This window comes from Rubritalea squalenifaciens DSM 18772 (genome assembly GCF_900141815.1).
In the GTDB taxonomy this organism is placed as follows: Bacteria; Verrucomicrobiota; Verrucomicrobiia; order Verrucomicrobiales; family Akkermansiaceae; genus Rubritalea; species Rubritalea squalenifaciens.
Map to the genome: position 1 here is coordinate 519,043 of NZ_FQYR01000003.1, position 57,671 is coordinate 576,713.

The 57,671-nt window shown below is 49.5% G+C and carries 45 protein-coding genes, 1 other RNA gene and 1 pseudogene (2 of these 47 only partly in view); 16 read left to right on the forward strand and 31 right to left on the reverse strand.

All coding sequences use genetic code 11. The features are described from left to right. Window positions 1-1,426, reverse strand: the 5' portion of a protein-coding gene (locus BUB27_RS07560) for a transglycosylase domain-containing protein (RefSeq protein WP_143183209.1). It extends 890 nt beyond the left edge of the window; 1,426 of the gene's 2,316 nt are visible here — the first part of the coding sequence; it begins with the start codon at window positions 1,424-1,426; its stop codon lies beyond the left edge, outside the window. 148 nt (window positions 1,427-1,574) lie between these two features. Here BUB27_RS07560 and BUB27_RS07565 point away from each other — a divergent pair, with 148 nt between their 5' ends. Together BUB27_RS07565 and BUB27_RS07570 are read left to right on the forward strand one after the other, a co-directional pair. Continuing rightward, window positions 1,575-2,540, forward strand: a complete 966-nt coding sequence (locus tag BUB27_RS07565; protein ID WP_159434860.1) for a S1C family serine protease — start codon at window positions 1,575-1,577, stop codon at window positions 2,538-2,540. Window positions 2,541-2,558: 18 nt separating this feature from the next. Beyond that, the gene (locus BUB27_RS07570) at window positions 2,559-3,725 is read left to right on the forward strand and encodes a S1C family serine protease (RefSeq protein ID WP_159434861.1); all 1,167 of its coding nucleotides are present in this window, start codon (window positions 2,559-2,561) and stop codon (window positions 3,723-3,725) included. Here BUB27_RS07570 and BUB27_RS07575 read toward each other — a convergent pair. The 11 genes and pseudogenes from BUB27_RS07575 to BUB27_RS07620 form a co-directional block, all read right to left on the reverse strand. Further along, a complete protein-coding gene (locus tag BUB27_RS07575; RefSeq protein ID WP_143183212.1) occupies window positions 3,722-6,922 on the reverse strand; it encodes an efflux RND transporter permease subunit in 3,201 nt (1,066 codons plus the stop codon). The genes BUB27_RS07570 and BUB27_RS07575 overlap by 4 nt on opposite strands. Window positions 6,923-6,972: 50 nt before the next feature. Continuing rightward, the gene (locus BUB27_RS07580) at window positions 6,973-8,337 is read right to left on the reverse strand and encodes a replication-associated recombination protein A (RefSeq protein ID WP_143183213.1); all 1,365 of its coding nucleotides are present in this window, start codon (window positions 8,335-8,337) and stop codon (window positions 6,973-6,975) included. 53 nt (window positions 8,338-8,390) lie between these two features. Beyond that, window positions 8,391-11,135, reverse strand: coding sequence for a VWA domain-containing protein (locus BUB27_RS07585; RefSeq protein ID WP_143183214.1), 2,745 nt, complete (start codon window positions 11,133-11,135; stop codon window positions 8,391-8,393). Next, the gene (locus tag BUB27_RS07590; protein WP_234991706.1) at window positions 11,135-12,643 is read right to left on the reverse strand and encodes a hypothetical protein; all 1,509 of its coding nucleotides are present in this window, start codon (window positions 12,641-12,643) and stop codon (window positions 11,135-11,137) included. The genes BUB27_RS07585 and BUB27_RS07590 overlap by 1 nt, the downstream gene beginning before the upstream one ends. 72 nt (window positions 12,644-12,715) lie before the next feature. Beyond that, window positions 12,716-12,943 (reverse strand): annotated as a pseudogene (locus BUB27_RS19260) (BatA domain-containing protein); the annotation flags it as partial. 9 nt (window positions 12,944-12,952) lie between these two features. After that, complete coding sequence (locus BUB27_RS07595; RefSeq protein ID WP_143183216.1) at window positions 12,953-13,843, reverse strand: DUF58 domain-containing protein; 891 nt, start codon at window positions 13,841-13,843, stop codon at window positions 12,953-12,955. 21 nt (window positions 13,844-13,864) lie between these two features. Next, on the reverse strand, window positions 13,865-15,409 hold the full coding sequence (locus tag BUB27_RS07600; RefSeq protein WP_143183217.1) for a hypothetical protein: 1,545 nt from the start codon (window positions 15,407-15,409) through the stop codon (window positions 13,865-13,867). A gap of 31 nt (window positions 15,410-15,440) precedes the next feature. Then, window positions 15,441-16,424 carry an ABC transporter ATP-binding protein gene (locus tag BUB27_RS07605; protein ID WP_143183218.1) on the reverse strand — a complete coding sequence of 328 codons (984 nt, stop codon included), beginning with the start codon at window positions 16,422-16,424 and terminating at the stop codon, window positions 15,441-15,443. A 34-nt stretch (window positions 16,425-16,458) separates the two neighbouring features. Next, window positions 16,459-18,219 carry a hypothetical protein gene (locus BUB27_RS07610; RefSeq protein WP_143183219.1) on the reverse strand — a complete coding sequence of 587 codons (1,761 nt, stop codon included), beginning with the start codon at window positions 18,217-18,219 and terminating at the stop codon, window positions 16,459-16,461. A gap of 17 nt (window positions 18,220-18,236) precedes the next feature. Continuing rightward, on the reverse strand, window positions 18,237-19,247 hold the full coding sequence (locus BUB27_RS07615) for an AAA family ATPase (RefSeq protein WP_143183220.1): 1,011 nt from the start codon (window positions 19,245-19,247) through the stop codon (window positions 18,237-18,239). 19 nt (window positions 19,248-19,266) lie between these two features. After that, window positions 19,267-20,619 (reverse strand): hypothetical protein, encoded by a 1,353-nt coding sequence (locus tag BUB27_RS07620; RefSeq protein WP_143183221.1) that lies wholly within the window; start codon window positions 20,617-20,619, stop codon window positions 19,267-19,269. A 182-nt stretch (window positions 20,620-20,801) separates the two neighbouring features. Here BUB27_RS07620 and BUB27_RS07625 point away from each other — a divergent pair, with 182 nt between their 5' ends. Continuing rightward, window positions 20,802-21,404: a carbonic anhydrase gene (locus tag BUB27_RS07625; RefSeq protein WP_143183222.1), complete on the forward strand. Its 603-nt coding sequence runs from the start codon at window positions 20,802-20,804 to the stop codon at window positions 21,402-21,404. A gap of 148 nt (window positions 21,405-21,552) precedes the next feature. Here BUB27_RS07625 and ssrA read toward each other — a convergent pair. Further along, window positions 21,553-21,910, reverse strand: a transfer-messenger RNA (tmRNA) gene (ssrA, locus tag BUB27_RS07630). A 127-nt stretch (window positions 21,911-22,037) separates the two neighbouring features. On the opposite strand from ssrA, the gene BUB27_RS07635 reads away from it, so the two are divergent. Beyond that, window positions 22,038-23,615, forward strand: coding sequence for a PQQ-dependent sugar dehydrogenase (locus BUB27_RS07635; protein ID WP_143183223.1), 1,578 nt, complete (start codon window positions 22,038-22,040; stop codon window positions 23,613-23,615). 53 nt (window positions 23,616-23,668) lie between these two features. On the opposite strand, the gene dxs is transcribed toward BUB27_RS07635, so the two are convergent. The 5 genes from dxs to BUB27_RS07660 are packed head-to-tail and all read right to left on the reverse strand — an operon-like array spanning window position 23,669 to window position 30,266. Then, window positions 23,669-25,570 carry a 1-deoxy-D-xylulose-5-phosphate synthase gene (dxs, locus tag BUB27_RS07640; RefSeq protein WP_143183224.1) on the reverse strand — a complete coding sequence of 634 codons (1,902 nt, stop codon included), beginning with the start codon at window positions 25,568-25,570 and terminating at the stop codon, window positions 23,669-23,671. Further along, window positions 25,545-25,820 carry an exodeoxyribonuclease VII small subunit gene (gene xseB, locus BUB27_RS07645; protein ID WP_143183225.1) on the reverse strand — a complete coding sequence of 92 codons (276 nt, stop codon included), beginning with the start codon at window positions 25,818-25,820 and terminating at the stop codon, window positions 25,545-25,547. Before xseB ends, dxs begins: the two co-directional genes overlap by 26 nt. Before the next feature lie 17 nt (window positions 25,821-25,837). Continuing rightward, window positions 25,838-27,622 carry an ArnT family glycosyltransferase gene (locus BUB27_RS07650; protein ID WP_143183226.1) on the reverse strand — a complete coding sequence of 595 codons (1,785 nt, stop codon included), beginning with the start codon at window positions 27,620-27,622 and terminating at the stop codon, window positions 25,838-25,840. Window positions 27,623-27,629: 7 nt separating this feature from the next. Continuing rightward, on the reverse strand, window positions 27,630-29,054 hold the full coding sequence (locus BUB27_RS07655; protein ID WP_143183227.1) for a sigma-54-dependent transcriptional regulator: 1,425 nt from the start codon (window positions 29,052-29,054) through the stop codon (window positions 27,630-27,632). Between the two features lie 24 nt (window positions 29,055-29,078). Further along, window positions 29,079-30,266 carry a two-component system sensor histidine kinase NtrB gene (locus tag BUB27_RS07660; RefSeq protein WP_143183228.1) on the reverse strand — a complete coding sequence of 396 codons (1,188 nt, stop codon included), beginning with the start codon at window positions 30,264-30,266 and terminating at the stop codon, window positions 29,079-29,081. Window positions 30,267-30,278: 12 nt separating this feature from the next. Between BUB27_RS07660 and cutA the strand changes: the two genes are divergently transcribed. After that, on the forward strand, window positions 30,279-30,596 hold the full coding sequence (gene cutA, locus BUB27_RS07665; protein ID WP_143183229.1) for a divalent-cation tolerance protein CutA: 318 nt from the start codon (window positions 30,279-30,281) through the stop codon (window positions 30,594-30,596). A gap of 6 nt (window positions 30,597-30,602) precedes the next feature. Here cutA and BUB27_RS07670 read toward each other — a convergent pair whose 3' ends face one another. From BUB27_RS07670 to BUB27_RS07680, 3 genes are all read right to left on the reverse strand, one after another. Then, on the reverse strand, window positions 30,603-31,109 hold the full coding sequence (locus tag BUB27_RS07670) for a phage regulatory CII family protein (RefSeq protein ID WP_143183230.1): 507 nt from the start codon (window positions 31,107-31,109) through the stop codon (window positions 30,603-30,605). A 200-nt stretch (window positions 31,110-31,309) separates the two neighbouring features. Continuing rightward, window positions 31,310-32,146, reverse strand: coding sequence for a helix-turn-helix transcriptional regulator (locus BUB27_RS07675; RefSeq protein ID WP_159434862.1), 837 nt, complete (start codon window positions 32,144-32,146; stop codon window positions 31,310-31,312). 68 nt (window positions 32,147-32,214) lie between these two features. After that, the gene (locus BUB27_RS07680) at window positions 32,215-32,445 is read right to left on the reverse strand and encodes a ferredoxin (protein ID WP_143183232.1); all 231 of its coding nucleotides are present in this window, start codon (window positions 32,443-32,445) and stop codon (window positions 32,215-32,217) included. Between the two features lie 44 nt (window positions 32,446-32,489). On the opposite strand from BUB27_RS07680, the gene BUB27_RS07685 reads away from it, so the two are divergent. The 3 genes from BUB27_RS07685 (at window position 32,490) to BUB27_RS07695 (ending at window position 36,233) form a co-directional block, all read left to right on the forward strand. Then, the gene (locus BUB27_RS07685) at window positions 32,490-33,413 is read left to right on the forward strand and encodes a LysR family transcriptional regulator (RefSeq protein ID WP_143183233.1); all 924 of its coding nucleotides are present in this window, start codon (window positions 32,490-32,492) and stop codon (window positions 33,411-33,413) included. A 77-nt stretch (window positions 33,414-33,490) separates the two neighbouring features. Continuing rightward, window positions 33,491-35,440: an NAD(+) synthase gene (gene nadE, locus BUB27_RS07690; protein ID WP_143183234.1), complete on the forward strand. Its 1,950-nt coding sequence runs from the start codon at window positions 33,491-33,493 to the stop codon at window positions 35,438-35,440. Window positions 35,441-35,777: 337 nt separating this feature from the next. Beyond that, window positions 35,778-36,233, forward strand: coding sequence for a Dps family protein (locus BUB27_RS07695; protein WP_143183235.1), 456 nt, complete (start codon window positions 35,778-35,780; stop codon window positions 36,231-36,233). 82 nt (window positions 36,234-36,315) lie between these two features. Here BUB27_RS07695 and BUB27_RS07700 read toward each other — a convergent pair whose 3' ends face one another. The 4 genes from BUB27_RS07700 to mutM all read right to left on the reverse strand — a co-directional run bounded on the left by BUB27_RS07700 (window position 36,316) and on the right by mutM (window position 38,852). Further along, window positions 36,316-36,540 carry a hypothetical protein gene (locus tag BUB27_RS07700; protein WP_159434863.1) on the reverse strand — a complete coding sequence of 75 codons (225 nt, stop codon included), beginning with the start codon at window positions 36,538-36,540 and terminating at the stop codon, window positions 36,316-36,318. A gap of 160 nt (window positions 36,541-36,700) precedes the next feature. Beyond that, window positions 36,701-37,210 carry a DUF6515 family protein gene (locus BUB27_RS07705; RefSeq protein ID WP_143183237.1) on the reverse strand — a complete coding sequence of 170 codons (510 nt, stop codon included), beginning with the start codon at window positions 37,208-37,210 and terminating at the stop codon, window positions 36,701-36,703. Between the two features lie 203 nt (window positions 37,211-37,413). Then, window positions 37,414-37,875 (reverse strand): 50S ribosomal protein L9, encoded by a 462-nt coding sequence (rplI, locus tag BUB27_RS07710; protein WP_143183238.1) that lies wholly within the window; start codon window positions 37,873-37,875, stop codon window positions 37,414-37,416. A gap of 161 nt (window positions 37,876-38,036) precedes the next feature. Further along, the gene (gene mutM / locus BUB27_RS07715) at window positions 38,037-38,852 is read right to left on the reverse strand and encodes a bifunctional DNA-formamidopyrimidine glycosylase/DNA-(apurinic or apyrimidinic site) lyase (protein ID WP_143183239.1); all 816 of its coding nucleotides are present in this window, start codon (window positions 38,850-38,852) and stop codon (window positions 38,037-38,039) included. A 120-nt stretch (window positions 38,853-38,972) separates the two neighbouring features. Between mutM and BUB27_RS07720 the strand changes: the two genes are divergently transcribed. After that, a complete protein-coding gene (locus tag BUB27_RS07720; protein ID WP_143183240.1) occupies window positions 38,973-41,306 on the forward strand; it encodes a hypothetical protein in 2,334 nt (777 codons plus the stop codon). 79 nt (window positions 41,307-41,385) lie between these two features. On the opposite strand, the gene BUB27_RS07725 is transcribed toward BUB27_RS07720, so the two are convergent. After that, on the reverse strand, window positions 41,386-42,234 hold the full coding sequence (locus tag BUB27_RS07725) for a phosphatidylserine decarboxylase (RefSeq protein ID WP_234991708.1): 849 nt from the start codon (window positions 42,232-42,234) through the stop codon (window positions 41,386-41,388). A 157-nt stretch (window positions 42,235-42,391) separates the two neighbouring features. Between BUB27_RS07725 and BUB27_RS07730 the strand changes: the two genes are divergently transcribed. The 7 genes from BUB27_RS07730 to BUB27_RS07760 all read left to right on the forward strand — a co-directional run bounded on the left by BUB27_RS07730 (window position 42,392) and on the right by BUB27_RS07760 (window position 49,161). Further along, window positions 42,392-42,919, forward strand: a complete 528-nt coding sequence (locus tag BUB27_RS07730; RefSeq protein WP_143183242.1) for a hypothetical protein — start codon at window positions 42,392-42,394, stop codon at window positions 42,917-42,919. Window positions 42,920-42,923: 4 nt separating this feature from the next. Next, window positions 42,924-44,141: a cytochrome c biogenesis ResB family protein gene (locus tag BUB27_RS07735; protein WP_143183243.1), complete on the forward strand. Its 1,218-nt coding sequence runs from the start codon at window positions 42,924-42,926 to the stop codon at window positions 44,139-44,141. Next, window positions 44,131-46,164, forward strand: a complete 2,034-nt coding sequence (locus BUB27_RS07740) for a cytochrome c biogenesis protein (RefSeq protein WP_143183244.1) — start codon at window positions 44,131-44,133, stop codon at window positions 46,162-46,164. The genes BUB27_RS07735 and BUB27_RS07740 overlap by 11 nt, the downstream gene beginning before the upstream one ends. A 144-nt stretch (window positions 46,165-46,308) precedes the next feature. After that, window positions 46,309-46,545 carry an acyl carrier protein gene (locus BUB27_RS07745; RefSeq protein WP_143183245.1) on the forward strand — a complete coding sequence of 79 codons (237 nt, stop codon included), beginning with the start codon at window positions 46,309-46,311 and terminating at the stop codon, window positions 46,543-46,545. A gap of 164 nt (window positions 46,546-46,709) precedes the next feature. After that, window positions 46,710-47,237, forward strand: a complete 528-nt coding sequence (locus BUB27_RS07750) for a hypothetical protein (protein WP_143183246.1) — start codon at window positions 46,710-46,712, stop codon at window positions 47,235-47,237. A 21-nt stretch (window positions 47,238-47,258) separates the two neighbouring features. Then, window positions 47,259-48,158: a LysM peptidoglycan-binding domain-containing protein gene (locus tag BUB27_RS07755; protein WP_143183247.1), complete on the forward strand. Its 900-nt coding sequence runs from the start codon at window positions 47,259-47,261 to the stop codon at window positions 48,156-48,158. Window positions 48,159-48,201: 43 nt separating this feature from the next. Beyond that, a complete protein-coding gene (locus BUB27_RS07760; RefSeq protein WP_143183248.1) occupies window positions 48,202-49,161 on the forward strand; it encodes an acetyl-CoA carboxylase carboxyltransferase subunit alpha in 960 nt (319 codons plus the stop codon). Between the two features lie 82 nt (window positions 49,162-49,243). Here BUB27_RS07760 and BUB27_RS07765 read toward each other — a convergent pair whose 3' ends face one another. The 5 genes from BUB27_RS07765 to nagZ form a co-directional block, all read right to left on the reverse strand. Further along, entirely contained in the window at window positions 49,244-52,720 is a 3,477-nt protein-coding gene (locus BUB27_RS07765) for a S41 family peptidase (protein WP_143183249.1), read from the reverse strand. A gap of 97 nt (window positions 52,721-52,817) precedes the next feature. Continuing rightward, the gene (locus BUB27_RS07770) at window positions 52,818-53,579 is read right to left on the reverse strand and encodes a succinate dehydrogenase/fumarate reductase iron-sulfur subunit (RefSeq protein WP_143183250.1); all 762 of its coding nucleotides are present in this window, start codon (window positions 53,577-53,579) and stop codon (window positions 52,818-52,820) included. 75 nt (window positions 53,580-53,654) lie between these two features. Further along, window positions 53,655-56,843: a preprotein translocase subunit SecA gene (gene secA, locus BUB27_RS07775; protein WP_143183251.1), complete on the reverse strand. Its 3,189-nt coding sequence runs from the start codon at window positions 56,841-56,843 to the stop codon at window positions 53,655-53,657. 145 nt (window positions 56,844-56,988) lie between these two features. Further along, a complete protein-coding gene (gene mntR / locus BUB27_RS07780) occupies window positions 56,989-57,417 on the reverse strand; it encodes a transcriptional regulator MntR (protein ID WP_234991709.1) in 429 nt (142 codons plus the stop codon). 57 nt (window positions 57,418-57,474) lie between these two features. Then, a protein-coding gene (gene nagZ, locus BUB27_RS07785) for a beta-N-acetylhexosaminidase (RefSeq protein WP_234991710.1) crosses the window boundary here: on the reverse strand, window positions 57,475-57,671 show its 3' end. Its footprint extends 1,060 nt past the window's final position; the window shows 197 of its 1,257 coding nt (coding positions 1,061-1,257); its start codon lies beyond the right edge, outside the window; it ends in the stop codon at window positions 57,475-57,477.

Genomic DNA, 57,671 nt, shown 5'->3' on the forward strand with positions numbered 1-57,671 from the left:
AGCTACGGGGAGCACCCTGGATTTCACCTGGCTGAATTCTACTGTCTCGTACCCAGGCTCCAGGATGGAGGCCCTTATCAAAAGCTGTCATGTAGACGAATGGTTTGAAGACGGATCCAATCTGGCGTTTTCCGTGCAGGGCCCGGTTGTACTTTGATTCGTCAGCATTGCGGCCACCAACTAGCGCCAATACTGCACCGGTGCGATTATCCAGGCAGACCAAGGCGCCTTGGATGTACTTGGGAGCCTGTTGGGTCTTAGCGTAACGGGAAAGGTACTGTGCTCTGGTCTGGTGGTGGTAGCTAGGGTCTTTTTCAGCTTCCTTGAGACGGGCTTCAATAGCGAGCTCTGCAGCTTTTTGAAGTTCAGGGTTAATGGTGGTTTTGATATGTAGGCCACCCATCTCAATTTCCTGCTCTTCCAAAATGATATCTAGGTCACGACGAATGGCGTCCATGGCATAAGAGTCATGAGTGATCCGGCGGGATACAGGGCGTATTTTTACTTTCTCGTTTTTAGCTTCTTCGGCTTCAGCCTCAGTGATGAACTTGTAATGAACCATTCTCTTCAGAGTCGTGTCTCTCTGGTCGATGGCCTTCTGAAGGTCGACGAATGGAGAGAAGGTGTTAGGGCCTCTGATAATGCCTGCCAACAGAGTAGATTCAGATAGTGTGAGCTCTGAAGCTGGCTTTTCAAAGTAGGTCCTTGCAGCGGCTTCGATACCGCGAATGGAGTGCCCCCAAAAAATCCGGTTCATGTAATGCTCCAGGATCTGGTCTTTTTTGTAATTGGCTTCAATGCGAAAGGCGATGGCCATTTCCAAAAGTTTGCCGTCGATGCTCTTGCCGTTATAGGCATAGGAATTGTCGACCAGCTGCATGGTGAGTGTGGATGCACCTTCCATTTTTTTCTGAGTCACATTACGAAACACGGCTCTTCCTAGGCTACGAATGTCAATGGCGCCATGGTCGTAAAATCGGGCGTCTTCACGGGCGATCAGGGCCTTTTTAAACCAAGGAGAAACCTCGTCGATACTGACCATGAGGCGATTGTCTCCGTGCAGTTTACCAATTTCGGTGACTCCGTCTTGGGCATAGACGATGGAGCGAGCTGGCATCTGCGTGATCTTTTCTGGATCATACTTGCTGGAATGTGCACGAGCTCCATAAAAGATGACGACGGCACAAAAGATGAAAAAACCAATCCACAATGAGCCCAGTGCGATACGGGCTGGCCAGCGAACGATAGTCGGCCACTTGGCGGTGACCTTACCAATAGCTAGAAAGGGAGCAAAGGCGACACGGAAGGCGAGAGACCTTTGAGATGACTTTTTCACTCTCTTGGCGTTTGATTTCCTGGCGGCTTTTTTAGCTGTCTTTTTCTTGGCTGGCATAGTGAATGTTTCCGCAGTTCGCAATCTGGACATCTTTTGCCCTTTATTTTGAATACGTTGCCATTCCTGCACGTCATATCCATAAAATGAGACAAAAAGTAGGTTGCGGTTTCGCTGAACGGTTGCAAAGATAAGTCATATGCGTGCATTCACCAGATTTTTTACACCAGTATTAGGATGCATGATCTCACTGCAGTTAGTTACAGTGAGTTATGCACAGGATTCGGTTTCTGAAATTCACTCCTTGCAGGATCTTAAGTCCCTGGAGCAGGAGATTCAGTCAGTAGTGGCTAAGGTTCAGCCGGCTACGGTGTCACTCGCGGCGAACAGGACGGGAGCCTGGGGGAGTGGCGTGGTGGTGAGTGAAGACGGCCTGATCCTCACGGCTGCGCATGTGGTGCAAGGGACGCCGGAGATGATCGTCATCTTTCCCGATGGTACCGAGAAAGAGGGGAAGGTGCTGGGGGCGAACCGCACGAAGGATATAGCGATGGTGCAGATCACCCAGCCGGGCAGCTATCCATTTGCCAAGACAGGCAATTCAGATGAGCTAAAGGTGGGTAACTTTGTCGTGGCGATGGGTCATGCTGGTGGCTATGACGCTCTGCGTAAGCCTCCTGTACGGTTTGGGCGCATTGTCTCCAGAAACCCCAATGGTTTTATCTCCTCAGATTGTACGCTCATCGGTGGTGATTCTGGAGGTCCTTTATTTGACATGAAGGGGAATGTAGTCGGAATCAACTCTTCGATCGGTTATGATTTTAAAGCAAACAACCATGCAGGCATCAGTGGATTGCTCGCGGATTGGGATCGCTTGAAGAAAGGCGACACTTGGGGAGACCTGAGAGCCAACCCTCTAGCGAACCCGGACAGCCCGGTAATGGGTTTCTCAATCGGTGGTGAGCTGGATGGTGGTATCATGGCTGAGGCTATTCTGCCAGATGGGCCTGCCGATTTGGCTGGCATGAAGCCTAATGATGTCATTCGAGCCATCAATGGTCAGAGAGTGAAGTCTGGTAAGGCTTTGCTCATTGAACTGAATCGATACAGACCGGGCCAAACCATTAAGGTGCGCGTGAAAAGAGGGAATGAATCACGTGATCTGGACCTCAAACTAGTAAAACGTGGCGACTTTTACACAGAATAAATTCAAATGATCTACGATATGAATAAAGGAATTATGATACTCGGTATTGTAGGGAGCCTTTGTTCCCCGCTATACGCACAAGGTGGTTACGGTAAGGTCGGCTTACCCTTTTTACGCGAACGTGATGCTCAGGTGTTAGACGTTCAGGCTGCCAGCTTCTATAAGGCTGTGGAGCCACTAGCTGACAAAACACGGAAGCATGCTGTCTATGTGGAGTACCGTGATCGTGTGATCACTCTGGGCACAGTGACTACAGAGGGAATCGTGACGAAATGGAGTGAGATCAAACCGTTTGCCTCGGAGCTTTTCATCGTAGGACATGATGGTGTTAGGCGGGGCGTTGTCGTAAAAGCGATTTATAACAATTACGACATTGCAGTATTGGCTTACAATGGAAGCTTGCCTGCTGTCAGCCTCGAGAATCCTAAGGATCCATCAGTTGGATCATTTATCTATTTATCTGGTCCAGGAAAGGGCGCTCACGGTTTTGGTGTCGTGAGTGTTCAAGCCCGTAGTCTGCGGGAGCAAGACAAGGCTTTCCTAGGTGTACGTATGGATGTCAATCCTGTGACGAACGGCGGTGTCCGTTTGCAGAATATAGAGCCTGATACAGCTGCCCAAAAAGCCGGGCTTGAAGCTGGTGATGTGGTTCTCAAGGTAGGCGACCGTGAGGTCAATGGCATGATCGAGATGGGTAACTTGTTACAGCGTTTCAAGCCTGGGGACACGGTGAATCTGACTATTCGGAGGAATGCGGAACCTTTCGTGGCCGAAGTCACTTTGGGAGCACGTCCGCAGTTCAGACGCATTAGTCCAGAAAGAATGAACCGCATGAGAAGTATGGGTGGCAGTGTCAATGATGTGGCTGATGGCTTCCCTGATGTGCTCCAGTCTGACATGCAAATCGAAGCTAGGGAGAGTGGAGGTCCGGTATTTGATCTCGATGGAAATTATGTGGGGACTGTTGTCGCCCGAAGCAGCCGAATCAAAACTTACATCATTCCTGCCGCCGATTTGTCTAATCTGCTTAAGTCAAATCCAGACTACGAAGCTCAGATTGAAGTCTCCAAGCCAGAGCATGTAGCCAATGTTCCAGAAGAGGCTCCCGAGGCCGTGAATAAAGTACAGCGTACTCAATCTTTGCTGGAGAAACTACAGCGGCGTATAGAGGATATTGAGCGCTAGGCTAAAACGTTTTCCTCGTTTTTCTGGGCTTCATTGGTGATTTCGCAGCCACTCCCGGTCGAGCCATCATGTTCGCCGGGAGCTCCTTTGATGCCAAATAAGCCCTTGATGTCTTCGCCAATAGAATAGGCGCATGGGATCAGGAACAGGGTGATCACAGTCGCGAAGAGAATACCAAAGCCCAGTGAGACGGCCATGGGGATCAGGAATTGAGCCTGAATGGAAGGCTCAAAGATGATGGGCACCAGACCCGCGAAGGTTGTAATCGAGGTGAGGATAATAGGGCGGAAGCGTCGTGATCCTGCTGCCAGAATGGCACCTTTGATGGACTCACCGGAAAGTCGTTTGGAGTTGATGAAATCAACCATGACCAAGGAGTCGTTTACCACCACACCTGCCAGAGCCAAAATTCCGAAATAGCTGAGGTAGGATAAAGGGATGTCCATGATGTAATGACCCATGAAGGCGCCGATCACCCCAAATGGTACCGCCAGCAGTACGTAAAATGGCTGCACGAAAGATTTGAATGGAATAGCTAGCAGGGCAAACAGAGTGAAGCCTAAGAGTCCGGCTAAGGTCCAAATCCTTTGGTTGGTTTCTTTATACTCAGCCAGCGTGCCAAGATATCTCCAGCTCACACCGGAATAGTCACGAGCAATTTCATTCAGTTTTTCAGTGAGTTCCTTTTCCATGTTAGGAACTTTGATGCCTGGCTTTGGAGTGGCTGAAATGGTGATGATGCGCGAGGCGTCACGGCGGCTGATGGCTGGAGGGCTTGTGCCTTCTACAATATCGGCAAACTGAGAAATGTTCGCTGTTTTGTTGTTTCCAAGGGAAATGCGCAGTGTCTCGAGTGTGTGGAGAGAGGTTCTTTGGTCCTCAGGGAGTTTGAGCATCACGCGGATTTCATCTTCTCCGCGTTGGATCTTCTGTATCTGTGTGCCGTAGAAAGCGTTGCGGACTTGGCGGGCAAGATCTTCCTGTGAGAGGCCCACCTCTCTACCTTCAGCATTCAGGTTGATTTCAAATTCTCTTTGGTCAGTCCTTCTGGAAATCTGGGCACTCTGAATGTTTTCGTGACTCTTGAGCCAAGCTTCGATTGCTTCAGCATAGGCGAGCTTGGCTTCTTCATTTGAGCCAGTGAGCATGATGGAAATCTCCTCTTGATCAGACATATGCCGGCTGTTGTTTCTCTGTGCACGGATCCGGAAACTGCGGGCGCCCTGGACTTCTCCCACAGCCTCATTCCAAGCTTTGGCGATGTCGCTATTTTTAGGGCCTTCATGCGTGCTACGCTGGCTGGGAGGAGTGATCTCTACCATGATTTCACCGCTTGTCGGGTCTACCTGAGAGCTCCAGAGTCTACCGCCGACTGTCGTGACGACATTTTGGATAAGAGATTCGCCCGTGCCGGGGTCTACAAAATCATCTCTGATAGAATCGATGGCATTCGCGATCATTTGGGTTTTGGCATCGGTCTCCTCAAAGGGAGTTCCGTTGACCATATCCAGAGACGCGCGAATGATGTAACGGTCCGTTGATGGGGTTGGGTTAAATTCCTGGGTTTTCTGATAACCCATGACGACCAAGAACAAAGCTATAAAGAGGCCGACCGTCGTATACCTGTGATGAATTGCGAATTTCAGTGCAGGCTGGTAGACTTTCTCGACTAATTTCTCCATCGAGTCGGCGATGCCGCGCTGGAGGCGAACGATAGGTCCTGATTTGGCACGATTCCTCTTCAGATGCTTCAAGTGGGCCGGGAGGATGAACTTGGATTCGATAAGAGAAAAAATCAGAACAGGGATAACCACCAAGGGGATTTGTTTGGCCATCTCTCCAATGTAGCCTTCTACGAACATCAGGGGAACAAATGCCACAATGGTCGTGATAACCCCAAAGGTCACTGGAGTTGCCACTTCCTGAGTGCCGATAACCGCAGCGTCTAGAGGTGTAATCTCCGGGTTCTTGAGTTTGGAGTAGATATTCTCACCTGTGACGATGGCGTCATCCACCACAATACCGAGCACGATAATAAAGCCAAACATCGACATGTTGTTGGCCGTGATTCCGAAGGCATGCATGCAGATGATTGCGCCTGCAAAACTGACTGGGATTCCCACCACGACCCAGAGTGCGATCTTGGGACGTAGGAATAGACCCAGTAGGATCAGAACCAGCAAGGCGCCTTGGAAAAGGTTCTCAAAGAGAATTTTCATGCGCCCTTTGAGGCTTACTGATTCATCATCCCATGTAGCAAAATGGATGCCTTCGGGGAACTTGTCAGCGGCTTGCTCGGTGTATTTTTTGACCGTGTCTGCTATTTTAAGGGCATTTTCATTGTTGAGGCGCATGACCTCCAGCAAGATGCCGTTTTGACCGTTGTAGCGGACAATTTTCTGCTCATCCTCAAAGCCATCTTTGACGGTGGCGATATCTCCCAGATAAATTTCTGAACCATTAGAGCGGCTGATCAGCAGATCCCGGAATTGCTCGGCGACATAAGCTTGAGAGCTGGAACGGATGAGAATGCGCTCACCATTGTTGTTGATAGAACCCGCTGATAGATCAACGGAGCTTTGGCGGATGGCGTTGGATAGCTGGTTAACGGTCAGTCCGTAGGCATTCAGTTTTTCCAGATCAATTTCGATCGTAATTTCTCTGTCCCTCAGGCCTTGGATATCTACCTTTGATATACCATCCAAGGCTGTCAGGTCATCTCTCACTTGGCGGGCTGCCGCGATCAAATCATTCTCTGATAGATCACCATAGACCATAACGGAGATAACTTCTCTCCAGTTGGCCGTGTTGGGTACATAGACTCTGGGTTTCTCTGCCTCATTGGGGAAAATGGTGATACTGTCGATCCTGGACTCCACCTCATTCTTCATCTTGTCCATGTCCGTGCCGCTTATGGCATGAACGGAAACAGAGCCGCTACCGCGTGAAGCATAAGATTCTATATAGTCTACACCAGACAGGTCTGCTAAGGCCTTTTCAATTGGCAGGACGATTTTTTGCTCAACATCTTTCGGTGAACCGCCTCGTAGAGGGGCTGATACCCTAATCATGGGGAACTCCACGCTTGGTTCGACTTCCACAGCAAGTTTGAACCATGCGAGATAGCCTCCGCTAATCAGGATGGCTAGCATCAGAATATTAGCAGCTACATGGTTTTTTGCGAACCAGCGGATCATAGATATAGAAGATGAGAGATGTGATGAGTATTTATTCCCGGTAATTTCACTTACTGGTCAATTTGCTTACGCCAATAGTCAAGGCGCTCTTTAATACGTTTTTCGAGCCCATTCTCTGTCGGGGTATAATAGGAGCGACCCTCCGGAAGATAGGCTTGAGGGACGTAATTACCCTCGTAATCATGTGAGTAGAAGTAGCGTAGCGCATCATCGGATTCGCCTGAGGCTGAAGCAATTTTTTTCCTGGTCTTCGTACGCAAGTGAGGAGGCACAGCCAGTGTGCGGCCGGACTGGATGTCTGCCATGGCTTCTCCAAGAGCTGCATAGGCGCTGTTGGACTTGGGAGCGGTAGCCAGATAGACTGTGGCATGGGCTAGAGGGATGCGACCTTCCGGCATGCCAATGAATTCAAATGCTTGCTGAGCATCCATGGCAACACGGAGTGCTCCTGAGTCAGCCAGTCCAATATCCTCACTCGCAGAAATAACCAACCGCCTGGCGATGAAGCGGGGGTCTTCACCTGCGTGAAGCATTTTCGCCAGCCAGTAGAGAGCTGCATCTGGATCTGAACCACGAATGGATTTGATGAAGGCTGAAATCGTGTCGTAATGCGCATCGCCATCTGCATCATAGACGACGGCCTTCTGCTGGATAGACTCTTCTGCGATGGATAGAGTCAGATGAATGGATCCGTCATCATCTGCCGGTGTGGTCAAGGAGGCGAGCTCCAGGGCAGTGAGAGCTTTTCTCACGTCTCCATCAGACTTTTCAGCCAAATGTCTCAGCGCTGCTGCATCCGCTTGTATATGAAGTGTGCCGAGGCCGCGTTCTTCATCTGTGAGTGCTCTCTGGAGGACGGCCACCATGTCTTCCACTTCTACGGGCTCCAACTGGAAGATCTGCGAGCGCGAGGTGAGTGGAGAGTTTACGTAAAAAAAGGGATTATGGGTCGTAGCCCCAATGAAACGGACGACTCCACGCTCGATGTGAGGTAAGAGCACGTCCTGTTGGGCCTTGTTGAATCGATGGATCTCATCGATAAAGAGAATGGTGGTTTGATTGCGTAAATTTTGCCAGGTCCTGGCCTGAGCGATCTTATCCCGGATTTCGGCCACGTTGCTCTCCACGCCATTGAGCATCTCAAAGCGGGAGTTGGTGGATTGAGCGATCACCGTGGCCAGGGTAGTCTTTCCTGTGCCCGGCGGTCCATAGAAGATCAGCGAGGAGAATCGGTCAGCCTCGATAGCACGCCTGAGCAGTTTACCTTCGGCAAGAATGTGCTTTTGCCCAGCTACCTCCTCCAGAGTGCGGGGCCTTATTCTCGACGCCAAAGGTTGACCAGACAGGCTAGGCTCTGATGAGCTAGTCTGATCACTGGAAGATTGAGGTTCGCCTTCTGGGAAAAGTGTATCCACGCGGGAGATTCTGTCTGGAAGCGAGGTTTCAGGCAAAGCAAAACAGAGGAGTTTTATCTCCGTTTTTTGGCACGGTCAAAACGTGACCTGCGATCAACCTCAGTTTTAGCTGGGACATCAGCTTTCTCGGCGATCTTGGTTGGCTTCGCGGGAGAGGAGGCAGGGCTTGATTCTTTGGTGAGAGCGGAAGCAGCAGACTTGGTTTTGGTGGTTTTTTCAGGAAGTAGCTTGCGTGGAGATTTGAGCAAGGAGGCCATAGGCGCAAGTTTTGGAAACTGCCATCCAGTTCTTGTGATGTATGCATCCACTAAGATCAGTAGAAGCGAGAGGATGAGGAAGGGGATTCGTATGTCTGCTTGATGAAGGCTAGCCGGACGTATCCAAGCCTCAGATAGGTCCGTGAGTTCTCGGCCGCCAGTTTGTGCTGAAAGTGATCGCAATTCGGCTACTCGCTCTGCATCAAAGGACCATTCCGTATTGTTACCTATTTGGAGTGGGCCAAAGGGAATGACTGAGTCACTAGCCTGCACCGCACCGCGAATGACACTGCCTTCTACGAGATCATGAGTCAGGCTGAAGTGACCAGGAGACATACGTTTCCAAGTCAGCTGAGACACTGCTTCATCAGACTCAAAATCCTGCATGGCGATGACTGGAGGATGGGTAGCAAACTCTTCACCAAGCTTTTCGGGGTCATAGAATAGATCGAGTTTCAGTTGGGTCCCTTCGACTTTGTAGCGCATGCCCAGACTCTCGGGCAGCTCATTACCCATCAGCCATCGGTTCAAGGTCTGGCTAAAGTCTCCATAGAGGGGCCATTCTCGGGCTTTCTTTGAAAACTCACCTCCCATAGGAAAGGAGATGGCGGCAGTCCGGCCTAGACCCCGGCGAGCAAAACTGACCAGAGGAGCAGTGTATTCATCCTTCGAGACCAGAGCTGTGGTGGAGTCTGGCAGGACGTACGAAAGGTTGTAGCCATCGACAGAAGGGAGCCAGTCCAGTGGTTTGGGGGAAATTTCAGTCCAGAATCCTGTAGGCTGGGCGCCCACCGCGTCCTCGACAAAGCTGGACCGGGCGACGGTAACGGTCTCTTGCGCAAATAGCTTGGGGATATCCAAAGCATTCTCTGCAAAGAAGATTCTTCCATTACCATGCTTGGCAATGTCTTCGAGTAGTTTGGCGTCGACGTCTCGCTTGGATCCGAGACCGATAACAGAAACTGAAGCACCTGCTGAGGTGATTTTCTTGAGAAGCGCCTTGTAGTTGCCGGGTTCTTCAGAGTCTGCGGCATCCGAGAAGAGGATGATGTGCCTCGTGCCATACTTTACTTTTTTTAACTTATCCCAGGCGTCTTCCAGTCCACGATAGACATAGATACCGCCGCCTTCAGAGCGTACTTTACGTGCCCGTTGCATCAGGGCGACTTTGTTTGCGCCTATTTTCTGTGGAGGGATAATGATATGAGTTTCACTATCGACGGCATTCACCTGAATGTAGTCTTGGGAGCCAAGCAGATCGATCGCCGTGGCTGCCCCGGAACCGGCAAGCTGCATTTTGGTGACTGCTTTACCACCTGGTCCGTTGACGGAGGCGCCCATGGAGCCAGACCTGTCCATGACGATAGACATGGCGACGACAAATTTACGGTGATCGTTTTTAAGCTCCATGGAGACCGGAAGAAGATCGGCTACGGAGGATCCGAAATAGCCACCAGAGCCGAAGGACTTTTTACCGCCCACCATCAGGAAGCCGCCGCCTTGCTCTTTTACATAGAAACTAAGTGCATCCAGAAACTCACTTGGGACTTCGTAGGCTGGAACATTATTGAAAATGACAGCACGCATCCCAGCTAGTTGACCCACTTTCAGAGCAGAAGCCTTAGGCTCTACAATCACATGGAATCCTTGGTTTCTAAGACTCTCAGCTAGAGGGTCATTGGTGTAGGCGGTGGCGATTAGAATACTCGGACCGCTGGTTACTTGGATCCAGCGTCTCAGGGTGTTGTTTCCATCATAAGCATCGTTCTCTGGGGCGATTTTGGCACTGAATTGGTAGGCTCCGGGTTGGTTGAGACGGGTGGAAAATTCGATTTTGCCGACGCCATTGGTGAGTGAGACCTTGCTTGTCTGCAGCGGCTCGTCATTACGGTAAATGGTTACAGGTACTTCACCGTCTCTATAACCCTTCACGGTCACGCTGAGTAGAAAGGGTTCATTGATCTGGATTCGTTCCGGCATATGTATCCGAGCCACTCGGAAGTCGTTTTCGATTTGTTCGCGAATCAAACGGTAGTCGAGAGGAGTGGAGCTTTTAGTGAGCTTGGCTAGGATGTCTCCAACCGGTTCTGTCGAGTATCCATCCGAGAATACTAGGACTCTCGATGGGCGATCTTCACTAGCAATGGCTAGCACGTGATCTATCGCTAGTGAGGTGCGCGTCAGATTGCGTTTACCAGTAAAACTAGCTGTCTCAGTGCCGGGTTGATTGAGAGAGATTTCTGACGCGTAGTCTACGAAGATCAGTCTGTCGTCTTTGCTGGGTCGAGCATCCTCTAACAACGATTTCCATTCAGGTAAACCCTTGTCGATCAGATCCTCGGTAGAATCCGACCTGTCGAGCAGTACCCACAAGTCCATATGGTCCTGGAGCATCTCTTTTTTGGGGGAGGATAGAATGACCGCTAATAGGATAATGACAAGAACTCGAACAGGTGTGAAGAGCTGCAAACGACGCCAAGCCAGACCTGCGACTAGCAGGACAGGGATCAGTAAGAACCATTCTGGAGATTCGAAATACATCAGACGTTTTTAGGAGAGTTAGATGTGGAGTAATGCCAGGAAAGAAGAAGGGCGAGGGCTCCAGCCAAGCACCAATATCGCCACAGATGGTCCTCACTTGTGTGTTCTTCGGTGGTTGAGGCAATCACCGTTGTAGGAGAGTAGGCTGGGCCAGACTTGCTGAAGTCAGCTTCACGAGTGTCGGCGAAGTAAACAGCCGCATCCAGCAGTGGTGTGCTTTGTTGGCCATCATTGGATGTAATGGTCATAAACCCTGGGACGTCAGGGCACTCGATGGAATGGTTTTTTTCCATCGTAATGGTGGTTTTGTCGTCCTCAACGATATTGAACTGCTGATTGCTGAGGGTACTATCCGAATGGTGTTTGATTGCCAGTGTTTGGCCTGTCTCCAGCAGTAGAGATTCAAAGGATTCTTTGTTCTCTCGCAGCTGTTCACAAAAGCGCAACAGGAGCACAGCAAAGGCATCTTGTTTGGCTAGGTTCGATTGATTGATATCGAAATTAAATATGAGTGAGTAGTATTCTTTGGTGTTACCGCTTGATTCGAGGATGTCTTTTTTTGTTTTAACAAAGATCAAGGGTCTGTTGCCTTGCCAGACGAGTACCTGGTCGTTCTCCTCCGGGCTAATCCCAGGTGTGTCCTTGACGAGTAGGCCTTGCCAGCTGAGACCTTCTACCAGTGGGTGCTTCTCAGTTACTACGGGAGCGCTCAAATATTTGGAGGCCTTTTCATTGCTGGGCAGAAACAGAATGCCATTCGTGGTGATTTTACTGGGTTGGTCGGTGTAGTTGCCTAAGAAAATGTCGGCATTTTCTTGCACGCTTTCATTGATGACGTTCGGAAAACCCTGGATCATCTTTGATGAGAGTTCTTTATAAGTGGAGCTCAAGCAATGTAGGAGTAATTGTTTAGCTTGTGGTTTCACCAGGGGCAGTTGGTTATCAAAATCAAACTCATCTTCTGAGAGATGAAGGATGCAGTGAGTGGCATTCTCCGGAAAGAGCCCCTGAACGGTTGTCATCGAATTGGGGGCGAGTGTGATTTGCTGTTCACTCGTTTTCTCATTCTGATCGGTGGAAAGATGCCAACTTCGGCTCTGCGTTGTGGGTGAGTAGTTTCTGATGATGGCTTTCCAAATGAGTTGGCCGTCACGCTCATCAAATTCGATGCCTGTAAATCCACAGTTTGCGATAGGTTTGCCAATAGAGAGGATATTGGAATTGTAGGGAGCTTTGCTGTTAGGTGTGTCAGTGACGTATAAAAGCGCACCCTTAGGGCCGGCAAGGGATCGGGCTGCTTGTAGGGAGCGACGTGGATTCACGGCTCCAGAAGACGGAGACCAGGCTTTGATTTTATTCAGAGCTTGGCTGAGATCACTACCATAGTAGAGGCGTGGCGCAGCTGGGTCAGACTCCAAGACCCAGAGCTCTAGGTTGGAAGCATAGCCTCTTAGTTCTTTGACCTTATTGATGATTTCGCTTTGCCCATGATCCTTAAATGGGCGCATGGAAGCTGAGCTATCTAGAACGATAGCAATCCTCTGCGTGGTTTGGGTGTTTTTATATCTGGGTTGGATCAACAGCCAGGTGAGCAAGAGTACCAGGAGGAGCTGAAGCCATAGTGGGATGCTATTGATAATCCGCTCAAAATTTTTACCGCGTGATGACTCCGGCTGGGACCTCTCGAGCAAAAAAAGAGTACTAATAGGTACGACCTTTGGGCGTCTCTGGAGAAAATGAATCAGAAGCACCACTGGGATGCCCAGAAGTGCCAAAAAGCCGAGAGGATTGGTGACGACGATATTCATTCCATAGGATCAGGATAAGGAGAAGGCTCCTAACTTGATGGCTTCATGCTGCAAGGATTCCAGCAGGGGGCTGTTAGCGCTTACTTTGGTGAACAGAGCCTGAACACGGGTGGCGGCCTCTCTCCAGGTATTGAAATGGTTTTGGTAGTTTGTGATGTAGCGCTGTAAGGTTTTCTGCTCAATTCTATGGGACTGGCTTTTGTCTGTTTCAGAATCGATGAAGAAGTAGTTGCCTTGCCAGTTGGGATTAGCTTCGGATTCCAGAAATGGGGAGAGGATGATGAGACCGCTCTTTCGCTGACTCAGTGAGCGCAGGATCGGCAATGGGTCGCCAGGATAGAGGCAGTCAGAGATGACGACCCTGAGAGCATTGCCTCGTAGCGGTAGCTTCTGAAACTGGGGGATGGCATTGTATTGTGGGGAAGCTGTTGAGGTGATGTTCTCTGCTACTTTCCAATGATTGGCCAAGAGTGCTTGGCTGCTAATCTGTACATGCTGATCTCCGTTGATAAGATGCGTGACAGTGGATGCGCCAGCTTTGGTGGCACAATGATGTACCAGGTGAAGAAGTTCGAAGGCACGCAGTGACTTCGTCTCATCAAAGGTAGTTGACTTGGAGATATCGAAGATAATATCGACGACCGCACGGACTTCTTCGCGATAAAGCTTCATCGTGTAGTGACCCGTTCTGGCGTAGGCTTGCCAGTTGATGTGGCGTGGGTCATCTCCAGGCATATAAACTCGATGATCCTGGAAGTCCATGGACGCGCCTACGCCAGCTCCCTGGAATTCTCCGGCTGCACCGCGCCAGACTCGCTCGGCTAAAGGCAACTGGAGCAAGCCTGCATGAGCCTGGGCGTTCTTTTGCGCCTGAATGGATATGGAGTCGTAGGAATGCATCACTGATCAGAAGTGCGGAGATCAATTCACTTTTTCAGGGATGTTCGGCACGTTGGCCTCAACCTTGTTCTTCATTACGGAACGCATGTGGGCTTCGATCTCGCCGTAGATCTTTCTGCCGCGGATGGAGCTGATGATAAGCAGGCATATGGTGTAAGCACCAGTCACGATGAGTGAGAGAATCAGATGGGCTTCCTCATCGAGTGCGGCACGGCTAGATATCGTATCAAAGAAATTGATGTTAGGGAGCCAGAAGAGGATGATCGAGGATGGGTTACCAACGGAGGCTTCATCGATGATTTTTGCGATGATGGATAAGATCATCAATCCACCGAAGAAAATGAGGTAGGTGCTGAAGGGGTTAGAGGAATTTCTCCAGAAGACACGAGCCATCAGTGCTGGGGCAATGAAAATACCGATCAGGTTAATGATCACAGTATGCATTTCCACTAAACCTGATTTGTGCGGAACTCCTGAGAGGATAATTACGAAGATGGAATAGCAGAGCGCCAGAAAGAAGACGGAGTAGAAGGAGCCTGCACACCATCCCGGGTACAGGAGGCGGCTGGACAAGGTGCCGAGTAAGCCTTTGTTGAGGAATGGGCGGACGACGCGCGGGGCCAGCTCCATAGGTTCGTTCATGCTGAACATGAGCAATGGCCCTGCTGCAATGATGGTGAACATGGCTCCCACGGCAGCAGCAGTCTCGTCAGCATTAAGTGAGAATACGAAGAAACTCAGAAGCAGGAGTATGGTGCCGACGATTCTACGAGGAGTAGCCCGATTCTCCGCTTTAGGAGCAATCTGGGAAGCCCCAAAATCCAAGAAGAAGAGCAAGCTGTAGATTGAGATGACTAGCAGTCCGAGGAAGAAGTTCGCCATGCCCTCGGTCTCAAATGCCAGGAAGGTAAGGATTTCCCTGGTCGTTGAGCTGCTATCTGCAAATAGTCCAAAAATCGCAATGGTAGAAAATCCGACCACCGCAAGCATGGCACCGCCACGGAGAATGATCGAAGGCAGTGCAGAGAGGCCTACGGCAAGCGCTGTACTTACTCCAGAGAGTACCAAGATGACAAAGAGCATGAGAAGCTCTGGAATCAACTGCATGCCGCCAAAGAAATATCTCAGAATGAGGTAGGGCAGCAGGGCGGTGAGCAAGAGCAAGGTCTGGCTGAATAAAGATACCCATTTCCCAAGCGTAATTCTCCAGGCGCTCAGTTTAGTCATGACCATCAAGTCGATGGTGTCATCCTTGATTTCAGTAGAGAGGCTGGACATGCCGCGCAGAGGCTGGATGACAAGAGCTGCCAGTGAGAAGAATAGGAAGATCATGCTGGAGACATCCTGTCCTAGGTCACCATAGTTCTTAGATAAGCTAAGAGTCAGCATGAAAAGCAGCATGATAGCCTGCAAGGCGATGAATAGACTCACAAAGCCCCAACCTCTGAGTCCTTGTCGCAGTTCTTTGACAAGCATGGGGCTGATTTTGTCTGGGAAATCAAAAATTCGCAGCAAGGGGGATTCCGGAGCCACCTGATCCGCTGTTTGTTCGTTTACGGCGTTCATGTAATGTGAAAAAAAGTTGGGATGAGAGGAGTTAGTCGTTGGCGGCTGTTGTTAGTTGAGCTGCATTTTCTCGATCAAGCTGACTGACGATATCGATAAAGGCGTCTTCCAGATTGCGTTGTTCTCGGTGGAACTCGATAACGGGAAGACCATCCTTGATCATTCTGGCCAGAATTTCAGCTGCGTGGTCAGGGTTGGAGTCCATGATGCGTATCCGTGCCCCACGTTTGCGCGTCTCATCAATCTCGACGTATGGAGAAGTGACCGCCCAATCAGAGAGTCGCTCAGGGTTACTTGCTAGCTGCACATCGTACAGCACGCCATTGCTTTGGTCTGAACCAGTTTTAAGGCTTTCCGCATCACCGTGGTGCACGATTTTTCCACTGTTGATGAAGAGCAGGGAGTCGCACATTTCTCCCAGCTCTGACAGGATATGGGAGGAGATGAAGATAGTTTTGCCTTCCTCCGCGAGAATCCGGATCAAGTGTTTCAGCTCGACTCGAGCTTTTGGGTCAAGACCGGCTGCCGGTTCATCCATGATTAATACCTGAGGATCGTGGATCATGGAGCGACCCAGACAAAGCCTCTGGGTCATGCCTTTTGAGAGCTTGTTAGATAATCTATCCGCCAAGGGGATGAGATCGGCAAATTCCATGACCTCTTGCACCCGCATCAGTCGTTCTTTACCCTGATAGCCTAATGCTCTGGCATAGAAATCCAGATATTCCAGGACAGTCATGTTCTGGTAATTGCCAAAATGGTCAGGCATCCAGCCCAAGAGTTGTCTGACTTTAGCAGGATAGTCGACCACATTGATTCCACAGATTTCAGCAGAACCACTGGTGGGATAATCCAGGGTGGATATCATCCGCATGGTGGTAGTCTTTCCCGCACCATTGGCGCCTACGAATCCGCAGACGGAGCCATGGGGGACTTCAAAACTCAAACCATCCACTGCGGTGAGCTTGCCGAACTTACGAACGAGATTGTGGGCCGCGATTGCTGGAGCACTCATATTAGTAATATGTAAATTGTTTGATGGTTGGCAGTTAGTTGACGGCTCCTGTGATGATGGTGCGTGAATTCCAGTCGATCGAGTCAATCGTTTCAATCGCGGGGCCTTGGTCAGTGACGGCGATGAAGCTGCCTTTCCTGGTTAGAAGGACATCCAGTTTGTCTCGCATGTAGGTACTGATTCCTGATTTTTGAGTATTGATCCACTCAATGACGGCAGGTGAGCCGATAGGAGTCATCTCGGAGGTGTCGCCTGAATCTAGTGCTTCAGCTTTCCACCATTTACCATCAGAGTCACAATACATGATTTCTTGAACTGGGAAGTCCAAGCTGGAGTTGACTCGAGGACTGGCGCCGGTGAGTGAGAAGTTCAGAGTGCCGCGGTTGGGGCGTACCTCGGTCAGGTAATGGCCGATCTCTGAACGGGACTGGAACCAGTCACCATTGGCAACCAGGGACTTGTCGTCTCTGGATAGGGTGTACTGGCTACTGCCACCTTCATTGCTAGTGGTGACTCTGGCCATTCTGTTGACTTCTGTAGCTACAGGGGTGATGCAGGTAGAGTCTGAAAGAGTGAACTCGGTGCCGAACATCACACCTGTCCTGGCGATTTGCTCCTGTTCTATGTAGGCTGTATTTTCATTGGCGGAACAGATTTCCATGATTGTGCAGCGGACGCCCTTACCCCCTGTGCCGTCTTGTACGATGATGAGCACAATTAGTAGGGAGCAGGCGATAGTTGAGATAATGGGAGTCGTAAAAAAGAGCTTATGGCGCTGACCTTTTCTGGCAAAAACGAAGACGTTAACCGGGCCAACGAGAATGCCAAAGACTAACAAAACAAAAATAAAAAATGTAGGGCTACTGTTTTTCTCTGGAAGCATGTGGTAAAGGCCCCAGAGATTACTGAATGAATTATCAAAATCGTCTAAATGCGAATTGTTGCTATCAAGAAGGCCTTCAATGTTCTTGAGCTCTTTTGTCGGCAACACATCACCAGATGATTTTAGGGGGAAGGATACGGTGCCGAAGCTTCGAGTAGCAGAAGACCCGCTGACGGTGTCGGTATCCAGAGAGGCCAGAGCAATCGCAGGATGTGTGGTCAGGATAGAGAGCTCGCCACCTGTACGGTTCCACTGGAGGATGGCGTTCTTTACCTCAGCGGACAGTTTATCCCATTCCTCCTGCTTCAGATAGATTGCCTTTAATCCTGAGTAGGCGCGCCAGTCGCTGGACATGGAAACAGGGTCAAAGGTGTTGAGAGAAGATGATCCTCCGTGGTATGATGAGGGAGATGAGATTTTGGTCTCGTTAGCCCTTTCAATCGCTTGGCTGACTGCGACTAGGCCAGTTGAGTAATCATAGGAGCTCATATAACCATCGACTTCTTTGCCGTCTTGATCAACTCCTCTAATGTTCAAGCTAGCGTTGCTAGATCCATAGCCACTTGAGTAGTAAAAGATTTTTACCAGGGGAATAACCAAGTCGTAGGTCCTGGACTCGCCTGCTGGGCAGGAACAGGTAAATCGAGATGTCATCTGGGAGCCGGCCCTATAAAAGCGATCCTTACTGCTGATTGCTGTGAGTCTCCAAGAGGTGTTCTTTCTGGATAGCTGGTTGTTGATACGGACTTGTACTGGCAAATAGCCATGGGGTGGCATCTGGCTGAATAGTGAGGTGATAGTTATCTCAGAGCCATTCTTTAGTCTCTCGTTGAGAAGGATTTCCTGTGCTCCACAGAACTTAATGGGAAGGAGCATTAGGCAGAATGCCAGAAGGTATTTATAGGCCTGCATGGATTAGGACGATGGGATTAATTTGCGTTTGTGAGGTGCTTAGGAGTCTTGGTGTTTTGAAAGGGAACTTCGTTGAGTATTTTTTCAATCACACTATCAGGAGTCTCGCCTTCGATCTTCGCGTTGTACTCGAGTAAAATTCTGTGTCGAAGTACCGCTTTGGCGACGAATTTGACGTCTTCGAAGCTCGCGTTGGTGCGGGAGTTGATCAGTGCTCGGGCTTTGGCGGCAGAGGCCATGGAGAGGGCTGCACGAGGGCTGGCTCCAAACTTGATTGAGCTGGCGGCTTTGCTCTGGCCGTGATGAGTCGCATCCACTAAACGTGCAATGTAGTTAGCCACGACATCGGGCAGGTAGATAGCGCGGACGGTATCAAGTACGCTCTGCAGAGTTGCTTGATCGACCACTTGCCTGGTCTCCGGCTCGGTGCCCAGTTCACGTTGGTTTACAATTTTCTCAAGAGTATCCACACTGTTCCTTTTGACATCTAACTTGAAAAGGAAACGATCTAACTGTGCTTCGGGAAGAGGGTAGGTGCCTTCCAGTTCGATTGGGTTTTGAGTGGCCAGTACAAAGAAGGGGAGTGGAAGAGGGTGTGTTTCACCAAGTACGGTGACGCGGTGTTCCTGCATAGCCTCAAGCAAAGCCGATTGCGTTTTGGGCGAGGCCCGGTTGATTTCATCAGCCAGAACAATATTCGTGAAAAGGGGGCCAGGCTGGAACACAAAGCTACGCTTATTGTCGATCTCCTGCAGCACTGGGTTACCTGTGATGTCTCCAGGTAGAAGGTCTGGAGTGAACTGGATGCGTTTGGTGTCTAAACCCAGAGCATGTGAGAGCCCTTTGACCAGTTCGGTTTTACCTAGTCCAGGAAGACCTTCCAAGAGAATGTGGCCACGTGCTAGGAGTCCTGTGATAACGAGATCTACCAAAGCCTCCTGCCCGAATAGGACCTGATTGAGGGTGTCTGATAAGGATTGAATTTGTTGGGCAGCCTGTTCGACTTCGGGTTCTTTTGCAAATTCCATGCGATTGCTTGGTAGATGGTTATTTTAAGAAATTCTTGAGGGCTTTTTTCTCTTTCGGGAGGAGCGAATTTTTCCAGACCCGGTTACCACCGGAGCCTTGGTTTTGAGTGTTTCCACCGGCCTGGGGGCCAGTCGGAGTCTTGTCGACATCGTGATCTGAATCCGTGGTTTGAAGGAGGTCTCCAGGAAGGGGACTGTTTGTGTCATTGGATTCCAGGGGGATGATATTCCCAGTGTTAAGCTGCTCTTTTTCCTTTCCGGTCGCATTGCCCGCGTGGCCTGGGCCTCGATCTACACCACCTTGACCTGGACCTTCTTCTTCATCGCCATCTTCACTATCATTCTTGCCTCCACCAGGTTTCGGCTGCTCTGGCCAGCCATTGCCACCCAGCTGATCCAATCCATCGATGGCATCCTTCATTTTCTTTTTGAGCTCCTCTAGTTGTTGAGGATTCATGTTACTGAGTTGCTTGAGCATTTCGGGATCGAGCTGTGACAGCTTATCTACGAGCTCTTTGTTGGGTTTCATGGCGCCTGACTCAAGTTGCTTCATGGCATCTTGGTATTCGTCCATGAGCCTTTCCTTGTTTTTCTCGGTCATTTCAGAGCCAAATTCATTGAGCTGATTGAGTGCGTGGGAGGCCTGTTCGAGTTGGCGCTTAAGCTCTGAGGCGTCTGACTTGAGGGAGTTGTGCAAGTTGTCAGTAGCTTCAAGGGTGGAATGAAAAAACCATTCCTCGCTATCTTTTTGACGCAGTTGATCGAGCTCTTCTCGCTTTTTCTCGATGTAGTCTTTGTCCACGATTTCGTTCTCGTCCAGTTCCTCAAGAGCGGCGTCGAGGACTTGCCATGCATGCGGTTGCTTCGACTGTTGAGCAGTAAGAGACATCGCGGAGACGGGGATCAAGAAACTAGACAGAAGTAGCGCTGAGGTACCGACGATGGGGAGAAGGAGGCGTCCCAATTTCCATTGGTTGCCAGTCGGGTTTTTGAGGTTTTCTGGTATGGCGGGCCAGGGGCCTCTCTGGTCAAAGGCTGATGTTAGCGCGTTGTTCAGCTTAAGGTGGGCATCCAGTCTGACTAGAATTCCCTGAAGTGACTCAAAGTGTTTTCGGGCAGGTAGGTAGGCAGCTATAGCCGCCATGAAGAGCCCAGCCAATGGGATCAAGATTTGGTAGCTCAGTGCGAGATCGGCATAGAACTTTCTCAGTAAAATAACCGTAAGAGCTGTGAGTATAGCGAGAATTGTCAGAGGAATCGTGAGGGTGTCCAGCCACCAAGCCAGATTGATCTTGCGTCGGCATTGCCTCGCTAGTGTGAGCCACTGGCGCTTATGTTGTTCATTCTGAGGATTTAAGTTGGGTTGGCTCACTATGGAAGGTGGATTTTATGCTTTGATGAACCGGGCTGATAAACCCTGAAACGACGCACAAATGTCACCATAGTGTTTCAGTCTCTCAGATCAATCTAGTTTTTTCAGACGGCTCTGTGGTGACTTATTTTTCTGTGATGGGGCTTGTTAAAGCCAGAATGTTACTGGATAGTTTTAAAACTGTGGATAGCATCAAGAGACTACTAGAGAACAATAAGTTGTGGGCAGCCGATATCACTGCCAAGGATCACGGGTATTTTGAGCGCTTGGCTGAAGGCCAAACTCCAGAGTATCTGTGGATTGGCTGTGCGGATAGTCGCGTGCCGGCCAACCAACTTCTTGGTCTCGATCCAGGTGAGGTCTTCGTTCACCGCAACGTAGCCAATCTGGTCGTACATTCCGATTTTAACAGTCTTGCTGTTATCCATTACGCTGTGGAGTATCTGAAAGTGAAGCACATCATCGTGTGTGGGCATTATGGGTGTGGAGGAGTCATGGCCTCCATGGATGGTCATCGCTACGGACTTGTCGATAGTTGGATCCGCCACATCGATGACGTGTCATTCCGCCATCGCGAGGAGCTTGAGAGATTGGAAGGAGAGAATAAGGTAAACAGGCTCTGTGAGCTGAATGCTATTGAGCAGGCACGCCATGTAGCTGTTTCTCCTCCAGTGATTGATGCTTGGCAGCGTGGCCAAGGACTCCATATCCACAGTTTTATCTATGACCTCCGCGATGGTCTTCTTAGACCTCTTGAAGTCATTAAAGGCCCTCAGGGATTTTAAGAAATCTAGCAGTTTTAAGTTGTTAGCCTCACTTCCTACAGGGGAGTGAGGCTTTTATGTGAGGGGTGGTTTTGGGAGGCTGTAGGTAAATCTTCTCACTTACTGAAAACATCAGGGCCGACACTCTCGGAGAGAACATCGGCCCTGATGGTGGAGGCGACGGGAGTTGAACCCGTGTCCTAAATGCCTTTCAGGCAAGCTTCTACATGTTTAGCTGTCAGGGTTGTTTTTAAGGAGGCGTCTGCCCGTCAGCCACTCGCGCTTCCCGATTATCCTGTTTAGTCTCGCCAATCGGCCCGGATACCCGGCTTCATGGCCAGCCTATTTAAGTAGTCGCGATCCCCCGTAATAGGCGTCTGGGTTCAGGCGTCGCCGTCAATTAAGCAGCGAGTGCGAGCTCGTTAGAGTCTGCAATTATTTGTTTAATCGGCTTTTTAAGAGGCCAACCGATTAACCTCTACATGCGGCGTTGCCCTCCAACATCCAGTCGAAACCAAAACGCCCCCACTAAAGTAGGCAAATTGCTTTCGCTGACACTGTCAGCGGGTTAGCTATGGGTAATCTGCACTTGGCTGACAAAAATTCAACCAGAATTTATTTGGAAAATAACTTTGATTAGACTAACTCGCGGCCATGCCTAATGCCTTCCCCAAAGGTCTACTATTAGTCCTAGTATATACAAGTGTTGCCGCAGTAGCTCAGGATTACTTCCCTGAACAAATTCCAGATAGTTCATTCAGCGTTCAGGTTGAAGATGTTGCTACTCTTCCTGATACTGACAATTTGCCGGCGCGTATTAATTTGGTGACGCAGGATAGTGAGGGACGATTGTTTGCCAATGATCAGCGTGGGGTCATGTATTTTATTGATACCGATACGGGGAGTACGAATGAGTTTCTGGACCTTAGAGACTATACAGAACTTGCGTTAATATCTTCTTCCGAGGCTGGTTTTCAAAGCTTTGCCTTTCACCCGGAGTACCACAAAGAAGGGAGCCCTGGGTACGGAAAAATCTATACCTTGTTGAGTTCGGGAAACACGAGTATCACACCGGATTTTGACCCAGGAGGTGAGGAGGCGTTTCATACAGTACTCCTGGAGTGGCAGATTGCAGATCCGGCTTCACTCAGCTTCACCCCTGCGAATCCAGGATCTCCTTACCGGGAGTTGATGCGTATCAAGCAGCCATACACGGGACACAATGGGGGGCTGATTGCCTTTAACTCGCATCATCAGTCGGGAGATGCAGAATATGGCAGCCTCTATATTGCAATGGGTGATGGAGGTGGTGCTAATGATCCTCAGGGAAATGCCCAAAATACCGAAAATCCATTCGGTGCGATCCTGCGTATCAATCCTCTCGGAAGTAATTCTGAAAACGGTAAGTATGGTTATGTCGCAACGAATGTCTTTGCATCGGATAATCAGGAATCCACACTGGCGGAGATCTACTGCTATGGCTTGAGAAATCCGCAGAGGTTCGGCTGGGATATCCAGTCTGGGAAGATGTTTATTGCGGACATCGGACAAAATGGTGTTGAGGAAATCAATGAAGGCCTTAATGGCGGGAACTTTGGCTGGGACATACGCGAGGGGAGTTTTGGGGATGAAGGAGACGGTGGCTCTGTGATGCTCGATCCTGTGGCCGAGTATGACCATGCCAACATGATCGCGGAATCTCCATCTATCAACAACAGAGCGATCACGGTAGGCGAAGTGGCGAGGGGGAGTTGCGTCACCGCTTTGGACGGCCATTTGTTACTCGGAGATTTCCCCACGGGAACTCTCTTTGTGCTCAATGTCGATCTTGACCCACTAGCCGGAGGCCAAGATGGTCTAAAGCAGCTTCATCTGGTCGATTCCAAAGGTTTGGTGGTCAGCTTTCTGGATATGATCAACGATGAGCGTGCACGGCGCTTCTTTGGGGAAAGCAATCGAGCGGACTTACGTTTTAGTGTGAATACTCCAGGCCGCTATTATCTCAGTAATAAAAAGGACGGCGTTATCCGCAGAATCGTGCCAGATCAGGATCCCAGCATTACTCTGGGGGCTGCTAGCGCTGGGGCTCAGGAAGCTACCGTCAACTATAATGGCTGCTTGCAAAGGAGTGATGACATGCTCACTTGGGAAGATGTGGTACCTCAGCCGCAGTCTGGATCCAATGTGCCCCTCAGCGAGACTTCCGGTTTTTTCAGGAGCGTTCTGAAATAAAAAATGCCCGTCTGAAAGAGACGGGCATTGAAAATGCTTGGGTATCGTGAGGCTTACTGGAGATGTCTCTGGATTTTCTTTAGAGCATCCTCTACGGTTAGACCGTGAATTTCTCTGAGAACCGGAACTTTACCGTGTTCTACAAATTCATCTGGCCAGCCAATGCGCTCCACATGTGTGGGGATATCATGGTCGTGCAGGAGTTCGATGATGGAGGCTCCAAAACCATTCATCAGTACATGATCTTCAAAGGTGCAAACTACCTTGGATTGGCTAGCGAACTTGGTGATCATGGCAGCATCCAGTGGCTTGATCCATCGTGGGTTGATTAAGGTGACTGAGTAGCCGAGAGCTTCAAGTTTGTCCTTGGTCTGTACCGCCATGTCGAACATTTCGCCAAGACCGATGAGGCAGACATCCGTACCTTCCTGCAGGAGTTCAGCCTTACCAATTTCCAGAATCTGTGGCTCACTCTTCGGTGTGGCACCGACTCCAGCTCCACGAGGATAGCGAATCGCTGTTGGGCCGTCATCGTAGTTGGCCATTGTCCAGAGCATGTCGACGAATTCATCTTCATCCTTAGGCTGCATGTGAATGATGCCAGGGACGTGGCGTAGATAGCCGATATCGAACAGACCGTGGTGGGTAGGGCCGTCATCACCGGAAAGACCGGCGCGGTCCATACAGAGGCGCACAGGAAGGTTCTGCAGGGCGATGTCATGGATGATCATGTCATAGGCGCGCTGCATGAAGGTGGAATAGATGGTCAAGAAAGGGCGCAGTCCCTCACAAGCGTGACCACAGGCGAATAGGGCCGCATGCTCTTCGGCAATACCTACGTCAAAGTAGCGCTCGTTGACCTCTTTCTTGAAAATGTCCAGTTTGGTGCCACCTGGCATCGCGGCGGTGATTGCCGTGATTTTTTCGTCTTTCTTGGCGAAATCGGTCAAGTGTCTGCCAAAGATTTCAGAATAGGTCGGCGTGCTTGCAGCAGCCGTGGTGCCGTCTTCGATCTTGTAGGCACCCAGGCCATGAAATTTCCCAGGATTGTCGAGTGCTGGTTTGTAGCCGCGGCCTTTCTCCGTAATGATGTGTAGAACGACAGGCTCCTCCTGTTCCTTGAGGTAGGAGAAGGTGTCGATCAGCATGTTGATGTCGTGACCGTCAACCGGGCCGAAATAGCGCACTCCAAATTTCTCGAACAAGACATTTGGCATGAGGAGGTTCTTGGCACCGCGCTCGATTTTGTGAGCGAATTGGCGCGCACCGTACCCTGCGATTTTCTCGACGATGTCAGCCGTTTTCTTGCGAACGGCAGAATAGGTGGAGCTGGTTTGCAGGTTGTTGAAATACTTGGCCATCGCCCCAACGTTCCGGTCGATCGACCATTCGTTATCATTGAGGACAACAATGAATTTTTTGGAGGTCTCGGCAATGTTGTTCAATGCCTCCAAGGTGGTTCCGCAAGTGAAGGCAGCGTCGCCAGCAACGGCGACAACGTTGTTTTTACCTCCTACGAGATCTCTGGCTGAAGCCATGCCCAGTGCGGCTGATACTGCCGTGCCAGCGTGTCCAGCACCGTAGCAGTCATGCTCGGACTCGGTACGGAGTAAGAAGCCGTTGAGACCTTTATATGTACGGATGGTGTGGATCTCTTCGGCTCTGCCAGTCAACATCTTGTGGACATAGCCCTGGTGGGATACATCGAAGGTGAATTTGTCTTCTGGGGAATCGAAGACGTAGTGCAGAGCGATCGAGAGCTCAACAACACCAAGGTTCGGTCCTAGGTGGCCGCCTGTGACGGAGAGGCGGGAAATCAATACATCGCGTATTTCCTGAGCAAGTAGGGGAAGATCTGTGCGGTTAAGCTTCTTAAGGTCTTCAGGTTGCTTGATTGTGGAAAGGAGTCGCGGTAGAGCGGGAACGTCGTTAGAAGAGTCGGATTTCATCGTCATCGGATGATGATGGTGTACTAGGTGATTTTGCTGCTGCTGGTTTCTCTCCTTTGGCAATAGTTTCAAGACGTTTTTTTGCTGATTCTAAAGTACTCTCGCATTGTGCGAGTAGAGAGGCGCCACGCTCGTATTGAGCGATCAACTCTTCAAGAGGGAGTTGATCGCTTTCCATACGATTGACGATGTCCTCGAGCTCTTGGAGCGATTTCTCGAAGCTCTGAGGTTCGTTTGATTGATCTTTTTTGGGCATGTCGAAAGCTGGTAACTTTATTCCTCCATATTGGGTGTGACCGCGTTACGCGAATAGTAGATTGATGGACGGAATAAGTTTTCGAGAATAATGGTGTGTTTGTAGGTGCCGTTGATTGGCGATATGAGTTTGCTTACAGTAGGGTTGCTGGCGAACAAGTCACGCGATTTTGACTGAGACATGTAGGCCATCCATGGTGAGTAGGCGATAGGGGACAAATCTTGGTTAACACGGAAACTGTCAAGGATATCTCCATCCTGATACGAAGCCATGGTGAAATGAAGTCCTGAAACTGGAGTTTGCTGCTCTTCGGCGATCGTTTCGAGCATTTCCAGCTGCTCGCTGTTCAAGGGCATCCAGATGCTTTGTCTGTCTGCGTACCATGCGATAGCCCACGGCTGATCGGATACGATGAGAGTATTTTCATCGGTAACATCAGCCAAATTACGGTTCAGGCTGACAGGGTTCACACCAATGGGGGAATTAGTGTTATCATGAGTTCTCGAGAGCAAGAATAAGGTGGAAATTAGTGGTCCAGCTGTGATGAGGACGACTACGGCAATGTGTAAGTTGCCCACTAGGCCTCCCTGCTGACTCAATGGTACACGAGCCCAGATGATACAGAGGAATGCTACTGCATAGGCTGCCATGAGTGGCATGAAGAGCATGTGTACTTGGTTGGGATCCACTGCTTCATCTCCGGCGCCATAGAGAGACATGCCAAAGGCGGCAAATACCCACATCAGGAGAATTCCCCAACGGAATTTTGAGATGCTGCTTCTCTTGAATGGATGGAACAGCGCCAAGAAGAATGCAGGAGCTATGACGAGCCCTCCTAAGAAGAAGTTGATGTAGCTTATCTGAGTTACAAAGCTACCTAGAATACGAAGATTCAAGCCCTTGATATTTAATGGAGGAATCTCCAGGCTACGCATGAAGTGGTCTCTTGATCCACCAGCATGGAGTGCATAAAAAGCTGTCCCCAGAGGGTTGTCACTGTGTGTCGTGTAATAGATGAGGGGGGCAACGATGAATAGCAGCATAATACCAATCAATGTCACCGCCACGACTCCTCGAGGACGGAAGTAGATGCAGGCAAATATAACATAGCCTACGAACATCCACAGGGTGATCCAGTGAGTCAGTGCAAGCAGGGCAAAGAAAAAGCCAGAAATGATGACTGGCAAGAAAGCCCTGCCCTTGGACTCCTGAATCTCGATTGCTCTCCAGGCCATGTAGAGTGCTGAAGAGAAAAGCATCAGCATCAGCATCTGGGGCAGACCAGACTGAGTGATCTGCCACATGTACTCACTGACCATCATGAGAATAGCGACTACCGAGCCAATTTTCTTGTCGAATATCCTGCTGATCAACAGGTAGTTTATTCCTATGGAGATAATGAAGAAGAGACTGCAGGTTACTGCGATCACACGGTCCAGTTTATACACAGTATCATTGGCAAGCATCCGGTAATTGCCTGCATCATCACCGCCAACCATCTTGATGACGCCTGCATAAACGAGTACATTGAGCGGTGCGTGATAAGTGTCGAACATGTGGTTCAAGTTCACTTTCTTATCAGAGGACTCCAGCTGTTGAATAGAAATAGGGCGCACCATCTTGGTGCTGAGTCCGTTACCACGAGCGACTTCACGGCCAATCTGAGCCTGATCGATACCATCTTTGTGAGACAGACCTCTAAATGAGAAGGTGGTATAGAGAAGGGTGATGCCGATGAGGAGTGCGAAGAAAATACCTCTCCGGGCTAGCTTTGCTCCATCAAATTGATTCGATATGCTCATTAGAGGGTTAGGCTTCTATTTCTTTGAGTTTTCGTTGCAAAGTGCGTCTGCTAATACCTAGCAATTCAGCGGCTGCAGTACGGTTGTCATTGGTATACTGCAGAGCTTTGCGAATGGTTATTTTTTCCAATGCATGCAAGTTGAATTCCGGCGAGTCGGCAAGGGTGTTTTTCAATTCATTTGAAAGATCACCAGAAGGCTCGTAAACGGAGGGGTCCGTTGTTAGATTGCCCAGCCCGCCAGTTTGGATAATAGAGGGTAAATGGCTGGCTTTGATCTGGTCATCATTGCTCATGACCACGCCATGCTCGATAGCTGTGCGGAGTTCACGAACATTTCCAGGCCATTGATAATGTTGGAGTAGTTGTAGTGCTTTGTCTGTTAGTGGTTTATTGGGTTTGCTGTTTTCCTCGGAGAACTCTTTGAGGAAAGCATTGGTTAACAAGACAATATCTTCAGTGCGACTACGGAGCGGGGGCATCTCAATTTTTACGACATTGAGGCGGAAAAAAAGATCTTCTCGGAATTCTCCCTTTGAGACCATTTTTCTGAGGTTTTTGTTTGTTGCGGTGATTACCCGGACATCGACTTTGATGGGGGTATTCGAGCCAACACGCTCAATGGTGCGCTCTGAGAGGACTCTTAATAATTTGACCTGTGTGGCTTGATCGATTTCACCGATTTCGTCTAAAAAGATCGTGCCGCCGTTCGCTTGTTCGAAGCGGCCAATCCTGCGTTGGCTGGCTCCAGTGAATGAGCCTTTCTCGTGACCAAATAACTCTGATTCAAGAAGCTGTGGTGATAAAGCTGCGCAGTTGACGGTAACTAACTTGTCCTGAGGGCGCCCACTGAGGGAGTGAATGGCTCTGGCTACGACTTCTTTACCTGTACCAGATTCACCCTCGATGAGAACAGTCGCTTTGGTTGGAGCGATCTGTGTGATCATTGAGTGAATTTGAGCCATGGCGGGAGAGCTGCCGATGAGCTTTTCCAGACCATGGGGTGTTTTGCCGGCTTGAGTACGCAGCTGGATGTTCTCTTCCTCAAGCTCCTTAGTTTTGCTCTCTAGTTGCCTGGAGCGCAATGCCCTACGGATCATCATTTCTACTTCGTCCAGATTGAGAGGCTTAGTGACGAAGTGCCAGGCGCCACGGTGCATGGCCTCTACAGCCGTGTCCACAGAACCATAGGCGGTCATCATAATGGCGATGGGAGGATCGGGGAGTGCCAGAGCTTTATCTAGGAGATCCATCCCACTGTCAGCGCCCATTCTGAGGTCGGTCAGCATGAGGTTTATTTTTTCCGACTTCAGGATGTTCATGGCCTCTCTGATGTCTGAGGCCACATAGCAATCAAAGTCGTCCTCAAGGGCCATTCTCAGGCCATCCCGGGTCGATTTCTCGTCATCTACGATAAGAATTGTAGGTTCCATATAGCTAGAGTCTTTGATGATGGGTTAGTTCTCCAAATCAATCAGGGGTGATGGTTCGGTGGTTTCTAGAAGTCTGAGATGTTTCTCTCTGCGCGGGAGGTGAATGGTGACGATGGTGCCTTTGCCTTCTTCGCTTTCGACTTCGAGTTCTCCTCCATGTTCACGGATGATTCGGCGCACAATCAAAAGGCCGAGGCCTGAGCCCGTTTTTTTCGTCGTACGGTAGGGTTCATAAAGTGCGCCCATGTGCTCAGGAGATATGCCAGAGCCATTGTCGCGGAAGCTCATGGTAACCTCGTAGTCGTTGTACTTAGAGAAAATCGTGAGAATACCACCTGAGGCAGGTAATGCCTGTGCGGAATTACGAATGATATTGTAGAAAGCCTGCTGCATTTGGTCCGGGTCGATATCCAGCAAAGGCATGGATTCATCCAGGTTGAGAGCGACTTGGGCATTCCTGCTGGATAATTCTGCCTCGAGCGTTTGAAGCGTGGTATGCAGGATGTCGTGTAACTGGCTCTTCTCTCGATTCACTGACGATGGGCGGACTGCATGCAGGAATTGTTTAAGGATGGAATCCAGCCGCCTGATCTCGCCTTGTGCTGTGTTGAGAAGGGCAGATAGCTCGTCCTGGTCACCTTTGGGGAGTTTACGTAGCTTGCGGCTCATCAATTGAAGATGAATATCCAGCGAATTTAGTGGATTGCCGATCTCATGGGCTACACCGGCTGCGAGAAGGGTAAGCGCATTGAGTTTTTCACTCTCAAGCATCTCTTCGGCCTCGCGTTTGGATTTGGTCACATCTCTGACCAGCATGACATAGCCCAGGTGCTGCTCTTCGGCTTCTACCAGCGAGTTGATGGGAGCCAGGTAGAAGTTTAGAAAGAGGTTCTCTGGGTAAAACACCTCCATGTCTCGGTTTACCACGCGGTCTGGTTTGGCTATCGACTGCCAATCGAGTCCTCGAATTGCCGAGCTGATGTGCTGACCGATGCATTTATTCGGGTCGAGGCCGAAGAAGCCGTGGGCTGCTGCATTGGCAAAGGTGATATGACCTTCGGGACTGATAATCAGCAAACCCTCTCTGAGGGCCTCGAATACACTCTCCAGGAAGCCTTTCTCTCTAATGAGACGGGAGACGAGGTTCTGCACTTCTCCGGGGGAAAAGCGGTCCAGGCGTGTGATTAGCTTGTCTAGAAAGCCGTCCTTCATATACTGCGAGGTATGAATGTTTTAGTGGTTCTTGTGACGTTTCCGGAGGAAAAGTGTGCGCGTCAGATTGGCACAGTGCTTATCGAAAAGCAACTCGCAGCCTGTGTAAATATCATTCCTGGGGCAGAGTCCATTTACCGTTGGGAAGGCAAGGTGTGCTGCGAGAAGGAGGTGATAGGTATTATCAAAACGACTGAAGATGCCTATCAGGCACTAGAGCATGCCTTGGTAGATCTGCATCCTTATGATGTGCCTGAGCTGATTGCTCTCAGGCCCGAGACAGGATCCCGGGATTATTTGAGCTGGGTGAGGGGGGAGGTGCTTTCGTAGCTAGACCTAATAGAGTGTTTTACGGACTGCCTCCATTTTCTCCGGTGCATCTTCGTCTTCATCCATTTGTTCGAAGTCGCCTTCTTCACAGCATCTCACGAAGCCTTCGGCATATCCTTTGAGCTTATCCCATACTTGACGGATTTCATTCGCTTCGTCTTGGGTGATCGAATTGTCCAGAGCTGCGTGTGAAATGCGAGCAAGCAAGTGAGAGAACTGGGAGACGATCTCAGTAGTAGCCGGCAGATATTGGAAGCCTTTCTGGCAATGACTCTCTGGGTTTCTAACAAAGTAACCGCCGCATTTTTCAGCTAAGTACTCAATGAGTGAGTTGTCCTCGGTCATCTCGTGCATTTTGACGACACGATCGAGAGGGTTACGGCTGCCGGAGCCAATTTCAGATTGCTCCTGAGCCCACTTGTATACGAGCGAGAGTGACACACCTAATTCAGAAGCGATTGCCTTGGGGGAGGATTGAGAAAAAGCTTTCTTGAGAACCTCGTGGGATTGCATGAAGTGAAGTGTGTCTTTTCGGGCGAAAGATACAAGATTGAAGTTAGTTGTGATTCAAATGTCGGTAGCCATGGAAGTCTTTTGGTGACTTGCATGGCTACCGGGGTGGTATTTGGGGGGATCGATTAAAATCAGATGGGGAGGAATTAGTATTTTTGGCTAATTTCTGAGTAGAGTATACCTTATCCGTTGGTCAGCAGTTACCCCTCGATCGAGGGGTAGGCATGCGTATTGATTCTAACATCCACATGCTTAATGGGATCGCGGTCTAGATTTCCTCTGTTGCTCATGCGTATGGCCCAGAGTGCGGCTTCCAGCCTGTTATGGGCTCCGATCTTCTGGAAGATGGATTTTAAATGGCCTTTGACCGTGTGGAGTCCAATTTGTAGTAGAATGGCTATTTCATCATTGGATTTCCCTTCAGATAGCCATGTGAGGACATCAGCTTCCCGGGGAGTTAAGCCGCTCGCATACAAGGCGTCAGGGGATACTTGTTTGTCTTGTTGGTCTGCCAACGAAAAAACAAGAGAGCGGGCATTGGATAGGTGGGTTTGGCACAAATCAAGCAATGCACGTTCTTCAACGGTGAAATCCTGAGACCCCATGCGTTCGATGCCGAAGAAAGCGATCTCTTGTTGATTGCTTGGGACATGAATGGCGCAATGTGAATCGACTCCAATTTTGGTATAGACTTCAGAAAAAATATCTAGCTCTCGGAATTCCCGGCGGCTGTAGAAATCTTCCCTATAGAAAGGTTTGCCTGAGTTTACTTGAGGGTCCCAGCGAAATAACGGGTACTGACCCATGAGTTGACCAAAAGCCTCCATGGCTTCTGGGAAGTCACTGACGCTTTCACTGATTTCTAGACTAAGTTGTTCATTCTTTAGGTTGAGAGATCCAAAAACGATAAACTCAGAGGGAATGATACTATTTAAGAATTCATAGCACTTACGCTCATAATTTCTGATGTTGAGATCTGCTTGGTAAAGCTTGGCAACTGCTTCATTGAAATGTTGGAGGGTAGAATGACGAAGCATGATTATTATCATGATAATTATTTTGAGAAGTTACAAGACGGTAGCTGAATAATTGTGAATGATGGGACTTATCCATCACAGCCAATGGATTCAGTCGGGCAGCATTCCATGGCTTCGATCGCCAATCTTAGTTCATCTGTATTGCTGGGTTGTCGATAAACGTAGCTAATACCTTCTTCATCATCTCGACGAAAGATGTTGGGTGCTGTTTCTGGACATAAACCGCAGTCAATACAGCTATAGTCATTGTAAAATTTACCGGGAACATTGAGTGGGGCCTTGTCTTGTTTATTTGCCATGTATCAATAGATAGCTGATCCTCTATATTTCTTTTATTGCAATCATGTGGTTTATTTTTGCATTATACGCATTAATGCGTGAGGGGCTTGATATAAATTTACAGAGTTTGAGGCTGATTAGATTAGTTGCAGAGTGTGGTGCTATTACTGCTGCAAGTGCTCAGGCAGGTTTGTCACCCAGTAGTATATCACGCCATATACAGGCGGCTGAGGCTAGACTGGGTTTTAGAGTTTTTGATCGGACTACACGTAAAATCCAGCTGACGGAAAAAGGCTTTACTCTACTCCGTGAAACCCAGGTTATTCCTCATGTATTGGACGAAGCTTTGAGGAGGATTAGGGAGCTAGATGAAAGTCGGTTAAAGGTGTGTATTTCAACTGGGCTGACAACATCACATATTGCTGGCATATTCCATGCTTATCAGAAGATGGATACTGGCCAGAAATTGGTGTTGTCCCAGATGTCAGGCGAAAATGTTTTACGAGGTACGGTAGCGGGGCTCTATGACCTGGGTATTTTGACTGGCATGAATACCATTCCGAGTGAAGTGGAGGTTTGTCACCGTATTGAGGATGTCTTTGTAGCGATCACAAATGAAAGTGATGATCTTCCCTATGAAGGTGTAGCGGGTTTTAGAAAGTGGGCTGCAATCCGGGATTGGCTCCTTCCAAATGATACGAGTACTACTCGACGGGTGATCGATGATTGGGCTTTAACTTTGAGGGTTAGGTTAAATGCTCGTACCGAACTTGAAAACTTTGACTTAATGGGGCAACTGGTAGGCATGGGCATGGGTGTAGCTCTGGTTCCTCGTCGAGCAGTAGGACTAATGAGTCAGAGAAAAAAATTGAAAATAGTTTCTTTGCCTAAAGTTCTTAAGCGCGAACTAGTGGTCATACGCCGAAAGTCGAACCAAGTCCAAGATGGACAGAAAGAATTTCTAAATAAGATTCTGTTTTCAACATAGTGTTGATGCTGGCCGTCATATACAAAGTCCAGTGTAGACGCCGGGGGGATGTTGTGGAACCATATTTGAAGTTAGATATGAAGACCATCCACGTAGCCGCTGCGAGTGTTAATCAGATCCCTCTGGATTGGGAGGGTAACTTGAGTCGAATCCTCAAAGTGATCGAAGAGGCCAGAGGGCTAGGGGTGAGCATGTTATGTCTCCCTGAACTCGCGTTGACAGGTTATGGCTGTGAGGATGCTTTCATGATGCCCAATACCGTCGAGAGGGCGGAACAGATGTTGGGAGCTGTAAAGGCCGCATCTGAGGGGATGGTCATCGCTGTTGGTTTGCCATGGAGGCATCATCATACGATGTTTAATGTAGCGGCAGTTCTGGCAAATGGTGAACTGCTTGGCCTGGTCGGTAAGCAGCATTTGGCAGGTGATGGTTTGCACTATGAGCCTCGATGGTTCAGTGAATGGCCTCGAAACGAGGTGGTGGTGACCACTTGTCTGGGGCAGGAAGTCTTACTGGGTGACCTCATGTTTGAGGTGGGAGGGATTCGCTTTGGCTTTGAGATCTGTGAAGATGCCTGGAGTGCTGATCGCCCTGGTAGTGCACTTTCTGCTTATGGTCTCGATTTTGTCTTAAATCCTAGTGCCAGTCATTTTGCCTTTGGGAAGCAGCGATTGCGTGAACGCTTTGTCAATGAAGGGGCGAGAGCCTATGGCTGTGCTTACATCTATGCCAATTTGCTGGGTAATGAATCAGGACGTGTAGTCTTTGACGGTGGTCCGATGATTAGTAACGCAGGAGATCTGGTGAGTTATGGTGATAGATTTAGCTTCAAGGATCATACCCTAATCACCGCCAATGTGGATGTGGAGGTGAATCGTACCAAGCAGGTCGCCACAGCGAGTCGTCGTGTGGAGGTCAGTGATCATGTAGGGCTTGTTCAGAGTTACTGGGAATTACCTGCGGATCATAAGGCGCCGAGTCCTCATGTGGATAGGCCTGAATGGTCAAAAGAGGAGGAGTTCGCTCATGCCATCGGCTTGGCTTTGTTCGATTACATGCGAAAGAGTTATTCCCGTGGTTTTGTTGTCTCTCTTAGTGGGGGAGCAGATTCCTCAGCAGTCAGCTGTCTGGTTAAAATTGCTCTGGATCTGGCGCTGAGTGAACTAGGTGAAAACGGGGTTCGTGAGAGACTCCAATACATGCAGCTTTCCGAGTCGTCAGCGGATTGGATGAAGGCGCTTCTGGTGTGTGTATATCAGGCAAGTAAGCACAGCGGTGATGCTACGGAGCAGAGTGCCGAGGAGTTGGCCAAGTATCTCGGGGCTGAATACCAAATTTGGGAGATCGCAGATTTGGTGGAGGGATATACCAGTATGGTAAGCAAAGGTCTGGGGAGAGAATTGACCTGGGAAACAGACGATGTACCTCTTCAAAACATCCAAGCCCGAGTGCGTGCACCTGGTATCTGGATGTTGGCCAATGTCCGTTCAGCCCTGCTCTTGGCTACGAGTAACCGCAGTGAAGCTGCGGTAGGTTATGCTACCATGGATGGCGATACTTGTGGGGGGCTGAGCCCTGTCGCTGGTATCGATAAAGCCTTTCTCCGGGAATGGTTAGTCTGGCTTGAGACTGTGGGAAGTGAGCGCATCCAGCAGGTGCCTGCGCTGAATTACGTGAACAACCTTCAGCCCACGGCGGAACTTAGGCCGGCTGATCATGGTCAGACGGATGAAGGAGACCTGATGCCTTACCCTGTATTGGATGCCATTGAGCGAGCTGCGATACGGGACAAGCGAGCCCCTCAGGATGTCCTTACTCTCATGGGAGACCGCTTTGATCAATACGAGCACGAGCAACTTAAGCAGTGGGTCATCAAATTCTTCCGCTTGTGGTCACGTAACCAATGGAAGAGGGAGCGCTATGCGCCTAGTTTCCACGTGGATGATGAAAATCTTGATCCCAAGACCTGGTGTAGATTTCCGATTCTATCAGGTGGCTTCCAGAAGGAGCTTTCTGAGCTACAGTAGAGATACCCGCACTGCGTTTCGATACAGCACGGGTATCAATGGGGTAGGCAACGCAGCCTAACACACACGATGGACCAACCGCAGGCACCGCATTCTGTGGCCTCAGATCCAGCTCATCCACCTTGGCATTTGAGCAGGCACGTAACTCTCTACGTCTGATGTGCCACGACACTTGGTACCATACCGTTGACGATGGTGAGTATGCCGCGTGCTGGTTATTTCAACTATTACAAAGCAGGGGATCTTTTGTAAGGTGTTCTTGATAGTTTGGTAGACTCTATGTCCTGCTAGGAGAGAAATTATTTTGGATATCAGATCATGTATGTTAGAATGAATTATGTCTGATAATAAAAAGAAAGATGTAGTCGGAGCTTTAAGGCAGGTGGTGGCTGACAGCTATGCTTTACTGGGTCAGACGCACCTTTGTCACTGGAATGTGCGTGGTCCAGGTTTCTTTGCATTACATGCCGCTTTTGAGCAACAGTACACTGAACTGTTCACTGCTGTGGATGAAATAGCCGAGCGTGTACGGGCTCTGGGAGCGCTGGCACCGGGCGGACTTGGTAATCTAGCTCATATGTCTGGGATGAAAGAGCTGCGTGAGGATGCCTCTGCTGAGGAAATGGTGAAGCATTTGGCTTATGCCAATGGCAAAGTAGTGGAAAGTCTAGCGGAGGCTAGGGATCTGTCTGCCGAGGCTGACGATTCTCAGAGTGAAGATCTGATGATAGCGAGAATCCAGGTCCATGAGAAAACGATCTGGATGCTTAGAAGCTATCTTGCAGCTGGCTAAAATAAGGATGCAATAGTAATGATAACCAAAGTCGTGTATACAAGATGCACGGCTTTTTTTGTGGTTCGGAAACTGATGTTAATCAGCGTATGGCTCTCACAGCGCTGGAGTAGGGGTTAGCTACTCGGTAGTAGCTGCTGCCTGAGCGTTTGTAGTAGACGCCGCCTTTCACGTAATACTGCTCTCCATGTACGATGAGGCCTTGCATGGTGGAGCTGCTACCATAGGCGGAAGGGCTGCCGTAGTATGGTTGGTTCGAGGTCTCACAAGAAGTGATGCCTAGAATTACAGCAGTGAGGCTGATCATTGTTGTCCTGAATAAGTCCATGATATTTGGTCGCTTGTTGGATTTCAGGGGGGATGGTAACTATAGCATGAAACTGCGTGATGAGATACCTCGTATCACAGAAAAAGCCGCGCTGGGTGAACGCGGCTCTGATTGTTGATCGTTGGAATCTATCTGGAATTTAGTACCTGGAGTATGGGCTACGTACGGGATAGTATCTGCCCCGGTCGTAGCGGTAGTATTGGTTACCACGTACATAATAGGTCTGGCCTCTGACGATGACTCTTTTGTAGCTCGGATGATGGTGCGCTCTTGAGTGGTAGGGGTTCGAGACGCGGTCATAGTGTCCATTGTGGCGTTTGTAATACACGCCATTTCGTACATAATACACCTCGCCGCGGACAACGACTCTGCGATAGGCTGAGTGATGGTCATGGTGGGAGCGACGATGAGGATCAGAGATGCGGTAGTACCGTCCATTACGATAATCGTAGTAAACATCACGGTGACGGTAATATTTTTTACCGCTTACATGCACGACACTGTATCCAGGGGGGAGGCTGTTAATGTATCCTGAGCCACCGTAGTAGCCAGGTCCGCCTGAGTAGTATGGGTCGATGGGGACACAAGAGGATAGACCGGCTAATGCAGTAGCCGCTGCGAGTGAGAGAGTGATCCAATGTTTTTTCATCTTAGTGTAGTTTGGTTTGCTGGGTGATCTGGATGATGTATCACGCATCATTTAGACGAGGCAGATAGTTCATCTATTCAAAGAGACTGCTGGACGATCACGATTTATTATAACCTAGAACCTAATACCGGGTAGAAGAAAATTTAAGGCACAAAAAAGGCTCTCCTAGTGGAGAGCCTGGAAAAATGGTCTGGAAGATCGACTTAGGCTTCTTCGCCAGACTCGATAGTGATAACGAGGTTGGCAGAAACGTCTGAGTGAAGCTTGATTTCAACGGTGGATTCACCGGAAGTCTTGATTGGGCTCTCAAGCTGGATGCTCTTACGGTCGATAACGATGCCTGCTTCTTCGAGCTTCTTGTGAATGTCGATGGAAGTAACAGAACCGAAAGCCTTACCGCCTTGACCGATTTCAAGGGTGAAGCTTGGCTTGAACTTCTTGATCTTAGCAGCAGTAGCCTGAGCATCTGTAAGTTCAGCAGCTTCACGCTCGGCACGTGCAGCCTTGAGTTCTTCAGTGTGCTTAAGGTTTTCCTCAGTAGCTTCAAAAGCTTTACCTTGTGGGATGAGGAAGTTGCGAGCGTAGCCAGCCTTAACTTTTACAACGTCAGCTTCAGCGCCGAGGTTGTCGATCTTAGTACGGAGAATAACTTCTGTTGTAGCCATGAGAAAAATTGGTTTGCCGTAGCGGGAGGCGATTCATTAGGTGGCTCTGGCATTAGAGTCAAGTGGGATTTTCCAGAAACCTCCTAAAATAAAGGGTTCTGAGGTTTTTAGGCCATAAATAAGAAAATTAAATAGTCCAAGGTGCCTAATCATGATGATTTTCATCTCTGGCATTTGGGGCAGTAGAAGGTGGATCTCTGACCTAGGACAATCCGTTTGATGGCAGCCCCGCATTGCCTACAAGGCTCTCCCTCGCGATCATAGACTTCAAGTTGTTGCTTGAAGTAGCCAGGCTGGCCATCGGAGTTCACAAAGTCTCTCAGGGTGGTGCCTCCTTGGGTAATGGATCGTTCAAGAACGGTTTGGATGGCTTGATGTAACTTGGTAAGGCGGCTTTTACTAATGCGTCCTGCTGACCTTGTTGGGTGGATCCCGCTCATGAAGAGTGATTCACAGGCATAGATGTTACCGACCCCGACCACATGATGATTATTCATGATATGCAACTTGATGGCCGTATTGCGTCCTCTGGTGGACGCATAAAGATAGTCTGCTGAAAATTCCTCACTGAGAGGTTCTGGCCCAAGATCTTTCAGTAATGGATGACTCTCCACGTTGCCTTCGACCCAGAGTATGCAGCCAAAGCGGCGCGGATCATGGTATCTGAGTTCAAGCTCGTCCGGTAGGTGGAAAATGACATGGTCGTGCTTTCTGATATCGCTGTCAGCACCACAGATCCGCAGGCTGCCGGACATGCCCAGATGAATCAGGATATGCCCACCGGACTGGGTATCCAAAATGATGTATTTCGCCCTGCGCCTCACTTGGGTGATGACCAGTCCTGTGGCTGAGCATATTTCAGGGGAGACGGGCCATCTGAGTCTCTCTTCTCTCACATCGACCCTGGAGATGGTTTTGTTCGTTAAAAATGGCGAAATTCCCCTACAGGTGGTTTCTACTTCTGGCAGTTCAGGCATCGTTTGAGAGGATTAACGATGGTGTAAGGGCATTTGTCCAGTATTTGGCGGCCCTGTTATAAACACTCATTTAATTTGGAATTGAACGTAACTCGGCCACCCTATAACAATAAATTCACTATGAAATGCCGAAACTACTTCATTCTACCTCTTGTTGCCGGGACGTTCAGTTTCGTTTCTTGCGATAAGAAATCAGATGAAACCCAAGCTACTGATATGGATTCAGGTTCAACAACTGTGGCTAGTGATTCTGTCGAGACTGTACCTCCAGTGAATGAGGTGGTGAAAGAGAACGCCAAGGAGGTAGAGGATGAGGTCCAGAAAGCTGCAGAGGAGTTTGCCGAAAAAGCGAAGGAAAAGGCGGAAGATCTCGTTAAGCCTCTAGTGGAGGGGACTGTAGAGCAATTGGCGCAACAGGCGGGCTTTGCACAGTATGTGCCGCAGGGAGCCTCTTCTTATTTTGGTCTTTATGATGGTGCTGAAATGGTGAAAAAGCTGAGAGCATCCAAATTAGGGGTGTTGCTTGAGGAGTTGGCAGAAGAAGAGGGGGAAAGTCTCGATGATGTCGCAAAAGATCCAGATTTTCAGCAATTCGCGACTATTGCTGGAGAAGAGATGTTCCTGGCCGTTGGAGAAGGTGGTCCTGAGCAGACGACTAACCTGGTCGAACTGGCGGATACGCTAAACTTCCATCAATACAAGTTTTACGTAAAAATGATGGAGGCTCTCGTGAATGGCAAGAGCCTCTTTGAGAACCCGGAGGACTTTGAGCAGGATAACTATCTCTTCGATACGATGAAGCATGAAGGGATTCTCGAAGTCTTTGAGAAATCCAGTATGCCTGCTATTTATCTGGGTTTCAAAGTAAGTGACCAAAAGAAGCGCGCAGCCCTGCTTGGGCAGATTCAGGGATGGACGACAGAGATTCTTGATGAGCAAGATGTAGCTCTATTAACCGCAACGGAGTCCGATCTGGGCGATGGTTTTAAAGGGGTAACTCTTGAGGGTGGATTGCTGGCCGAGCAGATTACAGGCGACGTCGAGGAAATGCTTCACAAGAGAGTGGGTAAAGAGCTTACAGAGAAATACAAAAAGATCATCGCCAAGAAAAACTGCGTGATGATGGCGGGCTCCTTCAAAGATTATATTGTGATTTTCATGGGTGACTCCAAGGAGCAGCTTAAGTTTGCGGAATCACCATCACAATCGATTCTGGTGAATAAGGATATGGCCTTTGCCAAGAAATTTGCGGATAAAGATCTGCTTGGCTTGATCTACTCATCTGAAGATTTACAGAAGGCATCAGTGGGGAAATCAAGCTCACTGGGGACAATGGCTCTCGGAGTGAAGGCCGGCTTGGAAGAGGCTGAAGGCTTTGGAGATACCAGAGTCCTGGAATTGTTACTCGAAGATCTAGCGGACTGCGAGAAGGCTGTTTTATCCATGGAGAAGGGGGCTCGCCTAGGAGCTGTGGCTTATCTAGAGGATGGCTTTAAGTTTGAGCTCTTCGGGGGGAGTAATGTGCCTTCACAGGATTTCACCACAGGTAGAGCTCTGGCATCCATGACAGAGGGAGATGACGTGCTCTTTTCCGCCAATTGGGTGTCTAATCCAGTCTATATGGAGAGATTGATGGAGTACACGGACTCATTGGGGGCCACATCTTATCACTTGGCCAAGCAGGTGGTTGAAATGGATGTGGAAGATCAGGACTTCAGAACCTTCTCCAGTAATTTCCAGATGTTTGACGGCATGTTACGTGAAGATCTGCTTCAAGTCTGGAAAGCGCTACGTGTCGATCTGGCCAAGGGGCTGGGGAGCGAGTCCGCCTTGGTTGTCGATATCAAAGGGACGCTGCCAACGATTCCTGGTATACCAAAGCCGCTTCTTGAGAACGGTACGGTACCGCGTATCAGCTATGTATCCACAGTCGATGACCGGCAAAAGGTGGGTCAAAGCTGGGATAAGCTCAACGTGTCAGTGGAATCCATCCTCGCTAAGATTTCACAAATGACCGGGAAAAATATCCCGATGCAAAAGCCGTTCAAGAGCACCAATGAGGGGCTCACGAGCTACACATTTCCGATTCCATCAACTCATCAGAACTGTACTCCAGCTGCTGTAGTCAGTGATGAATTGTTCTTCCTGACAAGCTCTCCGGATTTCTCGACTGAGCTCTCCAAGAAGTACGATAAATCCAAGCTCGCAGATCCCGGTGCCACAATGACCCTGGACTTTGAGGTTCTGCAAAAATGGGCGCAGCAATGGTACGATCTGGTAGATAAGCATGGTGAAGAGTTCATGAGTGAGTCTGAAATGGACGACTTCAATGAGGAGGTGAAGCCTCAGGTGGACAAACTTTTCAAAGCCATGGATGAGCTGGATCACCTCAAAATCCACACTCGTATGGAAGAGGGTGAATTGAGGAGTTCCCTGCACCTCAAAGTGAAGTAAGCTTCCCGAGTTGCATTAAGATCACAAAAAAGCCCTGACCTTATCTGGTCAGGGCTTTTTCTTTTTAAAGAGAAGTTTTCTACATTGGGGTTCCCATCGTGTCGCCAATTCTGGCGTAGATCTCTCGCTGCTCGGAGGAGTGCTCCAGTAGGTCTTGAGCTAACTGGATCTTATTAGGCTGAAAGATCGTGATGGTGGATGAGCCACCGAAGGCAAAGTAGCCCTTCTCGGCACCTTTTTCGACAGCTTGGCCGGCTTGGTAGGTCTGATGAATAGAGCCTACACAGGTGGCCCCGATTTCCTGGATGAGGACTTTGCCAAAAGCTTCAGTTTCCAGCACGGTACGCGTGCGTTTGTTTTCCCACATGTAAGCAAGGCGCTGGCGCAGCGCGATTGGTGATACGGAGAACAGCGGCCCCTCGATGGTGGTGCATGCGCTCGGCACCCCAGCGCAGGGGAAGTGAAAGCGGTGGTAGTCCACTGGGCAGAGGCGTGAGAGAATCAGGGTGCCACCTTTGAATTCCTCATACAGCTCATCGTCAGCAATCAGTGACCTGAGATCCCACTGTTGGCCTTTTAGGAAGACGCCTTGGACTTCCTCGGCATTCTCAAAGCCAAGGTGACGGCCGTCAGCTGGGAAAACCGCAGCAGATTCGTGGATGGGCCTAGCTTCAGGCTTGAGCTTGCGATAGAAAAAGTCGTTGAAGTGGCCGTAGCTGTCAGCGGAATCGAGAAACTCGGATTCATCCAGTTGGTACTGCTGGATGAAAGGTGCAATCTTGGCCTTTGTGGAGGCTTGGTTCATCCGCCAGCCATACCATTTCGAGAAAAATGGACGTTTGACGAAGCTGTGGAGGGCGATTTTGCCAAGTGGATTGCCATAGGCCCATTTCAGGAAAGATTCCCCGTAGACCTGCTCGGTTTCCATGCTACCTGTGTAGCGATTATAGTAAGTAATGGGCGTCACGCCGCGTAGTGTGGCTGACAACCGGGGAATTGCAATGCAGAGGAGATGAAATTCTGCGTCAGATCCCTTGCCGATTACCCTTGCCTAAAAGACAACCTAACGTTATCGCCCGCATATCATGAAATTACGCATGTTCGCACTGATTCCAGTTCTTTGCGCTGTAGTGAGCAGCTGTGAGGATAAGACTCAGCCTGTGGAAGTTACTCAGACACGCAATTTAACCACTTTTGACCAAGATTCCGTGCTCCACATGGTGATGCCCAAGGAGTGGCGTCGTGTGCAGGCCACCAAGTTCAGAGACTTTAATTTTAAGTTCAACAAGGACGGTGAAGTCTATCTTTCCTTGGTGAGCGGTAGCATCAAGGACAACGCCTCCAGATGGCTACGCCAATTCGGTCAGTCACCCGAAGTAGAGATAGCGGATCTCGAGAAGATTGAAATGCTCGGTTCTGAAGGGGTGATTATTGAGACATCTGGTAAGTTCAGTGGTATGGGGGGCGTAGAAAAAAATGACATGGCTTTATTGGGAGCCCTTGTTTTTTCCAGAAACAACCTTATCTCCGTCAAAATGGTCGGTAATAAAGACGAAGTGGCGGCGCAGCGTGAGAATTTCATCAGCTATTGCAAGAGCCTGAAGTGGAAATAGAGCAATGAGCGAAACATCTAAAAATAACGGCAAACAGCCTACCTCGTTAGGGGGGCAGATCATGCGTGTGCTCAGTGGCTATGAAATAGCCATCATCAGCATGCTTCTTCTGCTCCTCTTGACTCTCTTCTGTACCTTGGAGCAGGTGGAGAGTGGTCTGTACTGGACCTTGAAGAAGTATTTCTCACCGGAAGCTGTGGTGGTTCAGCCGTTCTTTGGAGGTAAGGATTTTCCCTTATTTCTTCCCGGCGGTTATTGGGTCTGTGTGGTGTTCACTATTAATCTGGTCCTAGGCGGATTGATCCGCGCGCGCAAAGGGCTCAAGCACATCCCGGTTTTTGTCAGCCATATGTGCATGGTCTTTATCATGGTGGCAGGTGCAGTGGGCTATCATCAGTCCAAGGAAGCCGTTATTCAGGTAGAAGTCGGCAAGGAGGGGGACTTTGCACAAAACCTCTATGTTGAGTCGATTGAGGTTTTTGAAGTGGTAGAGGGTAGCAAGACAAAGCCTACCGTCATTAATTCTGACTTACTCTCCGCTCTGCGGGAAGATCCAGAAGCCAGCCGGAAGTTTCTCCTGCCAGATGAGTTTCCCTTTGATCTTGAAGTCTCGGGCTATTACACCAGTGCCCAGCTGAGCAATGATCTCTCCAAGGCAGGCATGATGCCTGTGGTGGATGGGGTTTTTCTTCAGCAAACCAAGTCAAACCCACTTGAGGAGCTCAATATCGGCGGATGCTATCTGAAAGTCACCGATAAGAGTTCAGGTGAGAGCAGGTTGCTGATTCTCAATGAAATGGCTAAAAGCTATGTCACCTTGACCTTTGGTGAAAAAATTTATGGTTTCCAGATGGTGCGCGAGATCTGGGATCTTCCTTTTACCTTGCACCTGAATGACTCGATCGGTGAGTTCTTCCCGAATACGACCAGACCGAAACGCTACGAAAGTGATATTAAAATCATTGATGAAGAGGGAAATGGTCAGGACTTCCACATCGAGATGAATGAGCCTCTGCGCCACAAGGACCTGACAATTTATCAGACGAACTGGGATGACAGTACTGGAACGGTAGTCTCAGGATTTACCGTGAAGAAGAACCCTTCAGATCAATGGCCTAAGATCGCTATCTATATCAGTGCTGTGGCTCTGGCCGTTCACTTTTTGGTCAAATTGACTGCATTTATCACTAACAGCTTGGGAGGTAAGAGACGTGAACACTAAGGTATTACGATGGATTGGATTTGGTCTGGCGATTGCATTGATCGTCACCGTGCTTGGATATGCTGCCCGATACTCTACCGCGGTTAGTAAGCCAGTGGAAATCAAAGGCTACGAGAAGTGGGATCCCGAATTGGTGAAGGAGTTTGCTGCGCTCCCGGTGCAGGACGGGGGACGTGTAAAACCGTTTTCTACCTGGGCTGGCTTTGAAATGCTGACTATCAATGGTAAGCGCTCGATCAAGCTGCAGAGTGGCGATGAGATAATCAAGTTAGGGCCTGTAGAATGGGCTCTAGATTGTATGTTCAGGCCGGATACGGCGGACCAGATGCCATTCTTCCAGGTTGAGAACGCCCAGGTACTGGACATGATCGAAATGGAGCATGATGAGAAGAAGCGGCGTGACCGTTACTCATTCATGGAGTTGAGTGGGGAAAATGGCCAGCGTCTGAGCAAAATCGATGAGATTGGCAATCAGCTGAGAGAGAAGCAGGGCAAGCAGATCGATCTCGATCAGATAGAGACCCAGTTTGTCGATCTCTCTACCAACATGCGTTCCTACATTTCTATGCGGTCCTTATTGAACCCTGTCAGAAAGCGCCTGAGCCCGGATGATACGGATTTCTCATTACTTTCTTATTGGGTGAAAAGCTGGCCGGATCTGGCCAGAGTTCTCCAGATGCAAATGCAGAGTCAAGAGACGGCGGATCAAGCTAGAGGACTTCTCAACAATATCGGAATGCGCATGGAGGGCAGCATTTACAGTCAGGTCACCATGATGCCACCGCTGGAGTCTGACCAAAAGGCCTGGCCTGCGCGTAGGACTTGGCTGATGGACTACATGTCTTTCAAGACACCATTCGATCAGGCTCAATATGACTATCTAGTAGAGCTTGAGAAGCTGGCACTAGCCTATGACAAAGGTGGTCAAAAAGCACTCCTGGAAGCGGTAAAGGCCTACAAGAAGAAGATTGCTCCTGCGCTCGAATCTCGCGGTGAGGGGCAGAGCATCCCTAGTGAAATCACTTACTATAAGATGGATTACTTCTTTAATGCCTTCGTCTTCTCTATCCTTGGATTCCTGGCGGTAGCCCTCGGCTGGGTTGCCCCTGGTAGTAAGCTGTCTAAATGCTGCAACATCATTGGTTGGGTTATTCTTGCGCTAGTCATTGCCATTACCGTCGCTGGGATTACTCACCGCTCGATCTTGATGGAGCGCCCGCCTGTGGGTAATCTATACGATACGATTCCATTTATCGTAGCGGTCTCCTTAATTGTGTTAGCCATCATAGAATGGCTCACGAAGCGAAGCGTTTGCCTCGGCCTAGCCTTGTTTTTAGGTATCATTGGTCTGACACTTGCCTTCGCCTATGAACAGAGTGAGGGCAAGGATCACATGGATCCACTTATCGCAGTCCTGCGCTCCAACTACTGGCTCACCATCCACGTTCTAACCATCACGATCGGTTACGCAGGTGGTCTCTTAACGGCTGGCCTCTCCTATGTATATCTCCTTTGTCGCTGGCTTGGTTTGGATGAGGGGGACAAAAAGTTCAGACGTCTTATGACCCGTGTGGTTTATGGTGGCATTTGTTTTACCCTGTTCTTTAGCTTGGTAGGAACGATCCTTGGTGGTGTCTGGGCGAACGATTCCTGGGGCCGTTTCTGGGGTTGGGATCCCAAGGAAAATGGTGCCCTAATCATTGTTCTCTGGTGTCTTATCATCCTTCACGCTCGTCTGGGTGGCTACATCCGTGAGTGGGGACTGCATACATGCTCCGTGATCGGGGCAGCTCTGGTGACCTTCTCATGGTGGCACGTCAATTTCTTAGGCACAGGCTTGCATAGTTATGGTTTCACCGGAGATGCAGGATTGCGTGCAGTCTATACGGTGTATTTCATCAATGGTGCTCTGGCGATAGGGGCATTCATTTCTGGCATCATGGAGAGCGAGAAAAAGAAACAGATCGCCTATCAGGCTGAAATGAGTAAAGTCACCGAAAAGGAGACTAAGTCTGATGATTAATGAGGCATACCAACTCTAATAAAAATACTCAGGAAACTCAGTTAGCCTTCAATATGTGCAAATTCGTGATTGCCATTGCTCCTCATGAGGGGTAATCAAAAGCGTCCGTTCATCATATTAACGAACAACCAACTCAAGATTCTCATGTCTGATTCAATCGAACAAAAAGTAAAAGATATCGTTGTTGAGCAACTCAACGTGACCCCTGATCAGGTTAAGCCAGAAGCCAAGTTCATCGACGATCTTGGAGCTGACTCCCTCGACACTGTCGAGCTCGTTATGGCTTTCGAAGAGGAATTCGGCATCGAGGTGCCTGACGAAGAAGCTGAGAAGCTTCAGTCCGTTGGTGACGTTATCTCCTACGTGGAAAAAGTTTCCTAATCTTTTGCAGGACACTAGTCCTGAATGATTTGAAGGGCGGACCTCTCAGCTGAGAGTCTGCCCTTTTTTCTAATTATCCGGTGATTTTTGTAAACCTTTACAAGACTCTCACCGTAACCATGGTAGGTTGTAGGTAATAAGTAAATACCTGAAGAAGAAGAGACATGGATCAAAATCCCGATAAAATCCAGTATGCGATGGAAAACACTCACGTTTTACGTGAGCCAGATCGTCGTATCGACACCTTTGGGGTGACGAAATTTAAGTTTACGATCATATCGGAGTTGATGGACTCTGTCGGGAAAATTCGGGTTCGTAGCGGAGAGGTGGAGGCCCAGAAGCCTCAAATCATCAAGCCTGCCGCTTATAACAATGTGGAGCTGGAGGGTTTTGATCAAAAGGCCAATGAATTCCTGGCTTGGCTGAAGGACAAAGGCTTAGAGCCAGTTTTCTTCCAATATGGATTTTCTTTTCGTCGTACAGAAGCCAATGAAGAGATCATCACTGATCACATGGCGAATGTAAAAGACAAGGTTCTGGCAGCAGCTCATGAGAAAGATGATCCTATGATGGCTGTCATTGAAGGTGTGGATGATGCTTGGGAAGTCGGTTTGCTCAAATTCGCGATTGATATCATTGGCAAATCACAAGAGATCAACAAATTTGATTTCAAGCGCCGCGGTTTGTTATAAGGTGAGCCGTCAGCCGAAATCATGCGAATCATCACCGTCATCAAATTTATTGCTGCAATTGCTGTGTTATCAGCTTTGGCGGCTACTCTGGTCCTTGCAGAGCGCTTTTTTTCGTCTGATCCAGAGCAAGAGGCTCCCAGTAACAAGCTTGAGGCGCTGATCCCCGCTAAGCCGGCACCCGTGGAAGAGGTTGAGCAGCTCGTTGAAAAGCTGGAAGTGGATAATCTCCCGGATGTCACCCCTGGTGAACGTGCCTTTGAATCGGCCCGAGAACTCCTGACGGTGGGGGACTACCTGGCAGCGGAAGAAAAGTTGAAATATGTGACGACCTATTATCCCACGGCTCCATCAGCCAAAGAGGCGAGGAGAATCCTTGGGGAAATGAACATGGATCGCTTGTTTTCGGGTGTAGGGGATTCAGGACAGAAGACTTACACCGTTCAGAGGGGGGACTCATTTCTTAAAATAGCCCGTGAAAATCAGACCAACCTGGATCTGATCCGCCTACTGAATGGGCTGGACCGAGTGGATAGGCTGCATCCCGGTGATGAGCTGATCGTCATGCCATTGAATTTAAGATTGGTGGTAGATGTCAGGCAGGAGCTGATTGAGCTCTGGAAGGGTTCCCAATATATCAAAGCATACGACCCAATGATCATGCAGGTGCCAAAGGGGCAAGGGAGCGTGAAAACCAAAATCAGTGATGTGGAGGCAAAAGCCGATGGGCGTGTCACGAATTCCAGTAAAACGAATTACCGCTCCAGTGAAAAAATCTTTGTATTCGCTAAACCTCAGATGGTTATCAGGAGTCCCGGCGATTATCCCAAGGAGGGATTCGAGGGGGTGATCCTTAGCGACGCAGATATAGAAGAACTCGCTCTGCTGCTACGCAGCGGAAATTCTGTAGAAATACGATATTAACTTTGCCTAAACTGGCCTAATCATTCAACCTCGACTCCGATTTATGAGCACAAAGCCGCTGGAATTTGAACAACCTATCTTCGAACTCGAAAACGAGCTGTCGAAGCTGAAGAAGAAGTCCTCGTCCCAGAACATCGACATGAGCGATGAGATCTCTGCCATGGAGCAGAAATTGGCAGATACGAGAAATGAGATTTACACCAATCTAACATCGTGGCAACGTGTACAGATCGCTAGACATACCAATAGACCTTTCATGCTCGATTACGTCTTCCATGCTTTCGAAGACTTTTGCGAGCTGCACGGGGATCGCCACATTGGCGATGATCACTCCATGCCTGGAGGTTTTGCGCGTATTGGTGATAAAAGGGTTGTCGTCATTGGTCATCAGAAAGGCCGTGATACCAAAGAAAACCTTCTCAGGAATTTCGGCAGTGCTCACCCGGAAGGCTATCGTAAGGCGCTTCGTCTGATGAAAATGGCTGAGCGCTTCAAGCTGCCCGTCATCTGCATGATCGACACTCCCGGTGCCTTCCCAGGTATTGGAGCTGAGGAGAGAAATATTGCGGAAGCGATCGCCTACAACCTTCGTGAAATGATGCTGCTCAAGACTCCGATTATTGCCTGCGTCTTGGGTGAAGGTGGTTCTGGCGGAGCTCTCGGAATCGGCGTGGCTGACAAAGTTTTGATGATGGAGAATGCCTACTACTCAGTGATTAGTCCTGAAGGATGTGCGGCCATTCTCTGGAAGCACCGCAAGCATGCCCCAGAAGCTGCGGAGGCGATGAAAATTGCCGCCCCAGATCTTGGTAAGCTTAACTTGATTGACGAGGTGGTACCTGAGCCAAAAGGTGGCGCTCACAACGATCACAAGCAGACTGCTGAGAATTTCAAATCAGTCGTGCTCAAGCATCTTGAAGAGGTAGAGCAAATGACTACAGAGGAAATGCTGGAGGCCCGCTATCAGAAATACCGCAAGTACGGTGAGTGGCAGGGTGAGTAAACCTTCTTTCGTCTTATTTTTAGAAACTAAAAAGCCTCTGGAGTAATCCAGAGGCTTTTTCTTTTGTAGGAAATGAGTTCTCTTATCGATTATGGTACTGAGCTTTTGGGAACTGGCTCGGCTTGTCCTTGATCTCTTTAGTGAGGACTTCGACTGCCTTTTCAAGTTGGTGGTCGATGCCTGCAGGAATCTCTCCGGGCATTGGCCAGATCTCGAAATCAGGCTTGGCTCCATTCAGCTCCATGTCCTTTCCGCTATCGATCACAAACCAGCCTCGGAATGGGTAGCGCAGTGAGCCGTAGCCTAGGACATTCACTTGTCCGGCGGAAATAACGCCGCCTGCGGTCTGAACGCCAACCAGTTTGCCTCGGTTCAAGGTCTTGATCGCATGAGAGAAAATCTCGGCATTGGAGAAGCTGTTCTGGTTACAAAGCACAATGATAGGCTTATCCCAGGTGGCATAGACAAAGCGATCCTGCGGGTAGCCTGGTCCGCCATTGCGGGGAATGGTAAATGCGTGTCTCGGCTGTGTCAGGGCAGTAAGGAGGTGGTCGGTGGTGAAGCCGCCGCCATTGTCTCGTACATCGATAATCAAGCCGTCTTTGCCTGCACCGTTTTCATAGAGGTGGCGCTCAAACTTCTCGAACTCATCCCACATCATCCTGGCGATGTGGATATAGCCCAGGCGGCCATTGGAGAGCTTCTCGACCATTTCACGAGTCTTCTCGATATTGTTTTCAGCCGCCAACTCTCTGGCTTCTCCGAATGAGATCGGCTGGATCTCTACTGATCGCGTTTCTCCGTCTAATCCCTTTACTTCGAGGCTACGAGCCTCGGACAGACGTCCGGTGAGAACCTTGGAGACAGCTGTGTCTGACTGAACTTTGTTTTCATCGATGGAGAGGATAATTTCACCAGCTTCGATTTTGCTGCGCTGTTCATCCGCTGGGCTGGTTGGAAGGACTTCCTTCACTTTCAAGCCTTCGCCTTGATGTTCTGGGTCAAAGATGAGACCAAAATGAGCAACCTCGTCTTTCCAGGCCGAGCGTTTAGACCAAGTGCTTTGCCATGGCTTAGAGCGGAAGCCTGTGTGAGAAGCGTTGAGCTCGCCGAGTAGCATGGCTACGTAGCGGTCAAAGTCTTTCATGCTAGGAGCGGAGGCCGCGGCGTGCTCATACTTGGAGAGCATGCCCAGCCAGTTCTTGCCGTTAAGGTGTTCATCGTAGAAGCCATCGCGCATGGTTCTCCAGGCTCCTCGGAAGAGCAGGCGCTGGAAGTCTACTCGATTCTGAGTGGTGAACACGGTGAAGGGGTAGCCGCTGGACTTGCCGCCTGTGGCTACGGAAGGGATTCCCTTGGAAACCCAATAGAGTTTATTGCCTTTCTCCATACGGAGGGGAGAGCCCGTTGCTTTGATGTACTCTTTGGTGGCGCCTTTCTCCTTGGCCTCGACGATGTATGTGGATTTGCCTCCCGAGGTCTGGAATATGATGCTCTTCGAGTCACTGGTCCAGACTAGTTTGTTAGGAGTGGATCCTCTTACTTGAATACGCTCAATACGTTTTTGGATGTTGGTCAGATCATAAGGGCTTTCTTCTTCCTGCTTATCCGTTTCGTCTTCGGCAGCTGTGGACTCGTCATCCTTTTCTTCCTTCTTGGTAGCAGGCTCCTCCTGCTTGGACTGATCATCGGGATCGGGATCTGGGTCGGCCTTAGGTTGTGGCTGAGGATTGGCGGGAACCTTCTTCGGGTCAGGCTGGTTATTTGGGTCAGGCTGATTAGGGCTCGGCGGCTCCGGCTTGTTGGGAGTATCTGGCTCGTCTTTCTTTGGCTCTTTGGCTGGTTCTTCCTTCTTAGGTTCCTCTGGCTTTTCAGGCTCTGCTTTTTTGGACGGTTCTTCTTTCTTCTTGTATGCAGGATCTTTCTTCATGGCTTTGCGGGCATTTTCGATACGCTGAGCACGTTCGCTTTTGCCTGATCCAATGGAGGTGAGGTCCACATAGAAGATGTCATAGCTGCTTCCGTAGCGGCGGCCAACGAAGGCGATTTTCTTTCCGTCAGGAGAGAAGGTGGGGCCGAAGTCGTTATCTGGATGCTGACTGATGTTGACTGCTTCCATGGATCCGTCCGCTTTGGTGAGGAAGACATCACCGTTGAAGTTGTCGTTTTGGTGGGCGTAGGTGATCCATTTGGAGTCTGGAGACCATTCAAATGAGGGGGTATCCCATGCGGCTGTAAGTACCTTAGAGTCCTTGCCGTTGATGTCCGAAATCCAGAGTTTGCCGTCTATGGTGGTGTAGGCAAGCTGCTTGCCGTCTGGGCTAGGATAGAACGTGTCCAGCGTTACAGGGCTATCAATCACGACCTCCGTGTCAAACTCCTGGGCTTCCCACCAGTATTTGGAAGCATCCTTTTTGGTGATTTTACAAAGTTTGGTGTTGATGCCGTCATCCTGAATAAAGAAAACCGCTTGGGAGTCCTTGCTAAACACCACATTGTACTCCCGTGAGAAAGTGCTGGTGATCTGGTTTGGTTCACGCAGGACGGTGTCCATGGCGTAGAGATCATCATTGGCGGTGAAGACGATTTCCAAACCGCTGCCACTGAAGTCAGCATCGCTCGTAGTGTTGATTTTCAGATCTTTCTCCATGAGAATTTGTAGATCCTCTGAGTGGGTCAGCTGGATTCTCTCTCCATCTCCGCCGATGGATGGATCCCATTTGTAGTAATGGAACAACCTGCGGAAAATAAGGGTGGAGCCATCTCGAGAGAGGGTAGGTGTGAGAACTCCATCATCCTTGAATTGCGTGAGCTGGCTGTTCTCGCTGTTGGCGAAGGTGTATTTCCAGAGATTCCAGGTACCTCCTTCACCATTCGCGTAATAGAACCCGGAGCCATCAGGAAGCCATACAGGATCCTTGCAGCCAAATTGACTCTTCACCGGTTGGGTGTATTCGCCTGTGGAGAAATCATAGAGCCAGACTTGGCTGGCTTGTGAGCCAGTGTATCCCTTGCGATAAGTTTCTACGCCTTCTCTGACAAAGAGCAATTTGGAGCCATCTGGTGAGATGCGTGCATCTTCTCCATAGGCATCGAAGAGCAGTTTCTCGGCGTGTTCACCTTCTACATCTTGTGTGTAGAGGCGCAGGGGATTCCTGCCGGGAAAATCACGATAGGCTCTCAGGTAGAGCTGTGAATCGTCAGGGCTGATGTCTTCAACCAAAGTCGTCTCAGAGTGGTGGGTGACCTGGACTGGCTTTCCGCGTTTCATGAGATCAAGTTTCCAGACTTGCAAAGACCCACTCTGATTAGAGTTAAAATAGAGCGTTTTGCCGTCTCTGGAAAAGAGGGGGTAGATTTCTGTGCCAGGGTGAGTAGTCAGGCGTTCAGCATCTCCGCCAGCACTGTTGCTAATCCAGATGTCACCATTCCAGCTGAAGACAAGCTTGCTGCCGTCCGGAGAAAGAGAGGGAGTGACTGGGTTTAGCATGTCCGTGGCCCCATGGGCTAGGCTGCCTAGGGCGCTGAGAGAGATGAGAGGTATGACAATAAATCGCATAGACAATAGTAGCGTAAGTTGATCCGGTTTTTTTTCAAAAAAAATCACCCGATAACACAAAGGTTACCGGGTGATTAGCAAAGATGTTCAGGTTGACTTAGGCAAGTCCTTCTTTAGCAGCGGCTAGAGCGTAATCGCGGTTCAGTTTAGCGATGTTGTCTGCGCTGATTTCTTTCGGGCAAACGGCTTCGCACTCGTACTGGTTGGTGCAGTTGCCGAAGCCTTCCTCGTCCATCTGGCGTACCATGGCGAGAGCGCGTTTGTCTTTCTCTGGCTGACCTTGTGGGAGCTTGTTGAGGTGGGAAACTTTTGCGGAAACGAAGAGCATAGCACTTGCGTTCTTACAGGCTGCTACACAGGCGCCGCAACCAATGCATGCAGCGGCGTCGAATGCTTCGTCAGCCAGACGCTTTTCAACAGGCATGGAGTTTGCATCTGGAGCTGAACCAGTGCGTACGTCAATGAAGCCGCCTGCAGCAATGATGCGGTCAAAGGCTCCGCGGTCAGTAACCAAGTCTTTAACGACAGGGAATGCTTTGGCGCGGAATGGCTCAATCCAGATGGTGTCACCATCATTAAATTTACGCATGTGAAGCTGGCAAGTGGTGATGCCGCGCTCTTTGGAGTGTGGAATGCCATTAATGGTCAATGAGCACATGCCACAAATGCCTTCACGGCAGTCGTGATCGAAGTGAATTGGGTTGCCGCCATCTTCGATGATGCGCTCGTTAACGATGTCGAGCATTTCCAAGAAGGAAGCTTCCTGAGGAATGTCTTTGGCATCGTAGGTTTCGATGTGTCCCTCGTCATTGGCATTCTTTTGACGCCAGACTTTGAGTGTGAGATTGAGGTTGGCCATAGCTATTGGTGATAGGATAGGAGAGAAATTTGTTTTGAAAACAGCAAAATCAAACTGATAGAGAGCTGTCTGGGCTTATTGTTCGGCGCCGCAGCAATCCTTGAGTTTTTTACCGGATCCGCATGGACATGGAGCGTTTTTGCCTGTTGGTTTGAGCTCGATTGGCTTGCGTTTAGCAAGCTGTACCTTGACCGGTTTGTCCTTCTTCTTAAGTGGTTGACCTGCAACCTGAGCGGAGGTGAGGACCTGTGCCAGATTCTCGTTTGAGAATGAAGGTTGTGGCTCGTCGCCACCTACGAGATCTTGAGGGAGGCTCTGAAGAAGCTGCTCAAACTGATCCAGGGAAGATGTGGAGCGGAAGAGATTGCCTAAAGCGTCCTCCTTGATGCTGCCCATCAGCGTTTGGAAGAGGCTGTATGCTTCATTCTTGTACTCAATCAGAGGGTCCTTTTGGCCTTGAGCACGGAGGTGAACACCTTCACGGAGAGCATCCATGTTGTAGAGGTGTTCCTGCCAGCGCTTATCGATTGCGGTAAGGATGATCTGGCGCTCAAGATGATCCAGATAAGCTGGGGATTCATCTTTTACTTTGAGTTCGTATGCCTCACGAACTTCCTTGATGAGCCAGTCTGAAGTTTCTTCAGCTGTTTTCTCTTCAAGTTGAGCTTCTTCCTTGGTCAGGCCAAGTGGGAAAGTAGTGTTGATCCAGTTGAGTAGCTCAAGGAGGTCAGGGGATCCTTCGTCGCGATTCTCGTAGTAGGAGAAGACGGTGTCAGGAATGACTTCCTCGATCACTTCGTCGATGAGTTCGCGTGGGTCTTCTGCTGAGAGGGCGTCATTACGGTAGCCGTAGACAACTTCACGCTGCATGTTCATGACGTCATCGAAGTCCAGAACACGTTTACGCCACTGGTAGTCGCGCTGCTCGACGCGTTTCTGAGCGGTTTCGATGGAGCGGTTGAGCCACTTATGCTCAAGAGCTTCACCTTCTTCCATGCCGAAGCGCTCCATCATGGTGGTCATGCGGTCAGCGGCTGCGAAGTTGCGCATCAGGTCATCTTCAAAGGAGATGTAGAACTGTGATTTACCAGGGTCGCCCTGACGTGCGCATCGTCCGCGAAGCTGGCGGTCAACACGGCGTGATGGGTAGCGTTCACAACCAATCACGAAGAGGCCGCCCAGTTCTGGTACGCCTTCACCCAGCTTGATGTCAGTACCACGTCCAGCCATGTTAGTGGAGACGGTGACGGCTCCTTTCTTGCCAGCACGAGCAATGATTTCCGCTTCCTGTTCGTGGAACTTAGCGTTCAGCACAGAGTGTGGGATTTTGGCACGCTTGAGCATGCGGGAGAGAGTCTCGGATGCGTCCACGGAGGCTGTACCTACGAGAACGGGCTGGCCATTAGCGTGAGACTCGGAAATTTTCTTCACGACCGCATTGTACTTCTCACGTCGCGTTTTGAAGACTTGGTCGTTCTCGTCATCACGTTGGTTCGGGCGATTGGTAGGGATCGGGAGAACATCCAGGTTGTAGATGTCATGGAATTCCGCTGCTTCTGTCTCGGCAGTACCAGTCATGCCACCGAGCTTTTCATAGAGACGGAAGTAGTTCTGAATCGTGATGGTGGCGAATGTTTGTGTCTCGCGCTCCACAGTGACACCCTCTTTCGCTTCTACAGCTTGGTGTAGGCCATCTGACCAACGGCGGCCTTCCATCTTGCGGCCTGTCTGCTCGTCAACGATGACAACCTTGTTGTCTTCAACAACGTATTCAACGTCTTTTTCGTAAATACAGTAAGCTTTGAGGAGCTGGGTGATGGAATGCATCTTCTGACCTTGGTGGTCAAGGCGAGTCTGAAGGATCTCTTTCTTCTCTGCCTTGTCTTCGTCGCTCAGCTCAAGGTTGGCGTCGATTTCAGCGTACTCTTCAGCTAGGTCGGGCAAGACAAAGGACTCTGAGTCATTAGGGTCCAAGAAGTTGCGACCCATATCCATGAGGTCCGCATCGTGAGATTTCTCATCGATGGTGTAGTAGAGCTCTTCCTTGATGGCGTAGAGATCTTTCTTCTGGGCATCCTGATACATGTCCAGCTCGGTCTTTTCGATCAGGCGGCGGGTATCAGGCTCCTGCATGAAGCGCATCAACTGCTTGTTGCGTGGTTGACCAAGCTTGATTTTAAAGAGGGATCGGCCGGCGTGTTCCTCATCACCTTCTTCGAGAGCTTTTTTGGCTTCTTCAGCAAGCTCGTTACAGAGGACGTTCTGCTTTTTGACCAGGCTCTCAATCATGCCTTTGAACTGACCGTATTGCTCAGTATTGGAAATGGTAGAAGGTCCGGAGATGATGAGTGGGGTACGAGCTTCGTCGATGAGAATGGAGTCAACCTCATCAATAATCGCGAAGTAGTGACCGCGTTGTACTTGCTCGTCACGAGAGTTCGCCATGCCGTTATCACGAAGGTAGTCAAAGCCAAATTCAGCATTGGTACCGTAGGTGATGTCGCACTGGTATTGTTCGCGACGGAACTGTGGCGGCTGCTGGCTTTGGATACAGCCAACTGTCAGACCAAGATATCTGTAGAGGGAGCCCATCCAGTCAGAGTCACGCATGGCGAGGTAGTCGTTCACGGTGACGACGTGTACGCCAAGACCTGTAAGCGCATTAAGGAATACGGGAAGGGTACCCACGAGGGTTTTACCTTCACCAGTTTGCATCTCAGAAATCATCCCGTTGTGGAGCGCAATACCACCGACGAGCTGTACGTCGAAGTGAACCATGTTCCACTCCATTTCGTTGTCAGTTACATTGATGGTGCGGCCACACATACGGCGGGCAGCATTCTTTGCTACAGCATAGGCTTCAGGAAGGATCTCATCGAGGTACTTGGCTCTGAGTTCCGGGAAATCATCTTCAATGTCTGCAAAAGCTTTTTTAGCGGACTCGATAGCTGCCGGTGTGGCTTCTACTTTTGGCAGTGATGGGTATTCGCTGCGGAGGGCGGAGAGGCGGTCTTCGAGGTAGTTAGCGAGCTGGCTAATAGTCTCGCTGTCCATGCTTTCAATGGTTCTCTTGGTCGGTACATCGAGAGGAAGGTAGCGGTGGAGGTGCTTTTGCCACTCTTTGACCTTGGCGAGAACGGTCTCTTCGGACTCGTTCTGGAGGGCCTCCTCAATTTCATTGATTTTCGCAACAATTGGCTGCAAGCGCTTTAGTTCGCGCTGGTTCTTGTTGCCGACGATTTTCTGGAGAATCCACTTAAGCATAGCTGTAGGCCCGGATGTTTAGACAATGGGCGGGGGCTTCCATACACCCAGCCAGCCTGATAGGCAAGGATGCATAGGCATATTCTGGGAAGTTTCGGCTGAAATTTACCGAAAAGATTAAAATTTAACCTTGGTTAGGCAAATTCTAGAGCTTTTTCCTCAGCTTCTGCAGTAATGCAGAGTCATCTTTGAGCTCTTCAAGCAGGACGTCGATGACTCTCAGAGTCGATTTGGAAACATGATGCTCCATGCCTTCCACGTCATGATAGATCGTGTCTTCATCAAGACCGAAAAGACGAAGGAACTCTGTTAGTGTTTGGTGGCGAGTGATGATGGCATCTGCGATCATGCGGCCTTTGTCAGTAAGTATTGTGCCTCGATATTTCTCATGTTTGACAAGCCCTTCAGCATCAAGCCTCTGAAGCATGTTGGTGACGCTGGCTTGAGAGATGCCAAGGTTTTTGGAAATGTCGACAGGGCGGGCATATCCTTTTTCTTCAATGAGATTGAGGATTTGCTCGAGGTAGTCATCCATGGCGACTGAGCCGCTGGTGCGATGTGACTTGGCAGACATGAGGTAGGTGAAATTGTTCGACAAATAGAGGGGGGGAATGGCTTTTTGTCTAGATGTTTAATAGTCCTCCACAGGGCTGCGGGAGTTCTGGATGTGGTCCGACTGGTCCTGAGCACCTTCTTCACCAAGGACTTCGACGCGAAGCTGCATGATGTCATTATTTATCTTATCCCATTTCTTTTGATCGAAAGGATAGGTCTTTGGGATTTTCTTCTTCAGCTTGGCAATGCGTTTGAGGGAGTCAGCAATCTCCG

What these genes read in the sequence shown, in the direction of transcription:
- BUB27_RS07745 (WP_143183245.1), top strand. Translation starts at nt 46,309, where the DNA reads ATGTCTGATTCAATCGAACAAAAAGTAAAAGATATCGTTGTTGAGCAA.
- BUB27_RS07615 (WP_143183220.1), bottom strand. Translation starts at nt 19,247, where the DNA reads ATGGAATTTGCAAAAGAACCCGAAGTCGAACAGGCTGCCCAACAAATT.
- BUB27_RS07600 (WP_143183217.1), bottom strand. Translation starts at nt 15,409, where the DNA reads ATGAACGCCGTAAACGAACAAACAGCGGATCAGGTGGCTCCGGAATCC.
- BUB27_RS07570 (WP_159434861.1), top strand. Translation starts at nt 2,559, where the DNA reads ATGAATAAAGGAATTATGATACTCGGTATTGTAGGGAGCCTTTGTTCC.
- BUB27_RS07590 (WP_234991706.1), bottom strand. Translation starts at nt 12,643, where the DNA reads ATGCGCCCATTTAAGGATCATGGGCAAAGCGAAATCATCAATAAGGTC.
- BUB27_RS07585 (WP_143183214.1), bottom strand. Translation starts at nt 11,135, where the DNA reads ATGTATTTCGAATCTCCAGAATGGTTCTTACTGATCCCTGTCCTGCTA.
- BUB27_RS07575 (WP_143183212.1), bottom strand. Translation starts at nt 6,922, where the DNA reads ATGATCCGCTGGTTCGCAAAAAACCATGTAGCTGCTAATATTCTGATG.
- BUB27_RS07650 (WP_143183226.1), bottom strand. Translation starts at nt 27,622, where the DNA reads ATGAGCATATCGAATCAATTTGATGGAGCAAAGCTAGCCCGGAGAGGT.
- BUB27_RS07635 (WP_143183223.1), top strand. Translation starts at nt 22,038, where the DNA reads ATGCCTAATGCCTTCCCCAAAGGTCTACTATTAGTCCTAGTATATACA.
- BUB27_RS07760 (WP_143183248.1), top strand. Translation starts at nt 48,202, where the DNA reads ATGAGCACAAAGCCGCTGGAATTTGAACAACCTATCTTCGAACTCGAA.
- BUB27_RS07700 (WP_159434863.1), bottom strand. Translation starts at nt 36,540, where the DNA reads ATGATCAGCCTCACTGCTGTAATTCTAGGCATCACTTCTTGTGAGACC.
- BUB27_RS07655 (WP_143183227.1), bottom strand. Translation starts at nt 29,054, where the DNA reads ATGGAACCTACAATTCTTATCGTAGATGACGAGAAATCGACCCGGGAT.
- BUB27_RS07705 (WP_143183237.1), bottom strand. Translation starts at nt 37,210, where the DNA reads ATGAAAAAACATTGGATCACTCTCTCACTCGCAGCGGCTACTGCATTA.
- BUB27_RS07695 (WP_143183235.1), top strand. Translation starts at nt 35,778, where the DNA reads ATGTCTGATAATAAAAAGAAAGATGTAGTCGGAGCTTTAAGGCAGGTG.
- BUB27_RS07660 (WP_143183228.1), bottom strand. Translation starts at nt 30,266, where the DNA reads ATGAAGGACGGCTTTCTAGACAAGCTAATCACACGCCTGGACCGCTTT.
- nadE (WP_143183234.1), top strand. Translation starts at nt 33,491, where the DNA reads ATGAAGACCATCCACGTAGCCGCTGCGAGTGTTAATCAGATCCCTCTG.
- BUB27_RS07680 (WP_143183232.1), bottom strand. Translation starts at nt 32,445, where the DNA reads ATGGCAAATAAACAAGACAAGGCCCCACTCAATGTTCCCGGTAAATTT.
- BUB27_RS07725 (WP_234991708.1), bottom strand. Translation starts at nt 42,234, where the DNA reads ATGGAAACCGAGCAGGTCTACGGGGAATCTTTCCTGAAATGGGCCTAT.
- BUB27_RS07605 (WP_143183218.1), bottom strand. Translation starts at nt 16,424, where the DNA reads ATGAGTGCTCCAGCAATCGCGGCCCACAATCTCGTTCGTAAGTTCGGC.
- BUB27_RS07735 (WP_143183243.1), top strand. Translation starts at nt 42,924, where the DNA reads ATGAGCGAAACATCTAAAAATAACGGCAAACAGCCTACCTCGTTAGGG.
- BUB27_RS07610 (WP_143183219.1), bottom strand. Translation starts at nt 18,219, where the DNA reads ATGCAGGCCTATAAATACCTTCTGGCATTCTGCCTAATGCTCCTTCCC.
- BUB27_RS07720 (WP_143183240.1), top strand. Translation starts at nt 38,973, where the DNA reads ATGAAATGCCGAAACTACTTCATTCTACCTCTTGTTGCCGGGACGTTC.
- BUB27_RS07770 (WP_143183250.1), bottom strand. Translation starts at nt 53,579, where the DNA reads ATGGCCAACCTCAATCTCACACTCAAAGTCTGGCGTCAAAAGAATGCC.
- BUB27_RS07755 (WP_143183247.1), top strand. Translation starts at nt 47,259, where the DNA reads ATGCGAATCATCACCGTCATCAAATTTATTGCTGCAATTGCTGTGTTA.
- cutA (WP_143183229.1), top strand. Translation starts at nt 30,279, where the DNA reads ATGAATGTTTTAGTGGTTCTTGTGACGTTTCCGGAGGAAAAGTGTGCG.
- BUB27_RS07685 (WP_143183233.1), top strand. Translation starts at nt 32,490, where the DNA reads ATGTGGTTTATTTTTGCATTATACGCATTAATGCGTGAGGGGCTTGAT.
- BUB27_RS07675 (WP_159434862.1), bottom strand. Translation starts at nt 32,146, where the DNA reads ATGCTTCGTCATTCTACCCTCCAACATTTCAATGAAGCAGTTGCCAAG.
- BUB27_RS07670 (WP_143183230.1), bottom strand. Translation starts at nt 31,109, where the DNA reads ATGCAATCCCACGAGGTTCTCAAGAAAGCTTTTTCTCAATCCTCCCCC.
- BUB27_RS07565 (WP_159434860.1), top strand. Translation starts at nt 1,575, where the DNA reads ATGATCTCACTGCAGTTAGTTACAGTGAGTTATGCACAGGATTCGGTT.
- BUB27_RS07730 (WP_143183242.1), top strand. Translation starts at nt 42,392, where the DNA reads ATGAAATTACGCATGTTCGCACTGATTCCAGTTCTTTGCGCTGTAGTG.
- secA (WP_143183251.1), bottom strand. Translation starts at nt 56,843, where the DNA reads ATGCTTAAGTGGATTCTCCAGAAAATCGTCGGCAACAAGAACCAGCGC.
- dxs (WP_143183224.1), bottom strand. Translation starts at nt 25,570, where the DNA reads ATGACGATGAAATCCGACTCTTCTAACGACGTTCCCGCTCTACCGCGA.
- BUB27_RS07750 (WP_143183246.1), top strand. Translation starts at nt 46,710, where the DNA reads ATGGATCAAAATCCCGATAAAATCCAGTATGCGATGGAAAACACTCAC.
- mutM (WP_143183239.1), bottom strand. Translation starts at nt 38,852, where the DNA reads ATGCCTGAACTGCCAGAAGTAGAAACCACCTGTAGGGGAATTTCGCCA.
- BUB27_RS07595 (WP_143183216.1), bottom strand. Translation starts at nt 13,843, where the DNA reads ATGCATTCCTACGACTCCATATCCATTCAGGCGCAAAAGAACGCCCAG.
- BUB27_RS07765 (WP_143183249.1), bottom strand. Translation starts at nt 52,720, where the DNA reads ATGCGATTTATTGTCATACCTCTCATCTCTCTCAGCGCCCTAGGCAGC.
- mntR (WP_234991709.1), bottom strand. Translation starts at nt 57,417, where the DNA reads ATGTCTGCCAAGTCACATCGCACCAGCGGCTCAGTCGCCATGGATGAC.
- xseB (WP_143183225.1), bottom strand. Translation starts at nt 25,820, where the DNA reads ATGCCCAAAAAAGATCAATCAAACGAACCTCAGAGCTTCGAGAAATCG.
- rplI (WP_143183238.1), bottom strand. Translation starts at nt 37,875, where the DNA reads ATGGCTACAACAGAAGTTATTCTCCGTACTAAGATCGACAACCTCGGC.